This is a genomic window from Chitinophagales bacterium (assembly GCA_040877935.1).
In the GTDB taxonomy this organism is placed as follows: domain Bacteria; phylum Bacteroidota; class Bacteroidia; order Chitinophagales; family CAIOSU01; genus JBBDNB01.
Genome location: JBBDNB010000046.1, coordinates 1 through 57,671 on the forward strand (window position 1 = coordinate 1; position 57,671 = coordinate 57,671).

Annotated in this window: 54 protein-coding genes (1 of these 54 running past the window's edge); 34 read left to right on the top strand and 20 right to left on the bottom strand. The window is 39.0% G+C overall.

Annotated elements, in window-relative coordinates; genetic code table 11:
* Window positions 1-168 precede the first annotated feature (168 nt).
* Window positions 169-1,509 (bottom strand): D-arabinono-1,4-lactone oxidase, encoded by a 1,341-nt coding sequence (locus WD048_12720; GenBank protein ID MEX0813073.1) that lies wholly within the window; start codon window positions 1,507-1,509, stop codon window positions 169-171.
* A gap of 353 nt (window positions 1,510-1,862) precedes the next feature.
* On the opposite strand from WD048_12720, the gene WD048_12725 reads away from it, so the two are divergent.
* The 4 genes from WD048_12725 to WD048_12740 all read left to right on the top strand — a co-directional run bounded on the left by WD048_12725 (window position 1,863) and on the right by WD048_12740 (window position 9,025).
* Entirely contained in the window at window positions 1,863-4,805 is a 2,943-nt protein-coding gene (locus WD048_12725; protein MEX0813074.1) for a glycoside hydrolase family 3 N-terminal domain-containing protein, read from the top strand.
* A 39-nt stretch (window positions 4,806-4,844) separates the two neighbouring features.
* Complete coding sequence (gene bshA / locus WD048_12730) at window positions 4,845-5,993, top strand: N-acetyl-alpha-D-glucosaminyl L-malate synthase BshA (protein ID MEX0813075.1); 1,149 nt, start codon at window positions 4,845-4,847, stop codon at window positions 5,991-5,993.
* Window positions 5,994-6,033: 40 nt separating this feature from the next.
* Window positions 6,034-6,660: a MarC family NAAT transporter gene (locus tag WD048_12735; protein MEX0813076.1), complete on the top strand. Its 627-nt coding sequence runs from the start codon at window positions 6,034-6,036 to the stop codon at window positions 6,658-6,660.
* Between the two features lie 139 nt (window positions 6,661-6,799).
* Window positions 6,800-9,025, top strand: coding sequence for a T9SS type A sorting domain-containing protein (locus WD048_12740; protein MEX0813077.1), 2,226 nt, complete (start codon window positions 6,800-6,802; stop codon window positions 9,023-9,025).
* A gap of 138 nt (window positions 9,026-9,163) precedes the next feature.
* Here the strand turns inward: WD048_12740 and WD048_12745 are convergent, their stop codons facing one another.
* Both WD048_12745 and WD048_12750 read right to left on the bottom strand, forming a co-directional pair.
* Window positions 9,164-9,781, bottom strand: a complete 618-nt coding sequence (locus tag WD048_12745) for a fibrobacter succinogenes major paralogous domain-containing protein (GenBank protein ID MEX0813078.1) — start codon at window positions 9,779-9,781, stop codon at window positions 9,164-9,166.
* Between the two features lie 239 nt (window positions 9,782-10,020).
* Entirely contained in the window at window positions 10,021-10,815 is a 795-nt protein-coding gene (locus tag WD048_12750) for a fibrobacter succinogenes major paralogous domain-containing protein (protein MEX0813079.1), read from the bottom strand.
* Window positions 10,816-11,007: 192 nt separating this feature from the next.
* On the opposite strand from WD048_12750, the gene WD048_12755 reads away from it, so the two are divergent.
* Window positions 11,008-11,370: a helix-turn-helix transcriptional regulator gene (locus WD048_12755; GenBank protein ID MEX0813080.1), complete on the top strand. Its 363-nt coding sequence runs from the start codon at window positions 11,008-11,010 to the stop codon at window positions 11,368-11,370.
* 332 nt (window positions 11,371-11,702) lie between these two features.
* Here the strand turns inward: WD048_12755 and WD048_12760 are convergent, their stop codons facing one another.
* Both WD048_12760 and WD048_12765 read right to left on the bottom strand, forming a co-directional pair.
* Window positions 11,703-13,502: a hypothetical protein gene (locus WD048_12760; protein ID MEX0813081.1), complete on the bottom strand. Its 1,800-nt coding sequence runs from the start codon at window positions 13,500-13,502 to the stop codon at window positions 11,703-11,705.
* Window positions 13,503-13,698: 196 nt separating this feature from the next.
* Window positions 13,699-14,799 carry an acyl-CoA desaturase gene (locus tag WD048_12765; protein MEX0813082.1) on the bottom strand — a complete coding sequence of 367 codons (1,101 nt, stop codon included), beginning with the start codon at window positions 14,797-14,799 and terminating at the stop codon, window positions 13,699-13,701.
* Window positions 14,800-15,112: 313 nt separating this feature from the next.
* Between WD048_12765 and WD048_12770 the strand changes: the two genes are divergently transcribed.
* The 15 genes from WD048_12770 to trmB all read left to right on the top strand — a co-directional run bounded on the left by WD048_12770 (window position 15,113) and on the right by trmB (window position 32,550).
* On the top strand, window positions 15,113-16,495 hold the full coding sequence (locus WD048_12770; GenBank protein ID MEX0813083.1) for a sulfatase-like hydrolase/transferase: 1,383 nt from the start codon (window positions 15,113-15,115) through the stop codon (window positions 16,493-16,495).
* A gap of 111 nt (window positions 16,496-16,606) precedes the next feature.
* Window positions 16,607-17,275, top strand: a complete 669-nt coding sequence (locus WD048_12775; GenBank protein MEX0813084.1) for an NAD(P)H-binding protein — start codon at window positions 16,607-16,609, stop codon at window positions 17,273-17,275.
* Window positions 17,275-18,003: a type III pantothenate kinase gene (locus WD048_12780; protein ID MEX0813085.1), complete on the top strand. Its 729-nt coding sequence runs from the start codon at window positions 17,275-17,277 to the stop codon at window positions 18,001-18,003. Before WD048_12775 ends, WD048_12780 begins: the two co-directional genes overlap by 1 nt.
* Window positions 17,990-19,270, top strand: coding sequence for a hypothetical protein (locus WD048_12785; protein ID MEX0813086.1), 1,281 nt, complete (start codon window positions 17,990-17,992; stop codon window positions 19,268-19,270). The genes WD048_12780 and WD048_12785 overlap by 14 nt, the downstream gene beginning before the upstream one ends.
* A 1-nt stretch (window position 19,271) precedes the next feature.
* Window positions 19,272-20,627, top strand: coding sequence for a tetratricopeptide repeat protein (locus WD048_12790; GenBank protein MEX0813087.1), 1,356 nt, complete (start codon window positions 19,272-19,274; stop codon window positions 20,625-20,627).
* 136 nt (window positions 20,628-20,763) lie between these two features.
* Window positions 20,764-21,309: an LPS export ABC transporter periplasmic protein LptC gene (lptC, locus tag WD048_12795; protein ID MEX0813088.1), complete on the top strand. Its 546-nt coding sequence runs from the start codon at window positions 20,764-20,766 to the stop codon at window positions 21,307-21,309.
* An 80-nt stretch (window positions 21,310-21,389) separates the two neighbouring features.
* Window positions 21,390-22,649, top strand: coding sequence for a hemolysin family protein (locus tag WD048_12800; GenBank protein ID MEX0813089.1), 1,260 nt, complete (start codon window positions 21,390-21,392; stop codon window positions 22,647-22,649).
* Window positions 22,650-22,754: 105 nt separating this feature from the next.
* The gene (locus WD048_12805; protein ID MEX0813090.1) at window positions 22,755-24,842 is read left to right on the top strand and encodes a peptidylprolyl isomerase; all 2,088 of its coding nucleotides are present in this window, start codon (window positions 22,755-22,757) and stop codon (window positions 24,840-24,842) included.
* A gap of 80 nt (window positions 24,843-24,922) precedes the next feature.
* Window positions 24,923-25,441, top strand: coding sequence for a DUF2480 family protein (locus tag WD048_12810; protein ID MEX0813091.1), 519 nt, complete (start codon window positions 24,923-24,925; stop codon window positions 25,439-25,441).
* A complete protein-coding gene (locus WD048_12815) occupies window positions 25,438-26,352 on the top strand; it encodes a lytic transglycosylase domain-containing protein (GenBank protein MEX0813092.1) in 915 nt (304 codons plus the stop codon). Before WD048_12810 ends, WD048_12815 begins: the two co-directional genes overlap by 4 nt.
* 9 nt (window positions 26,353-26,361) lie before the next feature.
* The gene (locus tag WD048_12820; GenBank protein MEX0813093.1) at window positions 26,362-27,084 is read left to right on the top strand and encodes a glycosyltransferase family 2 protein; all 723 of its coding nucleotides are present in this window, start codon (window positions 26,362-26,364) and stop codon (window positions 27,082-27,084) included.
* A gap of 62 nt (window positions 27,085-27,146) precedes the next feature.
* Window positions 27,147-28,748 (top strand): L-aspartate oxidase, encoded by a 1,602-nt coding sequence (gene nadB / locus WD048_12825; GenBank protein MEX0813094.1) that lies wholly within the window; start codon window positions 27,147-27,149, stop codon window positions 28,746-28,748.
* Window positions 28,749-28,973: 225 nt separating this feature from the next.
* The gene (locus WD048_12830) at window positions 28,974-29,888 is read left to right on the top strand and encodes a TIGR01777 family oxidoreductase (protein MEX0813095.1); all 915 of its coding nucleotides are present in this window, start codon (window positions 28,974-28,976) and stop codon (window positions 29,886-29,888) included.
* A 109-nt stretch (window positions 29,889-29,997) separates the two neighbouring features.
* On the top strand, window positions 29,998-31,812 hold the full coding sequence (locus tag WD048_12835) for an alkaline phosphatase D family protein (protein ID MEX0813096.1): 1,815 nt from the start codon (window positions 29,998-30,000) through the stop codon (window positions 31,810-31,812).
* Window positions 31,813-31,857: 45 nt separating this feature from the next.
* Window positions 31,858-32,550, top strand: coding sequence for a tRNA (guanosine(46)-N7)-methyltransferase TrmB (gene trmB / locus WD048_12840; protein MEX0813097.1), 693 nt, complete (start codon window positions 31,858-31,860; stop codon window positions 32,548-32,550).
* Here the strand turns inward: trmB and WD048_12845 are convergent.
* Window positions 32,530-33,105: a hypothetical protein gene (locus WD048_12845; GenBank protein ID MEX0813098.1), complete on the bottom strand. Its 576-nt coding sequence runs from the start codon at window positions 33,103-33,105 to the stop codon at window positions 32,530-32,532. The genes trmB and WD048_12845 overlap by 21 nt on opposite strands.
* A gap of 82 nt (window positions 33,106-33,187) precedes the next feature.
* Here WD048_12845 and WD048_12850 point away from each other — a divergent pair, with 82 nt between their 5' ends.
* Window positions 33,188-33,526: an MGMT family protein gene (locus WD048_12850; protein ID MEX0813099.1), complete on the top strand. Its 339-nt coding sequence runs from the start codon at window positions 33,188-33,190 to the stop codon at window positions 33,524-33,526.
* Window positions 33,527-33,915: 389 nt separating this feature from the next.
* Here WD048_12850 and WD048_12855 read toward each other — a convergent pair whose 3' ends face one another.
* The 3 genes from WD048_12855 to WD048_12865 form a co-directional block, all read right to left on the bottom strand.
* Entirely contained in the window at window positions 33,916-34,143 is a 228-nt protein-coding gene (locus WD048_12855) for a HepT-like ribonuclease domain-containing protein (GenBank protein MEX0813100.1), read from the bottom strand.
* A 1-nt stretch (window position 34,144) separates the two neighbouring features.
* Entirely contained in the window at window positions 34,145-34,432 is a 288-nt protein-coding gene (locus WD048_12860; protein MEX0813101.1) for a nucleotidyltransferase family protein, read from the bottom strand.
* Between the two features lie 74 nt (window positions 34,433-34,506).
* Window positions 34,507-35,481: a polyprenyl synthetase family protein gene (locus WD048_12865; protein MEX0813102.1), complete on the bottom strand. Its 975-nt coding sequence runs from the start codon at window positions 35,479-35,481 to the stop codon at window positions 34,507-34,509.
* A gap of 64 nt (window positions 35,482-35,545) precedes the next feature.
* Between WD048_12865 and WD048_12870 the strand changes: the two genes are divergently transcribed.
* Window positions 35,546-36,394: a prolyl oligopeptidase family serine peptidase gene (locus WD048_12870; GenBank protein MEX0813103.1), complete on the top strand. Its 849-nt coding sequence runs from the start codon at window positions 35,546-35,548 to the stop codon at window positions 36,392-36,394.
* Window positions 36,395-36,461: 67 nt separating this feature from the next.
* On the opposite strand, the gene hisIE is transcribed toward WD048_12870, so the two are convergent.
* From hisIE to gyrB, 9 genes are all read right to left on the bottom strand, one after another.
* Entirely contained in the window at window positions 36,462-37,064 is a 603-nt protein-coding gene (hisIE, locus tag WD048_12875; GenBank protein MEX0813104.1) for a bifunctional phosphoribosyl-AMP cyclohydrolase/phosphoribosyl-ATP diphosphatase HisIE, read from the bottom strand.
* Window positions 37,061-37,816, bottom strand: coding sequence for an imidazole glycerol phosphate synthase subunit HisF (hisF, locus tag WD048_12880; GenBank protein ID MEX0813105.1), 756 nt, complete (start codon window positions 37,814-37,816; stop codon window positions 37,061-37,063). The genes hisIE and hisF overlap by 4 nt, the downstream gene beginning before the upstream one ends.
* A complete protein-coding gene (gene hisA / locus WD048_12885) occupies window positions 37,806-38,537 on the bottom strand; it encodes a 1-(5-phosphoribosyl)-5-[(5-phosphoribosylamino)methylideneamino]imidazole-4-carboxamide isomerase (protein MEX0813106.1) in 732 nt (243 codons plus the stop codon). Before hisA ends, hisF begins: the two co-directional genes overlap by 11 nt.
* Window positions 38,534-39,130, bottom strand: coding sequence for an imidazole glycerol phosphate synthase subunit HisH (hisH, locus tag WD048_12890; GenBank protein ID MEX0813107.1), 597 nt, complete (start codon window positions 39,128-39,130; stop codon window positions 38,534-38,536). The genes hisA and hisH overlap by 4 nt, the downstream gene beginning before the upstream one ends.
* Complete coding sequence (gene hisB / locus WD048_12895; GenBank protein MEX0813108.1) at window positions 39,130-40,233, bottom strand: bifunctional histidinol-phosphatase/imidazoleglycerol-phosphate dehydratase HisB; 1,104 nt, start codon at window positions 40,231-40,233, stop codon at window positions 39,130-39,132. The genes hisH and hisB overlap by 1 nt, the downstream gene beginning before the upstream one ends.
* Window positions 40,230-41,276 (bottom strand): histidinol-phosphate transaminase, encoded by a 1,047-nt coding sequence (hisC, locus tag WD048_12900; GenBank protein MEX0813109.1) that lies wholly within the window; start codon window positions 41,274-41,276, stop codon window positions 40,230-40,232. Before hisC ends, hisB begins: the two co-directional genes overlap by 4 nt.
* Window positions 41,260-42,555 (bottom strand): histidinol dehydrogenase, encoded by a 1,296-nt coding sequence (hisD, locus tag WD048_12905; protein MEX0813110.1) that lies wholly within the window; start codon window positions 42,553-42,555, stop codon window positions 41,260-41,262. The genes hisC and hisD overlap by 17 nt, the downstream gene beginning before the upstream one ends.
* Window positions 42,552-43,412 carry an ATP phosphoribosyltransferase gene (gene hisG, locus WD048_12910; GenBank protein ID MEX0813111.1) on the bottom strand — a complete coding sequence of 287 codons (861 nt, stop codon included), beginning with the start codon at window positions 43,410-43,412 and terminating at the stop codon, window positions 42,552-42,554. Before hisG ends, hisD begins: the two co-directional genes overlap by 4 nt.
* 118 nt (window positions 43,413-43,530) lie before the next feature.
* Window positions 43,531-45,483 (bottom strand): DNA topoisomerase (ATP-hydrolyzing) subunit B, encoded by a 1,953-nt coding sequence (gyrB, locus tag WD048_12915; GenBank protein ID MEX0813112.1) that lies wholly within the window; start codon window positions 45,481-45,483, stop codon window positions 43,531-43,533.
* Window positions 45,484-45,664: 181 nt separating this feature from the next.
* On the opposite strand from gyrB, the gene WD048_12920 reads away from it, so the two are divergent.
* Window positions 45,665-46,192: a DUF4468 domain-containing protein gene (locus WD048_12920; protein ID MEX0813113.1), complete on the top strand. Its 528-nt coding sequence runs from the start codon at window positions 45,665-45,667 to the stop codon at window positions 46,190-46,192.
* Between the two features lie 36 nt (window positions 46,193-46,228).
* Here WD048_12920 and WD048_12925 read toward each other — a convergent pair whose 3' ends face one another.
* Entirely contained in the window at window positions 46,229-46,633 is a 405-nt protein-coding gene (locus tag WD048_12925) for an Hpt domain-containing protein (GenBank protein ID MEX0813114.1), read from the bottom strand.
* A 157-nt stretch (window positions 46,634-46,790) separates the two neighbouring features.
* Here WD048_12925 and carB point away from each other — a divergent pair, with 157 nt between their 5' ends.
* Window positions 46,791-49,613, top strand: a complete 2,823-nt coding sequence (gene carB / locus WD048_12930) for a carbamoyl-phosphate synthase large subunit (protein MEX0813115.1) — start codon at window positions 46,791-46,793, stop codon at window positions 49,611-49,613.
* Between the two features lie 9 nt (window positions 49,614-49,622).
* Entirely contained in the window at window positions 49,623-49,838 is a 216-nt protein-coding gene (locus tag WD048_12935; protein ID MEX0813116.1) for a hypothetical protein, read from the top strand.
* A 28-nt stretch (window positions 49,839-49,866) separates the two neighbouring features.
* On the opposite strand, the gene WD048_12940 is transcribed toward WD048_12935, so the two are convergent.
* A complete protein-coding gene (locus tag WD048_12940; GenBank protein MEX0813117.1) occupies window positions 49,867-50,604 on the bottom strand; it encodes a biotin--[acetyl-CoA-carboxylase] ligase in 738 nt (245 codons plus the stop codon).
* 59 nt (window positions 50,605-50,663) lie between these two features.
* Between WD048_12940 and rsfS the strand changes: the two genes are divergently transcribed.
* The 9 genes from rsfS to WD048_12985 all read left to right on the top strand — a co-directional run.
* Entirely contained in the window at window positions 50,664-51,053 is a 390-nt protein-coding gene (gene rsfS, locus WD048_12945; GenBank protein ID MEX0813118.1) for a ribosome silencing factor, read from the top strand.
* Window positions 51,054-51,087: 34 nt separating this feature from the next.
* Window positions 51,088-53,214 (top strand): ATP-dependent zinc metalloprotease FtsH, encoded by a 2,127-nt coding sequence (gene ftsH, locus WD048_12950; GenBank protein ID MEX0813119.1) that lies wholly within the window; start codon window positions 51,088-51,090, stop codon window positions 53,212-53,214.
* An 18-nt stretch (window positions 53,215-53,232) separates the two neighbouring features.
* Window positions 53,233-54,039 carry a UDP-2,3-diacylglucosamine diphosphatase gene (locus WD048_12955; GenBank protein ID MEX0813120.1) on the top strand — a complete coding sequence of 269 codons (807 nt, stop codon included), beginning with the start codon at window positions 53,233-53,235 and terminating at the stop codon, window positions 54,037-54,039.
* Window positions 53,945-54,769 carry a hypothetical protein gene (locus WD048_12960; GenBank protein MEX0813121.1) on the top strand — a complete coding sequence of 275 codons (825 nt, stop codon included), beginning with the start codon at window positions 53,945-53,947 and terminating at the stop codon, window positions 54,767-54,769. Before WD048_12955 ends, WD048_12960 begins: the two co-directional genes overlap by 95 nt.
* A gap of 27 nt (window positions 54,770-54,796) precedes the next feature.
* Window positions 54,797-55,876, top strand: a complete 1,080-nt coding sequence (gene prfA, locus WD048_12965) for a peptide chain release factor 1 (GenBank protein MEX0813122.1) — start codon at window positions 54,797-54,799, stop codon at window positions 55,874-55,876.
* A 65-nt stretch (window positions 55,877-55,941) separates the two neighbouring features.
* Window positions 55,942-56,184 (top strand): hypothetical protein, encoded by a 243-nt coding sequence (locus tag WD048_12970; protein ID MEX0813123.1) that lies wholly within the window; start codon window positions 55,942-55,944, stop codon window positions 56,182-56,184.
* Complete coding sequence (locus WD048_12975; GenBank protein ID MEX0813124.1) at window positions 56,177-56,473, top strand: hypothetical protein; 297 nt, start codon at window positions 56,177-56,179, stop codon at window positions 56,471-56,473. The genes WD048_12970 and WD048_12975 overlap by 8 nt, the downstream gene beginning before the upstream one ends.
* 9 nt (window positions 56,474-56,482) lie before the next feature.
* Window positions 56,483-56,986, top strand: a complete 504-nt coding sequence (locus WD048_12980; protein ID MEX0813125.1) for an N-acetyltransferase family protein — start codon at window positions 56,483-56,485, stop codon at window positions 56,984-56,986.
* A 181-nt stretch (window positions 56,987-57,167) separates the two neighbouring features.
* A protein-coding gene (locus WD048_12985; protein ID MEX0813126.1) for an ATP-binding protein crosses the window boundary here: on the top strand, window positions 57,168-57,671 show its start. The gene runs 1,416 nt beyond the window's last position; the window shows 504 of its 1,920 coding nt (coding positions 1-504); the start codon lies at window positions 57,168-57,170; its stop codon lies off the right edge, out of view.

Consider the following 57,671-nt stretch of genomic DNA (forward strand, 5'->3'; position numbering starts at 1 on the left):
TAACAGAAATTCAATGATAGTATAGTGATTGGAGGTCTCGACCAAACACTATTTAATTTATGCCGGTGCCTTTCTATAATTTTTATTACCACAAAATCATTGGACTGGGAAAATAGCTGCGATAGGGGTAGAAATAGAATTAAGAGGGAGCAAAAAATTTTTGTTGATTTAAATCTCATTTTTGTAGGGCTTTGGTTTACCACTAAATAAAGATTTTATCAATTCATTTTCAAAAAGGTGATTCGGATCCAAATCATCTTTCATTGATTTAAATGCATCCCATTTTGGATAAGCGTTTTTAAGATAATCCCCATCACAGTTGAATTCCTTTCCCCAGTGTGGCCGCCCTTTGTATTTTTTGGCCAATACTTCAAAATCAGAATAGAGTTCCGGCCAGCCTTTGTTGCCGATCAGATAAGCACCAATCCAAATGCTGTCTCTTTTGTAGCAGGGACTCAGCGCAAATTCATCGCCTTTCACAAAGCGTATTTCCTGTAAAAAATTGATTTTATGACCTTTTGCTTCCAGCATTTTCCTGTATTCCGATAGCAGTTCAGGACCATCATTGATATCAAAAGCCCATTCGGTTTCATTGTGAACAGGTGGGCTGGGCACATCAAAAACCTTAAAACTCTGTTCTATGCGGTTAACCGGACGAATCAAATAATTGCTGATCAAATGATTAAAACCCGGTCGCCAATTGGGATTAAGATTTCCAATGGCCACCATAAAACGATAGGCATAAACCGATATAAATTCATCGATGAACCATTGCCTAAAGCGCGAATCATTGGGGCGTTCACGGGTTCTATTGTAGCGATAGACCAAAATTTTGGAACAGGGCGGAAACCACCAAAACTTTACGTGATCGGCACTGTGGATTATTTCATGGTAGTTTTTACACAAAATGTCAAAATCCAGCAATTCCGTTTGCTCATGCAATTGAAAAGCGGGGACTATTTTAATGCAAATTTCAGTTACAATGCCCAGGGCACCCAAATGCACCACCGCCAATTGAAACCGTTCTGCATCTTCATCCCTGTCGAATATTTGTTTCGTGCCATTTCCATCTATCAAAGTAAAAGACTGCAATTGATCGGCCAGCATTTTTAGGCTTGTCCCACTGCCATGTGTTCCGGTAGCAATGGCACCAGCAATGCTTTGCTCAGCTATAGATCCTAAATTTTTGAGCGCAAATCCTTTTTCTGCCAAAAAGAGATTGACCTGCCAAAGCTTTATTCCGGGCTGTACGGTAAGGGTTTTCTGCTCTTTATCCAAACTCAATACCCTGTTGAATTTGTCCATATTAATGAGAAAATCATCCGTCTTTATCAGCTCAGACCAACTGTGCCCGGTACCGACCATGCGGATTTTTTTCTGCTCCTTATTGGCCAATCGAATCAGCTCAATGACTTTTGATTCATTGCTGATCTGATAATAGCGCTCGGGCGTAAATTGGATATTTCTGCCCCAGTTTTCATAATTGTGCTTGGAAAAAAAGTCTGACAATTGGGAAATTTTATTTGGAATTCAATTCTATAAAACTTTATTGCAAAATACGGCTTAAACCCGAAATATGCATTAGGAATCTATTGCAAAACTTCCAATATAATCCATTATCAAAACAGTATTCAAGGACCACCTACTTGTAAGGTGGATATTCACCCCAATAACTGGTGTAATCCTACTGTAAAACCATATTCACATATTGCTGTAGTTCAAGAAAAACCCTTGCTATTTTAGAGTAGAAAAATAAAATAATTTTTATACCCCAATCCCATTCCTTACGTTCTACTGCACATGCTAAAAGATTGTGCACAAATTCCTTTCCCGGATATAAGCATTTATTCTAAATTTAGGCCATGATCAAAAAGTATTGCCTTTTTATACTACTGTTTTTACAGGCTTCTCAAGGATTTGCGCAGGATAAATTTTTTATCACCTCTGAGGGTTTGGATCCTGTATATGAGCAATTGAAAAAACACTGGACAGATTCGGTTTTCAACAATATGAGCATGGACGAACGGCTTGGGCAGTTGTTTATGGTGGCAGCCTATTCCAATAAAGATGAAGCGCATCTCAAAAATCTGGAAATGCTTGTGGAAGAAGAGCATATCGGTGGGTTGATTTTTTTTCAAGGCGGCCCCATTCGGCAGGCTAAAATGACCAATATTTTGCAAAGCAAAGCCAAAGTACCCCTGTGGATTGCTATGGATGCAGAATGGGGGCTGGGCATGCGACTCGACAGCACCATCAGTTTTCCGCGACAGTTGACCCTGGGGGCGATTAGGCAAAATAATAAAATTTACAGAATGGGTAGGGAAATTGCCCGGCAATGCCGCAGACTGGGCGTGCACATCAATTTTGCCCCGGTAGTGGATATCAATAACAACCCGAAAAATCCTGTGATCAACAACCGTTCCTTTGGAGAAGGAAAAAGCAATGTAGCATTCAAAGGGCTGGCCTATACTGAAGGTTTGCAGGATGGCAATGTGATGGCCTGTGCAAAACATTTTCCCGGACATGGCGACACCGATTCCGATTCGCATCTCACCCTACCGGTGATCAAACAGAGCCGTGAAAGGCTGGAAGAACTAGAACTGCATCCTTTTCGCATATTGATCAACAACGGGGTGCAAAGCATTATGGCTGCACATATTCATGTGCCTGCACTGGACAGTACTTTTAATTTGGCCACTTCTCTTTCACCAAAAGTACTAAAGCAACTGTTGCGGGAAGAAATGGAATTTGATGGGCTTGTATTTTCCGATGCACTGAATATGAAAGGCGTGAGCAAGTTTTATGAACCTGGTGAAGTGGACTTAAAAGCTTTTCTTGCAGGCAATGATGTGTTGCTTTTTGCAGAAGATGTCCCCAAAGCCAAAGCTATGTTTAAAGCAGCATTGGACAATGGAAAGCTTGACCCGGAAAGCCTAAAGGAAAGCGTGATGAAAATTCTGGAGGCGAAATTCGATCTGGGATTGACCAGAAAGCAGGAAGTGGAATTGGAAGGCTTGCATAAAGATTTAAACAACCCGCGCGCAAATTATATTTTGCAGGAACTCTATGAAAGCAGCCTGGTACTTGCAGCCAATGATAAGTCCCTGCTACCGGTTTCGGGAAAAGACAGTTTTAATATAGCTTCTCTGTCTATTGGGGTGAACCAGCAAAATGCTTTTCAGGATCAATTGTCAATGTTTGCGCCTGTTCAACATTTTCAAAGCAGCAAAAGTCCATCGATTCAGCTAATCAATAAATTAAGCGAGTATGAAACGGTAATTGTGGGGCTTTTCGATATGAGTAAATACAGTTCGCGCAATTATGGAATTACAACTGAAACCCTTGATTTTCTTGAAAAACTTAGTGCCAGAACCAATGTAATTGTAAGTGTTTTTGGCAGCCCCTACAGCTTGAAATTTTTTGAAAACACGGAAACCCTTTTGCTTGCCCACGAAGAACAGGAAGCAGCACAAAAAGCTGCTGCACAGGCTGTGTTTGGTGCTATACCTGTTGACGGAAAAATGCCACTTGCAGCATCTGGCAAATACCCAATTGAACACAGTATAGAACAAAACAAAACTATAAGACTGCATTATTCTGCACCCGAAGCCATAGGCTTGTCTGCTGCCTCATTTCAAATAATTGACAGTATTGTATTGCAGGGAATGGCAGATGAAGCCATGCCAGGTTGCCAGATTCTGATCGCCAAAGACGGACATATTATTTGGGACAAAGCTTATGGTCAACACCAATACAACAAGGAGATTCCAGTAAAAAAAACGGACTTATACGATTTGGCTTCGCTAACAAAAGTGGCGGCTACTACTTTGGCACTGATGAAACTCTATGAAGAACGGAAATTTCAGATCAATAGGCGAATGGGGGATTATTTGCCCATTCCGGACACACTCAAAGTACACAATCTGATTGTGAAAGATGTAATGACCCACAGTTCGGGGCTACAAAGCTGGATTCCTTTTTACCTAAAAACCATTAAAGACACGCTTTATGATCATATCTACAGCAGTGCCAAAGATTCTGTTTATGAAATACAAGTAGCCGATCAATTGTACATGCGGAAAAATTATGCGGACAGTATTTACAATTGGATTTATCATGCGAAAGTAGCAGATAATCCGGAATACAGGTACAGCGATCTTGGATTTTACCTTTTTAAAGAAATAGTAGAACGACTCACTACCAAACCTTTTGATGAATACATGATGCATACTTTTTACAAAAAACTCGGTTTGCAAAACACCTGTTTTAACCCCCTGGAATGCTTCCCAAAAGAGCGTATTATTCCAACTGAGGACGACCAATTGTTTCGCAAACAATTGGTACATGCCTATGTGCACGATCCGGGGGCAGCTATGTTGGGCGGAATAAGCGGACATGCCGGTTTGTTTTCCAATGCACGGGATATGGCAGTACTCTTACAAATGCTTCTGAATCTGGGAGAATACGGAGGGCAGCGATTCCTGGAGCCCAAAACCATTCAATATTTCACCAGGAAACAAGAAAAAGACAGTAGGCGCGGACTTGGCTTTGACAAACCTGAGCCAGATATTTTTGAACCGGGTCCTACGGCAATGTCGGCTTCTCCACGCAGCTTTGGCCACTCAGGTTTTACAGGCACCTGCTTTTGGGCAGATCCCGATCAGAATCTTATTTATGTATTTTTGTCAAATAGGGTTTATCCAGATGCTTCCAACAAAAAACTGATCCAAAACAATATCAGAACCAATATCCATCAGGCAGTATATGATATTTTGCAAAAGTCAGTAGCAGAAGTTGAGAACTAAATCAAAAAACTGCTGTTTGAAAATTGAAATAAAGGAACTATGAAAATAGGCATTGTATGTTATCCGACCTATGGAGGTAGTGGCGTGGTAGCTACCGAACTTGGAAAAGCTCTTGCAGACAAAGGGCATCAAGTGCATTTTATAAGCTATAAGCAACCCGCCAGAATAGATCATTTTGCCTCTAATCTTTTTTATCACGAGGTGAATATTGTCAACAATTATCCGCTTTTTGAGCATCCCCCTTATGAAACGGTATTGACCAGCAGAATGGTAGACGTAATACAATATGAAAAATTGGATTTGCTGCATGTGCATTATGCCATCCCCCATGCTTCGGCAGCTTATATGGCCAAGCAGATTTTGAGGGAAAAAGGCATTTATATACCCGTGGTAACGACACTGCACGGAACAGATATTACCCTGGTAGGTAAAGATGCACTCTATGAGCCTGTAGTTACTTTTTCCATTAATAATTCCGATGGAATAACAGCTGTATCAGAAAATCTAAAAGAAGAAACCTACCGCCATTTTGATATCAAAAAAGACATCCGGGTGATTCCGAATTTTGTCGATTTTTCGCGTTTTAGCAAAGTCAACAAAGATCATTTTAAGAAAGCCATTGCACCCAATGGAGAAAAAGTATTGGTGCATGTATCAAATTTTAGAAAGGTAAAAAGAGTGAGCGATGTGGTGCTGGCATTTAAGGAAATTGTTAAGGAAGTGCCAGCTCAACTATTGCTTATTGGTGATGGTCCCGACCGCTCTAAAGTGGAAGCACTTTGCCGTGAACTGGGCATTTGTAAAGACATCCGTTTTTTGGGAAAACAGGATGCCATTGAGGAATTGCTGGCCGTTTCCGATCTGTTTATGATGCCTTCGGGCAGTGAGAGTTTTGGGCTGGCAGCACTGGAAGCGATGGCCTGTCAGGTGCCTGTTATTTCTTCGAACACAGGGGGTGTGCCGGAAATCAATATTGACGGCAAAACCGGTTTTTTGAGTGATGTTGGCGATTATAAGAAAATGGCATCAGATGCATTGAAGTTGCTCAAGGATGAAAACTTGTTGGAGACTTTTAGAAAGAATGCCTATGAACAAGCCAAGCGATTCGATATCCATAATATACTACCCATTTATGAAAACTACTACAGGGAAGTGCTTGAAAAGATGAAAGAATCAGCATTGAAATAATCTGATTTTACACGAACAAAAGCTTACCTTTAATCCCAATATGTTTGTATTGTATTTCACACTTCTGGCCTCTCTGTTTTCTGTGGTCAATCCTATAGGGGCAATGCCTATATTTTTGTCAATGACCGCTCAGGACTCAGCAGAAGAGCGCAATAGAATTGCGCGCAATGCAAGCGTCTATCTCTGTATTATTCTGATTGTTTCATTTATTATCGGCACTTATATCCTTACTTTTTTCGGAATCAGTATCGATGCGCTGCGCATTGCAGGAGGGATCATAATTATGCTTTCTGGATTTGATCTTTTAAGGGGCAACCACGCAAGAGGGAGAAATATTGATAAAAAAGTAAAAACGGAGGCTGTCAAAAAAGACGATATTTCACTTACACCATTGGCCATTCCCTTACTTGCCGGCCCCGGCTCTATCTCTTTGCTCATTGGAATGTTTAAAGATTTTCTAGATTTTGAACATTATATTATTGTGCACCTGGTCATCATTACAACAGGAATTTTGACTTTTATCATTCTCCGTTTTTCTACAAAACTGGTAAGCAAACTCGGTGAGGCCGGGATGAGTTCGCTTTCCCGCATCATTGGTTTTATTGTAATGACAGTAGGCGTTCAGTTTATTATCAATGGCGTGAGTTCTATTGTGAGAGGGTTCTGAAACTTCAATAAGGAGCATATTAGATAAATTTTTATAAAAATAAAGGCGTGTTTTTTTTACAGATAAACAGCCCACCCTATATTCCAGCACTTATTAACTCAGCATTTTTAATTAGTTTTATGTGCCTTAATAAGTTCACATGTACACCAGACAAACCCTTTCACTGTTCTTGATTTTATTTTTCCACTTGGGATTTGCCGCTTCCGGTGATATCACCACTGTAGTTTCCCATGATTCAACAGAGCTGACCTGGTATGGTAGCTATTCTGAAACTACATCCTTTCCGAATCAATCAAAGGAATACCAGCAAATTTTGATGGATTTTACACTGGGCTGTTCTTCAGGTGGTTGCAGCCATTGGGATTATACCGTGCAAATACAAATAGGCCAACCCACAGGCCGTTTTGATTCTACCATCGCACAACTCGATACCATTTCCCAGAATCCACTACAGATTGATACCGTTTGGAATGCTCCATTTGAAATTATCGAGTGGTTTGAACTCGGCAGGATGATCACGCCTTATGGCAATTATATGGATTATGCCTGGGGAGGAAACAGTCATGGTTTTGATGAAACCTGGAAAAAAACATGGACCTACGATGTGACCATGATGGAGCCTTTGCTGCATGGGGACAAACCCGTTCGTGTATTTTTTAGCGGATGGCCTCAGCAGGGAAGGGGATTTTCTGCCAAGGTAGATTTTAGATTTATTGAAGGCGTACCCGCTAAAAGAGTTCGTAACATCCAAAAAGCTTACAGCGGAGGTGCTTACAACAATTCCGCCCAATTTGAATCTGATGTTGTGCCTCCTAAAAATTTAGACATTGAAGCTCCATTTGCCGACCTGCGGATGATTGTTACCGGACACAAGCAAGACGGGGAGTTTACACCCATCAAATACCAGGTTAATGCCAACAGCACATTTCTTAGGGAAGAACTATTGTGGCGGGACGATTGCAGTGAAAATCCTTTGTCGCCACAGGGTGGCACCTGGATTTATAACCGCGCCAACTGGTGCCCGGGTGATGCAGTGGAAGAACATTGGTTTGATTTAAGTGATTATGTGCAAAACGGCTCTTTAGCGCTCGATGTGGACTTTGACGCATACACACCACCCAATGGTGAAGCTTCCTACACCATTTCGGGCTATGTTTTTGAATACCAGAAAATACAAAGATTGTATGATGTTGTTTTAGACAGAATTGTGACTCCATCTATTGACAGTGAATTGAAAACCATCTCATCTACAAACTCTACTTTTAATTTTGACCGTTATGCAGCTACAATATGTAAAAACCCGATGGTGAGGATAAAAAACATGGGGAACAAAACGCTGAATTATTGCCAAATCGAATACGGTGTAATCGGAGGTTTTTCTTTTTATTATGAATGGCAGGGCAGCCTGGAGTTTGGAGAAAGTGAAGAAGTGGAACTGCCCATTATGGACTGGAGTGGGTTGGACACAAACAATCCTGTATTTTTTGCAGAAGTGAGTTTTCCCAACCAACTGGTAGATCAGTTTCAGCACAACAACAGAAAAGAAAGCAGTTTTGAACTGCCGCAGGTTTTTGCCGATGGGGATTTGACCCTTAGGCTCAGGACAAACAACCAACCGCAGGAAAATAGCTACACACTTATTGATGATGAAGGCAATGTTATTCTTGACGAGCAGAATTTCAGCGGCAGCAGCAACAATGACAAAACAGTTACTTTGCAAAACGGCTGCTATAAGCTGGAAGTCCTGGATACAGATAATTTCTTTTTTGGGGGCGGTGATATTGGTGGCGATGGTTTGAGCTATTGGGTAAATACCCAGAACAACCTGGAAACCGCTGGCTTTTTTGAGATCAGACAGACTGGTGGTGGACGGCTGCTGTATTTCGATCCCGATTTTGGACACAAGATCACTTATGAATTTATGGTGGGCGAGGCATTGCACCAACAAAGCAATCCTCCTTTGCCGGGCAGTGAACCTGAACATGCTGATGTTGAAGAAGTGACAATCAATGGGGTAAACTATTACCACATGCCCGATTCAGGATTGTATTTCACTGAAGTAGGAGTAGGCTCCACTCCGGAAGAAGCTTTGAATATAGCACCCGATGCAGAAATTGATCCTGTTCAGATCAGCGTATTTCCCAACCCCAACAATGGACAAATGCAAATTCAAATACAGCACGACAAAGCACAAACAGCACAAGTGTATGTGCGCAATGTAGTGGGAAAATTGATCCTGACCGAACGCATTCCGGTAAACAATACTTACACGCTAAACTTAAACGGCAAAGCCAGCGGCATTTACTTTTTGCAGTTTGAAGTTGCTGGGGAAGTGATTACTAGAAAGGTTTCAGTTGCGCATTAGCTTTCAAAATAAACGGCTTTCATTAATGTTTTGAATTATGGCGGATTGCAAATCCGATAAATATTGCTTTTAGATTGTGTAAATCCAGAAGAGCTGGGAGATTTGAGAAGTCTATGAAATGCTCGCTTTTTTGCATATTTAACGAATACATCTTACAGAATTTCCATAATACGCTTTAACTGACCTGTCTGCATCATATCTAAAAAAACTATTGGAAAGCAATACATGTGCTGCTCTTGAATCTGGTGTTGGAGGAGATACCCACCAATATGCAGCTGAGGGAGCCCCTCCCTTCTCTAGAAACCCTTCAGTTCCTAAAACATTAACCCTTCTTCCTGAATAATATGCTTTAAACTTACTGTTTTCACCTGTAATTCTATGCTTAGCTTTATCCCAACCACCATAATAATGAGCTAAACCAGACCAATCATAATAAGAAGGGATTCGCCAACCTTCAGGGGCTAAACCTCTTGGGTCAACTACAGCGTAATAATTATATAATTTACCATGTATAGAACTGTTGCTTTTATCATTATTAAAATAACACCATGCAGGTCCTTTATTCTCGCCATATTCCAACCATTCCTCAATATTTTTTGCATGAGGAATTGGATCTCCATTTCGAAATTTATCAACATTTAAGTTTTTTGACATCCAAATTTGATCACCAATTTCAACTTCATCATAACTATTAAAGCAAGAGCAAAAACTTAAAACTGCGAATAATAATATTGAGTTATGATTTATATTTTTCATGCCATAATTTTAAATTGCAAAAGGAAATCTCCTTTGATAAAACAATCATCTATCCTCATCTCTTTTCCATTTTCAAGTTTAGTTAACCATACTCCACTTATTTCAGGATTTTGAGTACAAGAAAAAAAAAAGAAAATAAGAAAACGAAGTGTTTTATGTTAGATGATGATATCACAAGGATTGTTTTTAGTTAATATTTAAAATTGTATTTTGAAAATGGTAACGATAAACTCTGAGCTCTAGTCCTTGATGCATCGGCATGAACATCCTCCAGCCTTATAACCAAGTGTAATCTCTACATCACTAGAGCTAACTGTTCTTACAAGCCAAGCACGGTATCTACCATCACTCCCAAAAGTCCACCAGTAAGCACTGCCGCCAATACTAATGAAACTTTCACTGACAGTACGCTCACCACCAGGAAGAGCTGAAAAACCGCTACTATTGTCTCCATTTGCAATATCCCAACCACTTGTGCTTTTCATTTTTTCTCCGGCTACACTTTCACCTCCTAAATAATCAGTCAATTCTGTCCACTCTTCAACTCTTGGTAAGTGCCATCCCTCCGGACAAACATCCCGAGCCGTATTCCAATCGTACAAACGACCATATGTATTGCAATTTGCAGGGTCATTATCATAACACCAGCTATTACCTGTTTCGTAATTTAAGTTTTCCGCAAACCAACACTGACTTCCAATTTTAACAACTGAATAAGTTTTACCATCTCTTGGATCTGTAAATGTTGATTCACAGGTATTATTATTATTATTCCCACCACATGAATTTTCACAATCAGATTTTGAAGAAAAGTTTCCATTTTCATCTTCTACACAATTACCACTTTCACAGGTGTAGTTTTTATCGGTTGAATTATTATCTTGTCCGGTATCTTCATCTTTACTACAACCTGAAAAGATTAGAGTTGAAATAATTAAACTACTGAGCAAAATTTTAAAATTCATCATGATTTTGTTTTTTAAATAATTGTAATTCAATTCGCAATATACCACCATTTCAATCAACAAAAACAACTAATGTGAATTTGGTGTGTTCTGTACTGTATTTGGTTGCTTTTGTAGTGTAAACCGTTATTTAGCATCCGCTAAATTTTCCAGTTTTAATTAATTTCAAAATATTTTATTCACAAATGTATTTGTTGCATTGAAATATTTATTTAAATTTAGGTTCTAAATACTGAATCAGGAGTTCTAAAAAAGAATATAATGGAAAAACAACTGGGCAAAAAAGTACGGCAAATCCGTGAGCTAAAAGGCTATTCACAGGAATATATGGCTTCAAAACTGGGCATTTCCCAAAGAGCTTACAGCAAGCTGGAAAGAGATGAAATCAAGCTTAACTGGGACAAGATCACTGAGATTAGCCAGATTTTCGAAATCGATCCACTCGATCTGGTATCCTTTGATGACAACCTTATTTTTCATAATTGCACCAATGCAGGAAAATTCAAAAAATTTACCAATTACAACCAAATCCCCGAAAAGCTTATAGAACAATACGAAAAACGCATCAGCTCATTGGAAGAGGAAGTGGTTTTTTTAAGGAAGCTGGTGGGAGAGAAAGCCTAAATTCTTCGAACCCTGTCAGAGTTGTTCCGTTCTTAATCTGCTTTTCAACTTAATCTATGGAGATTCCCCGTACTTTAGTCCTAAGGGACATAAAGTCGGGGAATGACGGCTCCAATTGGATAACCAAATGCCCTATACCCACTCTAAAACCTCCACCAACTCCGCAATCATCATTGCGGTGGCGCCCCAGATGACTTTGCCTTCCAGGTCGAAATAGGGCGAATTGATCCTCACTACGAATCATTAAAAATACATCTGGCTATTTAAGACTTAAAAAACTTAGTGTCCTTTGAGCCTTTGTGGCAAAAATCATAGAACTGGAATTATGTTTCTTAAACCGTAATCCCCATCTGCTTCATTAAAAAGGTGGCGTTGAGATTTTGGTTGACCCCATCTTTCACCTTGTAGTCAAAGATCATTTCCCCATCTTCTATTTCAATTTCAAAGCATTGGTTTTTCAAGTTTTCGGGGTATTTTTGCTCCAGATCACCCAAGCTTACATCGTGCGTAGCAATCAGCCCCGAGCCATTGTTGCGAATAATCTGTTCTATCAAAGCCTCTGAGCCTGTGTGCTGATCCTTGGAATTGGTGCCTTTCAGGATTTCATCCAGCAATAAAAAAATCACTTTACCGCCCGCCAGTTCATCCACTATGGTTTTGAGCTTGCTCAGCTCGGCATAAAAGAAAGAAGCGTGCTTGATCAGCGAATCGTTGGTGCGCATACTGGTGTACAGCTCCATGGGCGAAAACTCCATTTTTTCTGCACAAACTACGGATCCGGACATCCCCAAAACAAGATTTACGCCTACCGTGCGCAGATAAGTACTTTTTCCCGCCATATTAGCCCCCGTTACCAAACTGATCTGCCCGGCCTTCACAATGGAAAAATCATTGCAAACCCTTGAATGATCGTCCAAAAGCGGATGTCCAAGTTCTTTAGCTACAAAACAACAGGGCTTTTCACTGATCTCCGGGAAAATAAAATTCGGGTGGTTGTAGGCATAATTGGCCATTGAACTGAATGCCTCAAAATCAGCAATTAGGTCAAACCAGTTGGCAAACTCAAATTGGTATTTTTGCTTCCACTCCTCCAGTGCAATAATGCTTCTGAGGTCTCTGAGAAAAAGTCCGTTAAAAACAAAAGCAGCCACTACATTGCTGCGGCTTTCCAGGCGATCAAGAACAGCAGAAAGTTCATTTAAAATTTCAGATGCGGGTTTTCCGCTACTTTCCAATTGGGATTTAAGCGCCAGCAATTGAGGCGATTTAAAATCTTCCGCTTCGATAAGTTTGAGCAGTTCGGCATATTTTTTAAACAACTTGATCCGCTGGCTCAGTTTGTTGTGCTGTTGGTTGATTCTTTTAGTGTTTAGTCCCACAAAAGCCAATTGGCCCAAACAATATAAAAATGCAGCGTTGACTGAAACAATATCAATTGAAGCAAGAACAATCAGAAGAATTGCTATGATGGGAGAAATGATCAATATCCCTTTCATCCATTTTTTACCTGCAAATAGCGGGGCTTCTTCCAGCCAGTCCAGAATTTGTTGCTTGGCCTTTTTATCCTCGGTGTATTTCTTGCCATGCGCCTGGAATGTTTGTCGCCAATCTATTTTGTCTTTCAGTTCATCAATGGCTTTTTGCCTCAAAAGAATGCGGTCTTTTTGATAAACAGGATCTGTTAAAAATTCTGCCAGCCGAGCACCGCCTAAGTATGAGCCCGTTCTGTTGATGGTTTGAAAAATAGATTCATCACCAAAAATATCCAAATCAAATGCATAAGGATGCTCAGCCTCCTGGTAAGCTTCTCCATTGGCAAAAGGGCGCAAATCACCCATTAATGCGCCTATTTCTTCTTTATTGACTTCTACCAGGAATTCGAGGTGCTCCTTTTCGGCTTTTATTTTATCGTGCCTTTTTACCAAAACCAAAAAGACAATAATGGCCAAAGCAAGACTGCCATATGCGATATAGGGTTGTGTGTCGTAGTACTGAAAACAAATAACTGCACCCGCTATAAAAACCAAAATTCTAACAAAAGCGAGAATATTTAAGCGTTTGCTTACCTGGTCCAGTTGTTTTTGAAAATCCTTTTGACGTTTTTCGTAAAAAGCATGGAGGGATTCATTCATCTGCGCAAAATTGTATTTGACTGAGCCGTTTCAAAAAAATATAGATTCACGGCAAATTAATAAATCATTTTACAGATTGTGCTGATTTCTTAGAGCTTTTCTACTTTAAGAATAGCTTTTGTCGCAGGACTATCCAAAATTGCGCTCATTTACCTGCTGCAAACGGAATCACAACAAATCAAAAACCTGATTGAATTCAGGCTATTTCATTCCCCAGTTTCTTCAGCATGTTGCTGTGAGCAGCTATTGCTCCTCTAAAAGTAGGGATTTCATGATAAGGTAAGTTAAACTCTCGAGCTGTTTCCTTTACAATAGGCGCCAATTGCTTGTAGTGAATATGGCAAACATTGGGAAACAAATGATGCTCAATTTGGAAATTCAGCCCACCGGCATACCAGTTGAGCAGTTTGTTATTGTTGCCAAAGTTAATGGTGGTTTTCATTTGATGCGCCAGGAAATTATCCTCCATGTTTCCAGTTTCATCAGGTTTGGGAAAGATATTATCCGCAACAATATGTGCGGGTTGAAAAATCATGGCAAGGATGATACCTGCAACAAAATGCATCACCAGAAAGCCTGTTAACCATTGCAGAAAAGTGATTTCCATAAAAATCATTGGCAGAGCTAGGATAAAACCGTAGTAAAATACTTTTGAAGCAATCAAGAAAGGCAATTCTTTTTTCAGGCTGGTATTGTACAGCTTGAAAAGGCCTTTTTTGTGATAGGTATATATTTGACGGAAATCCTTGAACAATGCCCAGGACAAAGTCATCAACCCATAGAAAAACCAGGCATAAATATACTGGAAACGATGCAGGTTAATTCTTTTGGCATGAGGTGAAAAACGCAACAGCGGAATGGTTTCCAAATCCTCGTCCATACCATCAATATTGGTATAAGTATGGTGCAGGGTATTGTGCTGCATTTTCCAGTTGAAAGCATTTCCCCCGAGTAGATTCAACGTATAGCCTATAATCCTATTTACCCAATTTTTATTGGAATAAGCTCCGTGGTTGGCATCGTGCATTACTGAAAGGCCTATACCCGCTACACCTATACCCATCAAAGGTGCCATGCCGAGCATAATCCATTTATTTGTAATTACACCGGTAAGCATTAAAGCAAAAGGAACCAAATACAAACTGAGCATTATTGCAGTTTTCAGGTACATTTTGTAATTGCCTTTTTTGCCGAGCTTTTCATCGGCAAAATACGCATTGACTCTTTGCCTTAAGGTTTTGTTGAAATCTGCATCTAACTTACGGCTGAATCTTATATTAGGCTGTTGAATTGACATAAATATTTTTATTTTTCTGACTTGCTTAATTAGTTGTAACGAAATAATACTAAAATAGTGTAGTATTTTACCTGCAAATTTCGCATTTATTTTCTGCAAATCAATCAGATACCTCAATTTTCGTTGTCACTAATTATGTTTATTTATATTGTGTTTGACTAAATACATGATAGCGTTAATAATATACATAGCCTATTAAATTTACTTTTTCAACAAATGAACTTCAGCTTTGTTTAATATTTTCCAAATGGATTGACTTACTTCCTGCTTAGAAAAATATTATTTTACCTTTGGCGCTGGAATACAAAACCTAATGGGGAAACCAAGGAATATCATCTTTCTGGTGTGCGATAGTTTACGCTACGATTCAGTTTATAACAGCAATTTCTCAATGCCTTACTGTGAAGAAAACGGTGTCCAGTTTCACGGAATGCGCTCCCCTGCCTGTTGGACTTTGCCTGCAACTACCTCTCTTTTTACGGGAAAAATGCCGCACGAACATGGGGCCAATGCACAGAGCCGGAATTTTTATCCCCAATTGCCAACACTTGCCGAGCAAATGAAAGCAGCGGGTTATCATACCATGCAGGCTACAGCCAATGTAGTTACCACCCATATTTTTGGGCTCGATCGCGGCTATGATGAAGTTTTCAGGGTATGGAAAGAGGTCGACCCTAAATTCAGGAAATTATTGCGCTTCCTGGTGATTTGCGGAAAGCCCAGGATCAGGAAAATGATTGTTTCAAAGAAAGATTTTATGAATCAGCGCATGTCTGAGGATCTGGAAATGGCCACTACCTGGACTCAAAATACCTATGCGGATATTTTTGATCACGTGAAAATGCGCATTGCAGAAAATGAAAAAATCGGCAAACCCACTTTCTGTTTTATCAATTTGATGGAAGCTCATTTTCCCTATCATGCAGATGAAACTTTTCATTTGACAGCAAATGGAATGCGTGATAAATTCAGGGAAGCCCGGGCATTGTTCGATACCCTGAATGTGAAATTCATGAAGACCGGAAAACCGATGATGGCGCCTCATATTGAGAAGTTGATCAGGGAAAGACAAAACACAGCCTGGCAGATTTTGCAAAAACCTATAGATAATTTTCTGAAGGAAATGCACAGTAAAACCGGTAACTTATGCTTGTTCACGGCAGATCATGGCGATACTTTTGGCGAAATGGACTGGCATTACCACTTCAATAATGTGACAGATGCCGGAAATAAAGTCCCGCTCATTTGGCTGGATGACAAAGCAAGCAAAGCAGAACACAAGCGGCATTCTGTGAATTCGCGTTTTCTCTACAATGATCTTTTAAGAAAAGTAAATCCTGAAGCTGCCGGACATCAAAGTGTTTTTAGCCCGAATGCTGAAAACCTACCCCTGATTCAGAGCTATTGGTACAACAGCAATGGAAAAACCCTGGATCAATACCGCTACAATCAAATGGCCATTATAGCCGGTGATCAGCGCTATGTGTATCGCGATGATGTAAATACAAAAGCCTCCTGGCTCAATGCTCCTGTTGCTAAAAAGGATGATGCTGAAGAACCTCATTTTCAACCTATGGATTCCGGCACCAATCCTGTGGAGGAATTAATAGAGGATCAGGAACAAAAAGCCTTTCTCAGAAAAACAGTAAAAGACTTCAAGCAATTTTCTGAGAAAATTCCGAGAAAAAATCCTTGAAAATCAAGACTGGGCAATAAAATATCTTTGCTGATTTTACGCTTAATGTTTGTACTTATAAAAAGCCATAGCTTTGTTTAAATTTGAAAAAATATTTAAGGGCATCGTTTTATGAAGAATAAAAAAACAGCATTAATTGCAGGAGCCACCGGGCTGGTGGGCAATGCGCTGTTGCAACTGCTTCTGGATGATGACCGGTACAGCGAAGTACGCGTATTGAGCAGAAGTTCTTTGGAAATAGAACATCCCAAATTAAAGGAAGAGTTATTGCAATTTGGTCATTTGCAGGATTTTGCAGCACATTTTGAGGTTGACCATGTCTTTTGCTGCTTAGGGACCACCATAAAAAAAGCCGGAAGCGAAGCTGCTTTTAAAAAAGTAGATCAGGAATATCCGCTGGTTATGGCACAACTTGCACATGAAAAAAAGGTGGCTCATTTCCTGATCATTACGGCTATGGGTGCCAATAGTGGTTCATTGATTTTTTACAACAAAGTAAAAGGACAGGTTGAATCAGCAATTAAAGATTTGAAACTGAAAGCTACTTCAGTACTTCGTCCTTCCCTTTTGTTGGGCGATAGAAAAGAAAGCCGCATTGGAGAGCAAGTCGGAACGGCTTTTATGAAACTTGCAGCACCATTTATGCTTGGCAGCCTGAAAAAATACAAGGCCATTGAGGCTAAAACCGTGGCAAAGGCTATGCTTCGAATTGCCAATTCTGAAAAAGAAGGCTTTAATATTTACGAATCCGATGCACTTCAAAAACTGGGCAGCAAGTAATGAATCTGGTTATAGACGAAGGCAATACACTTTGCAAATGTGCCTGGTTTGAAGATGGCCAGCTTTTGCGCCAGGAACTACTTGGTAAGGACAAAGTATTTTCCCAAAAATTTTGGCAGGATATAGATGCCGATAATATCCTGCTCTCCACAGTAAAAAGAACTCGCGAAGAATTTTTCGAATGGTTGGGCACAACAAAAAAAGAAGTGCTGTTTCTCGACTATCGCAGCAAACTGCCAATAACATTGAAATATAAAACACCCCAAACACTGGGAAATGACAGAATAGCTGGTGCTGTGGCGGCCAATGCACAGTTCCCAGGTCAAAATGTATTGGTAATAGATGCCGGAACATGCATCACCTATGATTTTGTTTCTGAGGAAAATGCATTTCTCGGTGGAGGTATTTCACCGGGGATTCATTTGCGTTTTAAAGCACTACACAATTATACCGCCCGGCTCCCGTTAGTGCAGCATATTCCCGAAAAAACCCCTTTGGTAGGTAGATCAACAGAAGAAAGTATGCTAAGCGGAGTAATAAATGGCGTAAAAGCTGAAGTACATGCGTTAATTGAACAATACAGAAACAACTATCAGGGGCTTAAAGTGATAATAAGCGGAGGGGATGCTTTGCTTTTTGAAACTAATCCGAAAAATAACATCTTTGCACAGCCAAATTTGGTCTTGCATGGATTGAATAAAATCTTAAGCCACAATGCTCCCCTTTAAAAGGATATATCCCTTCTTTATTTTTTTTATTGCAAATGCTTACCTTTTAAAAGGCCAGGAGGTTTCACCTTATTCTCAATATGGATTGGGGGATGTGCAGAGTAAAAATTTTGCAGCGGCAAAAGGTTTTGGAGGAGCATCTTCTGCTTTTCGCAATTCCCTGTTTATAAATCCGGTAAATCCGGCATCCTATAGCTCTTTGGTATTGACTACTATGGAATTTGGAGTTAATGCCAATTACAAATCCATGCAAATTGGCGATTCTACATATACTACAGGAGATGGTTTTATAGATTATATTGCCTTGGGTTTTCCCATTTCTAAAAGTGTGGGAACCAGTGTGGGGTTGATTCCTTTTAGCAAGACCAATTACAGCTATCAACAAACAATTGATGACCCTGATCTTGGAGAAGTATCAAAATTGTATCGTGGAAAGGGAAGGTTATACAGACTGTATGCCGGAGCGGCCTATCAATTTCCGAAAACAGATACTGCAAAACATCTCTTTTCTGTAGGAGCCAATATGGTTTATATTTTCGGTCAAAATGAATTTGCCCAGGGAGTTTCCTTTCCTTCCAACCAAAATGCTTTCAATTCAAGGCAAACCAGTGAAATTCGTTTTGGAGATTTTGCCTGGGATTTTGGATTGCAATATAAACTCAAGTTGGAGGGTGAACAACATTTGGTTTTTGGAGCAAGTGCTGAATTGCCCTTTAATGTTAAAACAACCAGGATAAATACTTATGAAAAATTCAGACCGGTTTCCCCTTCTCTTACTATAATAGATACTATTGGTGAAAGCAGTGCTGTAAAAGAAAAACTTGGTTTTCCATTTATTTATCGTGCAGGCTTTTCATATTCCAAATCAGACAGGCTCACCACATTTTTTGATTTTGAATACAGTACCTGGAGCCGTTTTCAGCCCAGCTACCAGCGCGATATAGATTATGAGGATTCCTGGCGAATTTCAGGGGGATTGGAATATGTGCCAAAACCTTCTAAAAAGTTTTTCAATCAACTGATATATCGCCTTGGAGCCTATTATGACAGGGGCTTTTTCAGCATCAACGGACAGCAAATTTCTGAGTTTGGCACGAGTTTTGGATTGTCATTCCCACTAAAATCTGCTTTCTCAAAAATCAATGTTTCATTAGAAGGCGGTAGCAGAGGAAGCAATGCTGAAGGTTTGATTAAAGAAAACTTTTTTAGAACTTATATTAGTTTAACACTTAACGACAAATGGTTTGTTAAAAGAAAATACGAATAGCATGAAACTTAAAATCACTACAATTTTTGCATTTTTATTTTTCTCACTTGGAACTGTCTATGCACAGGACTCCTCAGCTCTTGAAGGATTTGTTGCAGAATGCGAACCCGCTGTAGGCAAAGACAGTGTTGAGGTCTTTAAATCTTATTCGCTTTACAGGGAATTTTTCAAACAAGACAATTATAAAGATGCCCATAAATACTGGCGCTATGTGTTTAAAAATGCACCAGGGTTGAGACAAACCACACATATTGACGGGATCAAGATTTATGATAAATTAATAGAGAAAGCAGGAGATGATGAAGCTGCAAAAGCAGCGCTTTTAGACACTTTGCTTTACATCTATGATGTGCGGATAAAATGCTTCGGTGAAACAGGCGATATTTTTGGCCGTAAAGCCTTGTCTATGCTGGAACACGGCTATGATGATGTAAAAACATACAAAACCTTTGAAAAATCTTTAGAACTGTCAGGAAATGACGCTGCTTATTATGTAGTGCAGTATTATATCTACGCAGCTATTAAAGCCAATCGTGCGGGTGCAATTACTGATGTAGAGCTTTTAGAAATATATGGCAAGCTCATGGATATTGTGGATTACAATATTGACAATAATGTAAAAGACAAGTTGAAATTTGAAAAAGCAGCAGATGTTATTTCTGATGCCATGTCGAAAACCAATTTGTTGAATTGTGAGAATTTAAAACCAGTATTACAACAACAATACAACAACAAGCCTGATGATCCGAGAAATCTTAAAAAGATATACAAGCAACTTTACCATGCGCAGTGCGCAACTGACGAATTATTTGTAGAAGTTGCAACAAAGCTTTTTGAAATTGAACCCGATGCAGAGAAAGCCCGAATTCTCGCATTGAACAAAAGCAATAAAAAGGAATATACCGAAGCCATAAAATACTGGAAAGTTGCATTGGATATGGTAGAAGACAATGAGAAAAAAGCTGAATATTCTCTGACCATTGCCAGGATGTATCAAAATGCTGGAGATTATAGCTCTGCAAGATCTTATGCCAACAAAGCTGCCGATTATAAATCGGGTTGGGGAGAACCTTATTTGCTTATAGGCGACTTATACCGCGGTAGCGGAAACAGATGTGGCGAAGGTACAGGATTTGAGAGCCAGGTAGTAACATGGCCTGCAATTGACATGTATGAAAAAGCAAAGCAGGTAGATTCCTCAATAAGCTCTAAAGCCAACTCAAGGATTAAAGACAGCGAGAAATATATGCCCAGTAAAGAAGAAGGGTTTTTCCAGGGAATTAGAGAAGGAGATGATTTTAAGGTTGAATGTTGGATCAATACAACAACAAAAGTTCGCTTTGCGCCAGGAACTTAATTGCCTTATCGAACAAAATAATAAAAGGTACAGTATAGCTGCTGTACCTTTTTTATTTGCACACAATAATTTTTACTATTGGTACAGAAACTCAAATATGCTTAAATTCCATGCAAAAGAGTATATTGATTAATTAATGAAACGAATCACGTATTTTTTAATTTGTAGCTTGCTCTTGTTTTCATGTAGCAATGATTTGAAGAAGATCAAAGCATTTGAGGATGATGGCGAGGCTATTTCTGAAATAGGTGAAAATGTTGAAATTCTCTTTTCAGAATTGGGAGCTGTCAAAGTCAAAATTTTGGCGGAAGAAATGACAAGGCGTTTTGATGACGAAGCTCTTGAATTTAACGATGGCCTACGGGTTTATTTTTACAATGAAGAACAAAAGATAGAGAGTACACTGCGCGCTAATTATGGCAAAATATACGACAATCAAAACGAAATCCTGGTACGAGATGATGTTGTGGTAATCAATGTGGAAGGCGACAAACTCAACTCCGAAGAACTGATTTGGAAAAAAGCCGATGAAAAGATTTATTCCGATAAATTTGTAAAGATTACCACTGCTGAAGAAATTATATATGGTACTGGCTTTGAATCCAATCAGGATTTTACGGATTATACGATAAAAAACATTAGCGGAATCATCAGTGTGGATGATGAAAACAACAATCAGTAGAGAATAACCTGAGCTTGGAAATTATTTATTGCTCAGCTCTTAAATAATTATCGAACTCAGGTTAGTATCTTTATCAATCAATGGAAATATACTTAATAATAATATCACTCGTTTTTTCTGCCTTTTTCTCTGGAATAGAAATCGCTTTTGTTTCCAGTAATAAACTCAAAGTAGAGCTTTCCAAACAACAAGGAATACTAAGCGGAAAAATACTGGCCAAATTTATGGAGCGCCCCTCACATTTTATAGGCGCTACTTTAATCGGAAATAACATCTCCCTGATACTGCTCGGTATTATGATGACCAAATTCCTCAGCCCACATATAGATGTGTGGTTGGCCGCTTATAGTTCCGCTTTCAGTATTATGATAATTCAAACAATCATAACTACCATCATAGTGCTGGTTGTGGGTGAATTTCTGCCCAAAGCATTGTTTCGCATCAATCCGGATTTGATTCTGCGTATTTTTTCCGTTCCGCTCCTGTTTTTATATTACTTGCTTTATCCGCTTGTGCGCATTGTTACCGGTATTTCCGTATTTACTCTGCGCTTTTTTTTAAGAGTGCGCTACGAAGAAAGCAAGCCTGTTTATACCCGTATAGACCTGGAAGATTTTGTCAATCGTTTTGTGAGAAGCGATTCCGATGATGAGGAGGTCAATACCAATTTTTTTGAAAAGGCACTTTACCTCACAAAAATAAAAGTACGTGAATGTTTGGTTCCGCGAACAGAAATTTGTGCCCTGCCTATGGATGCCGGAATTGAGGAATTGAGACAAGAATTCATAGAAAGCAAACACTCAAAAATCCTGATCTACGAAAACACCATCGACCAGATCAAAGGCTATGTACACCATTTTGACTTGCTTAAAAAGCCGGAAAATATCAATGATATTCTTTTTCCCATAAAAGTAGTGCCAGAATCTATGCCGGCCAGGGAATTGCTCAACTATTTTATTAAAGAGCAAAAAAGCATAGCCTGGGTCGTAGATGAATTTGGCGGAACCAGCGGCATTGTAACCTTAGAAGATGTGTTGGAAGAAATTTTTGGTGAAATAAAAGATGAACACGACAGCGAAGATTTTATTGAAAAACAGCTCTCTGAAAATGAATATATTTTCTCCGGAAGAATTGAGGTTGATTATTTAAATGAAAAATACGAGCTGAATATTCCTGAAGGAGAATACGAAACACTGGCAGGCTATATCTACGAAACGCATGAAAGCATCCCTGAAATGGGTGAAGTTTTGAAAATGGATCATTTTGAAATTGGCATTATCAATGTTTCGGATACCAGGATAGAAACAGTAAAACTGAGTGTCCTGGAAGGTGAATTATAAAACGGAATAAATTAATTTCAAATGCAGAAGTACAGGCTTATTTGCATTTTGTTTTAAAGCAGATTAGACATATTTTTGCAACTCATTTATTAAAAGCATTAGCACATGGGTGTGATCATTAAGGTAAGAGAAAGATTTGGAGCAGTATTAGTCGGGGTAATTTCACTCGCTATTATTTCCTTCTTATTAATGGATGCGTTGAGCTCAAATAACAATTTGCTCAGTGGCCAGGACACAACAGCCGGCCTTATAGATGGTGAAGAGATCAGTATCCAGGAATATGAACAACGCGTTCAGGAAGCTATAGAAAATTACAAGCTCAGCAACCAGGTAAATGCTGTTGATGAACAGACTATGAACAGCATTCGCCAGCAAACCTGGGATGATTATGTTTCAGATGTGATCTACACCAAAGAATTTCAGGAACTGGGTATTGATCTTACTGCCGATGAATTGTTTGACCTTATACAAGGTGAAAACCCACACCCTGCCGTTGTTCAATCATTTTCAGATCCCAATACCGGACAGTTTGATAAAAACCAGGTATTGCGTTTTCTTCAGAATCTCGACAATGACCAAACCGGAGAAACACGTACACGCTGGTTGAATTTTGAAAAATTCCTTAAAAAAGACCGACTGCAAACCAAGTACAATGTAGCGATCAGCAAAGGAATTCACATACCCGATCCTATTGCTGAAGCCAATTATAAAGTGAGTGAAACTTCAATTGATATTGATTTTGTTTTTCTTCCCTATTCAGATATCCCCGATGCTGAAATAGAAATTAGCGATGCTGATCTGGAGAACTATCTAAAAGCCAATCAATCTGATTTTATACAGGAAAAATCACGAACAATTCAATATGTAAGCTTTCCCATTTATCCTTCATCTGAAGATACAGCAGCTGCTTTTGCATGGATCGAGGAGCACAAAGCAAAATTTAAAGCCGCCAATAATGATTCAACATTTCTTAAGCTTTATTCAGATAGCCGTTTAGATGGCAATTATTATGAAAAAGACCAATTGCGAAGCAGTTTTGCCGACAGTATTTTTGAATCAGAACAGGGAACATTTATAGGCCCTTATTTTGAAAATGGCGCCTATGTTGTGGCAAAATTACAGGATCGCAAAATGATCCCCGATTCAGTAAAAGTCAGCCACATCCTGCTTACAGTTACTACACAACAAGAGCTAGAGAGCAAAAGAGCACTGGCCGATTCACTGGCAGAACTTGTAAGAGAAGGTGTTGACTTTAAAAAGCTTGCCGGTCGCTACTCACAGGATGAAGCAACAAAGTTTTCTGCTGGCAGTTGGGGATGGGTAGAACCTGGTGAAAAATTCCAAACTATAAATCGGGCCTTATTTTATCAAATGGAAGAAGGCGATGTTAAAGTAGTGGGTTCCGACCGTGGGTTTCACGTTATAAAAGCAGATAAATCCACACTTTCAAGGGAAGCTGTAAGAGTTGGTTTTCTCAAAAGAAATATTACGCCAAGTATTGAAACAGAGCGCAGTGTTTACCGCGATGCAAATGAGTTTCTTGGACAATACAATACTGCTGAAAAATTCAAATCAGCCGATGAAGAATACAGTGTAAGAAAAGCAGAGAATATTAAGATAAATAACAACTCAATAACGGGAATAGGTTCTGCAAGAGAAATAGTGCGCTGGGCTTATACAACCAACCCGGGAGAAGTATCCAATGTGTTTGCCCTGGATGATTCCTATGTGGTGGCATTGCTTGAAAATGCCAAAGAAAAAGGTCCTGCAAAAGTGAAGGATGTAAGAAGTCAATTGGAATTGGCGGTTAAAAGAGAAAAGAAAGCTGCTATATTAAGCCCCAAATTAGAAGGAAGTGATTTGCAAAGTATAGCAGATAAAAATTCTGTAAGTGTAAAAAGTGCAAGTGGGCTGAGTTTTTCAAACAATTTCATTACCGGAGTAGGACTTGAAACCAAAGTCGTTAATAAACTTTTGGCTTTGGAAGAGAATTCGCTTTCAGAACCTTTAGCTGGTAACAATGGAGTTTTCAGAGCTAAAGTCACAGCTAAAAGTGTTCCTGCAAGCTTGAGCAATTATGCACAGCAAAAAATGCAAATGACCACGCAATTTCAAACAGGTCTGCAGGCTAAAGTCACAGAAGCACTAAAGAAAGCTTCTGATGTAAAAGATGAGCGCTACAAGTTTTATTAACCCGCACTTAATTCCTTATTTTTCAAGAGGGGTTTAAATCAATTTTTGATTTCCATTGTTGCATTAACAAACCAGAAATTATGACAAAGGAAACACTCGTCAACAAAGTCGCACAAAGCGGATTGACCACGCTTGATCTCGAAAAATTACTGGACAATACCGATTGGACTTACCTCGATATCAAAGGTTTTTTGGTAAAGGAAATGCTGCTGATGGAAAAACCCTTCAGAGCAGCACTTAAAACTTTTGACTGGCAGCCATTTCATGGCAAATGGGTAGCAATTTACTGTTCTGCCGATGCATTGATTCCATACTGGGCTTATATGCTGCTCACAGCCTATTTGCAAGAAGCAGGAGCCCGGGTTTTTTATGCAAATGGCGATAAAAAAAGGGATGAAAAGTTGTTATTAAAAAGACTGATTCAGGATTTAAACCCTGAAAAATACAGCAACGAAAGGGTGATTGTAAAAGGCTGTGGTCATTTAGAACTCGATGCTTCTTTTTACGTGATGATCACCGAGAAATTAACTCCGCATATAAAAAGCCTGATGTATGGAGAACCTTGTTCCACTGTACCGGTTTACAAAAGAAAAAAATGAAATACCCTGTCCTGTCAATATTCTTACTGTTTTTAGTATCCTGCTATAATACCCCTGAAAAAAGCGGTGATAAAAGCTCTAAAGTCCAAGAAATAATCAATAAGGACATTGAGAACCGGCTGGCGCAAAAAATAATGGCAGTTGAAGTTCCCGGTGAGATATATTTTTGTAATGAACGCGTCCACACCGAATTTGATGATGTAAAAGAACGTCTTGACCGAGAGTTGCTGGTCAATTCTTATTGGCATTCCAATTCAATTCAACTGTTCAAAATTGCCAATCGCTATTTTCCGCTGATAGAAAAAGTACTGGAAGAAGAAGGAGTACCGCCTGACTTGAAATTTGTTGCACTTACCGAAAGCGGACTGAAAAATGTGGTATCTCCAAGAGGTGCAGAAGGTTCCTGGCAATTTCTGAAAGGTACGGCAAAAGAATACGGTTTGGAAGTGAGCAGTACTGTTGATGAGCGCTATCATCTCGAAAAATCTACACGTGCAGCAGCGGCTTATCTACGAGAAGCTTATGAAGACCTTGGAAGCTGGACATTGGCAACTGCAGCATATAATATTGGAAGACCCAGGCTAAAAAGAATTTTAAAGCAGCAAAAAGAAGACAATTATTATGCCTTGTATTTAAATGAAGAAACAGCACGCTATGTTTTTCGCATTGTGGCACTCAAAGAAATATTTACCAATCCTGAAAAATACGGGTTCAACCTGGATGCTGCTGACCTTTACCAACCTTTCCAAACCAGGTCAGTACTAATAGATACAAGCATTAATGATCTTGTAGATTTTGCAATTGGACAGGGCATCAACTACAAAACCCTGAAAATTTTAAACCCCTGGTTGCGCGACACAGAACTTAAAAATCGCAGTGGCAAGGAATATTTCATTAAATTGCCACATTAATTATTATAAATGTCCAATCGTTTACTTTCAGTACTGGTACCTGTTTTTAATGAAGAACGTATTGTGAAAGAGGCCTTAAATCAAATTCTCGAAGTGCAACTTATCGACAATACCCAAATGGAAATCATAGTGGTGGATGATGGTTCTTCTGATAAAACTGTTTTGGAAATTGAAGCATTGCTTGCTGAAAAACCTAATTCCGCTATTCGGCTTATCCAACATGGAATCAACAAAGGAAAAGGAGCTGCATTGCACACGGGAATAAAAGTAGCCAAAGGCGATTATATAGTGGTCCAGGATGCCGATATGGAATACGACCCAAACGAATTTAACATCTTGCTGGCACCTGTTATCAATGGCCGTGCTGATGTGGTTTTTGGATCGCGCTTTATAGGTGGAAACCCGCATAGAATTTTATTTTTCTGGCATTCCCTGGGGAATAAATGGCTTACATTTTTGTCAAATGCCTTTACTAACCTGAACCTTACTGATATGGAAACTTGCTATAAGCTTTTCCGTGCCGATATTTTAAAAAGCCTGGATCTGAAAGAAAAACGCTTTGGTTTTGAACCGGAAGTTACTGCCAAAATGGCCAGGATACCTGAAATACGTGTTTATGAAGTAGGGATTTCCTATTACGGAAGAACCTATGCTGAAGGAAAAAAAATCAACTGGAAAGATGGCTTCAGGGCAATCTATTGCATATTGAAATATGGTTTGCTGAAAGCTTAAGCAAAAGGAGATTTAGAGATGCTACTTCATGTATCTTTACACTTAATATCAAAACATAAGCAATGGCTCAAAGTGCAGATTTTTTAATTGTAGGTTCGGGAATAGCCGGGCTTACAATGGCTTTGAAATTTTCTGAAAAATTTCCGGATAAAAGCATTAAAGTCATTACCAAAGCTGATGAAGACGAATCGAATACCAAATACGCACAGGGTGGTGTAGCTGTTGTTTCAGACTTTGACCACGACAGCTTTAAAAAGCACATAGAAGACACACTTAATGCTGGAGATGGCTTGTGTGACAAAGCTGTTGTGGAGCAGGTGATTAAAAATGGCCCGGCACGTATCCGCGAAATCATTGAATGGGGCACTGAATTTGACAAAGATGAAAGCGGAGCATATCACCTCGGAAAAGAAGGCGGACATACCGAAAACAGAGTTTTGCATCATAAAGATGTAACGGGTAAAGAAATTGAAAGAGCACTGCTTGCAAAAGTCCATGCCTCGGATAACATTGAGGTCTACCAGCATCATTTTGTGCTCGACCTGATCACACAGCACCACACTGGCAGTATAGTTACAAGAGTTACAGATGGCATTACCTGCTTTGGTGTTTATGTTTTAAACACGCAAAGTAAAAAGGTAGAGCGCATTCTCTCTAAATTAACGGTTTTGGCCAGTGGTGGAGTAGGACAGGTCTATAAAAGCACCACCAATCCCTCAATAGCCACTGGCGATGGTTTGGCTATGTTGTACCGTGCAAAAGGACGGGTGGAAAATATGGAGTTCATCCAGTTTCACCCCACCTCGCTATACAATCCGGGCGAATCGCCATCCTTTTTGATTACCGAGGCTGTAAGAGGAGCTGGAGCAAAATTGAGGGATATCTCCGGCAGGGAATTTATGTACGATTATGACAAAAGAGGCGCTCTTGCACCAAGGGATATTGTAGCACGGGCGATTGATAATGAACTGAAGAAAAGCGGGGAAGAATTTGTCTATCTCGATGCCACTGAAATTCCAAATGAAACATTCAGAAATCACTTCCCAAATATTTACAACAAATGTTGCGATCTGGGAATTGACGTGTCTAAAGAAGGCATTCCCGTGGTGCCCGCAGCGCATTATTCCTGTGGTGGAATTAAGGTCAATGAAAAGGGGGAAACCTCTATTGAAAACCTCTACGCCTGTGGAGAGTGTGCTAGTACAGGTCTGCATGGCGCAAATCGCCTGGCTTCAAATTCATTGCTGGAAGCTCTGGTTTATGCGCATTTGATTTATGAAAATGCAGTTAGCAAAATTGACTACATTTCGCTAAATACCGGCATCCCCGAGTGGGATGCAGCCGGCACAACAGAACCTGGAGAACTGGTACTGATCACGCAAAGCCTAAAAGAACTCAGGGATATTATGAGCAGCTATGTGGGCATAGTAAGATCAAATGTGCGGTTAAAAAGAGCCCTCGATCGCCTTTACCTCTTATATACCGAAACAGAAGAACTTTACGAAAATGCCATTCTCTCTCCCCAACTCTGTGAATTGCGCAATATGATCACAGTAGCCTATTTGATTTGCCGCTGTTCTTCTATGCGCAGGGAAAGCCGGGGACTGCATTTCACTACGGACTATCCCCAGAAATCCAATCATGCGGAGAATACGCTCTTATAAAGCATTGCTTAAATTTTTTGCCATAAAAAATAATTAATGGCGGTAAACAATACTCGGTGCAATCAATTTGTATATTGGATCAAAGTTGAAATTGACTAAAAATAAGTCATAAAATAAAAAACTGATGGCTATGGAGCATTTCATTTATCATAATCAGTGAACTGAATTGTAGCGAATTACTCCTGCTGACAAAAGTGATATTTTATATTTCTAAACGATATTTTCATGATCAAAAAAATATTAATTACAGGTGGTTCCGGGATGATTGGAATGCGTTTGAGTAAGTTTCTACTCCAAAAAGGTTATCTGGTCAATCACTTAAGCCGCTCTTCTAAAAATTACGATTCTGATATAGGCATATATCATTGGGATGTCAAAAAAGGTCAAATAGAAAACGAAGCCATTCTTTCAGCAGATTGTATTGTGCATTTGGCAGGGGCAGGAATTGCAGACAAACGATGGACTGCATCCCGTAAAAAGGAAATTGTTGAGAGTAGAACCAAAAGTACTGCATTATTGATTGATAAACTCAAGGAGCTCAATCACAAGCCAGAATTGTTTTTATCAATTTCTGCAATTGGCTATTATGGGGCTTGTGGAGATGAATGGGTTGATGAAAACAGTCCTGCAGCTAATGATTTTTTGGCACAAGTATGTGAAAAATGGGAAGCCGCTGCTCATGAAGTTAAAAAACTCAATATCAACTATAATACTATCAGAATTGGAATGGTACTCAGTCCCAATGGCGGAGCGCTAAGAGAAATTGAAAAACCCTTGAAATTCGGTATTGCAGGCTATCTGGGCAATGGCCAACAGTATATGTCATGGATACACATTGAAGATTTGTGCAGGCAGTTTTTACATTGCATAGAAGGAAAAGCCCAGACAAATGAAACTTATAATGCAGTAGCACCTAATCCCGAACGCAATATTGATTTTACAAGCAAATTATCTAAGGCAATTGGGAAAGGTATTTTGATGCCCACACCGGGATTTGCCATAAAATTAATGCTCGGGGAAATGGCAAATATGGTTTTGACCGGTCAGCGTGTGAGTTGCAAAAAAATTCAATCTACCGGTTTTGAATATAAATACCCCGATTTGAAAACAGCCTTGGAAGATATCTATTCAAAAAACTGAGCCATAGTCTTACACATTTCATAGAATTCAAAAAACTTTAACAAGCCCAAAACTGAATCTCAGGAATTATTCCCCTATTTTTATAGAATAACTTTTAAAGAAATAGATCATGAGAAAATTGTTGTCATTAAGTTTTTTGTTTCTTTTGCATTTCGCTTATGCACAAGACTATAATTCCAACAAACGCCTTTCGGTTGACCCTGCTCTGGTACCCTTTTATCACGGTGTAGCGTCCGGTGATCCACTTAGTGATGCGGTTATTATCTGGACCAGGGTGACTACACAGGATCCTTCAATTACTGTGAATTGGGCCATTGCTACAGATACTTCTATGCAAAACATTGTGAATTCCGGCACTGCCAATTCCAATGCTTCACTGGATTATACCGTTAAAGTGGATGTCACCGGCCTAAACCCTGCCTCAACTTACTATTACCAATTTGAGTACGATGGTGCACATTCACTCATTGGAAGAACCAAAACAGCTCCCAATGCAGCTGTTGATCAATTGCGTTTTGCAGTGGTTTCCTGCTCAAGGTATGAGGACGGTTTTTTCAATGCCTATGAATCCATTGCATGGCACAATGACATTGATGCAGTAATTCATTTGGGCGACTATATTTACGAATATGCTGTGGGTACCACTATAGCAGACAGAGATACATTACAGCCTCCCAATGAAATAATCACCCTGGAAGATTATCGTATTCGTCATGCCCATTATCGATTGGATGAACAGCTAAGACTATTGCAACAGCAGTATGCAATGATTACAACCTGGGACGATCACGAAACGGCCAACAACAGTTGGACTGGTGGAGCCGATAACCATGATCCAGGAACAGAAGGTTCTTGGGCAAACCGAAAAGCTGCCGGGATTCAGGCCTATATGGAATGGTTGCCTGTTCGCCAACCTATGAATAATCTTATTTACAGGGTAATTGAGTATGGCCCGCTTGCGAAAATTATGGTATTGGATACCCGGCTCGAAGGAAGGGACGAGCAGGTAGATGCAACAAACACGCAGGCTATTAATGATACCGCTCGAACTATCCTTGGAAAAGTACAATTCGATTGGCTAAATGACAATTTGAGCAATAGCACTTCCACCTGGAATGTTCTTGCGCAACAGGTTATGATGGCTTCACTGCAGTTTGGCGGTCAAACATTCAATTCAGACCAGTGGGATGGATACAATGCAGACAGAGAAAAACTTTATGCACACATTCTTGATAATAATATAGAAAATGTAGTTGTACTTACCGGTGATATACATACTTCCTGGGCCAATAATTTAGAGAATAATGCAGGTGATAGTGTTGCGGTGGAATTTGTATCCACGAGCATTACTTCAAGTGTGCCAGATTTTCTATCTGGATTGTCAGGTTTTGTACTTAATAATTTTGACCATGTGAAATACGCAAAATTTGACCAGCGGGGTTATAATATACTTACACTTGATTCCAGAAAAGCTCAAACAGATTTTTACTTTATGAATACCATCAGTGAAGTTGATACCGGAAAAGAGATGTTGGCTTCATGGTATGTTCCAAATACAGGAAGACAGCTAAAAGAAGCTACAGGACCGGCTGAATACACAGGTGAGAAAAAACCTTTTGCACCATTGAATCCAAAGCAAACTTCAGTTTCAATTGAAGAGAGAGTGCCACTGACAATACTCGGTGTATATCCCAACCCCGCAGAGACTTATCTACAAATGCAATACTACAGCCCCAATCAGCGCAAAATTCAATTGCAGGTTATTGATTTAAATGGCAGGGTTCTGATCCAGGAAGAAATCAACAGGCATCAGCAAGGTGTCAATTATTTGCAAATGGACATCAGCAAATTGGCAAAAGGTACTTATTGGGTACATTTTAACAATGGAGAAGAAACCTATCAAAAGCAAATCGTGAAATTATAGGCTTTTGCATTAAGGCTATTTTACAAAGCTGATTATTTTTGTGGCATGGGGAATAAGGGGAAGCAGCAGAAGTTCGATGAACTGAATACATTTCAAAATGTATTTCAGAATTTTGATTTCAAAAAGGCCAATTTAATAGGCCACGACAGGTCGGAAGTCAAATTGGCAGGGAAGTGGAACAAAATTTATTTTAAAAATCCCAACCCCATTGTATTGGAACTCGCCTGTGGTAAGGGAGAATACAGCTTGGGGCTGAGCGAACAATTCCCCAATAAAAATTTTATTGGTGTTGACCTCAAAGGCAATCGCATTTGGAAAGGAGCCAAAAAAGGGCTCAAAGAAAAGCGCCAAAATGTGGCCTTTATTAGAAGTAAAATTGAGTTGTTGCCGCATTATTTTGAGTCAGGTGAAGTAGATGAAATCTGGATTATTTTTCCAGATCCTTATCCCCGCAAATCAAATAGAAACAGAAGACTGACTTCCCCGGTATTTCTTGATATTTATAAAAAGGTTTTAAAAAAAGGCGGCACAGTAAACCTGAAAACGGACGATACAGCTCTTTTTGATTATTCCTGCGAAATAGCAGAAGAAATAGGTATGGAAATTCTTGAAAAAGACTTTGATATTTATGCGGGAAACAGAAACACTGAAGGGGCTTTGGCGATAAAAACCTTTTACGAAAAAATTCACCTGGAAGCCGGCAAAAAAATCAAGTACTTAAAATTCGTCCTGCATTAATTCAAAGAGCGCATCCATTTGCTCAAAGGATTTGGCCCCGGTTTTCAGCTCTCCACTGCCATTAAAATTGATGCCATAGGGCTGAAATTCATCCATACATTTTAAAAGCCATTCGGGCGTCCAATCCATTTCTAAAATCACCCGATTGTTTTGGATCAATTTTTTGATTTTATCGGAATGCTCTTGAAATTGTTTTTCTGTAATTGCCAATTGCAAAATATACGGGCTTTTATGATCCTCGTCAATATCGGCTAAAGTGCACTGCAAAATCAATGCGACATTCAGATTTTCCAATTCAGACAATCTGTGTATGAGAATTTTCAGGGTTTGTAAATTCAGCACCGTAATGATTTCCTGGATTTCTGCTTTTCTTTCATTGGCAAACTCCGCTACAATCTCCGGTCCTTCGAGCCAGCCGATGATTTGCTGCGCTTGCATGGGCGCAATGGCATTTTCACTTTCTTGATTGAAATTAAAACCGATTTGACTGGCTGCTTTTGAGCTGAAATAGCGCGCTTCTGTAAGATTGGTGATGTTTCCGGCTTTTATGAGCATTTGATTATTGGTTTATATACCTATTTGTTAATTGTCAAAACAAAGGCTAATTTAATTTCGAAATTAGAAATAAATTCAGCCAATGCCCCCAGAACCCACCTTCTTTGAAAAAGTTTATGACCTGGTACGCCTGGTGCCAAAGGGCAGAGTTACAAGTTATGGTGCTATTGCCAAAGCCATTGGATCGGCAAAATCATCGCGGATGGTGGGCTGGGCAATGAACAATTCACACCGGGAAATACCTCCTGTGCCTGCTCATAGAGTAGTTAACAGAAACGGACTGCTCACTGGGAAAATGCATTTTCGACATCCCGATCAAATGCAGAAACTGTTGGAAAAAGAAGGCGTGAAAGTAGCCGATGATAAGGTGGTGGATTTTAAAAATAAATTCTGGGATCCGCTTATTGAATTGGAATTATAGATTATTTTTTGGCTTCTATTTCTATAATTCTATCTATTTCTTTTTTGTTACCAGGTAAATAGTTGATGGCCACATCCCAAATAATTTCATAGTCAACTCCAAAATATTCATGTGAGATTTTGTTTCTGAGATAATAACCTGAGTTCGATAATTATTTAAGAGCTCAGAAATTCACTAAAACGTAATAGGCAAGGCGCATTTGTGAAGGTCTATCGGGATAAACCAAGCAAATGCAACGCAGCAAATTGCGTTTTATGGATTTCAAATGCCAGAAAACAGCAATCTTCTTCCTGGAAATATCTCAAAATAGCCCGCTATTCCATCAATATTTCCAGTCGAATCTCACTATTTTCTGGCATTCTGAGCAATAAATAATTTCCGAGCTCAGGTTAATACATTTCTTTCCAGGGAATGGAATCATATTTTTCTTTAACTGATTCTGGAAGATTTTTAGAGGCTTTTCCTATTATTTCAAAATTTCTTACTACAGCATCTATAGTTTTATAATCTTTTGAAAAGCCATCAAAATCTAAATCAGAAATGTATTCTGAAATACGAAACATAGATACTTGAATGTCTTCCAGATACATAATATATGAGCGATACTCTTCTTTCAAACTATGCGTAATTTACTTTGCTTAAGATATCCTCTTTCAGTCTTTTTCGCAATGCATTCTTTGTTACTAAGTCAATCTTTTTTCCAAAGGCTTTTTCAAGATATATTTCAAGTGTGAAAAACTTCCATCCGATTGGCTTTTCTAATTCAACAAGCAAATCAATATCGCTTTTTTCTGTAGCCTTATTTTCCAAATAGGAACCAAACAAGCCAATCTCCTTAACAGAATAATCTTTGTTAAGTACTGGCTTTAGTTCTTTTAACTTGCTTAATATTTCATTTTTGGTCATCACCACTCTAATATACAAAGGAGAAATTTAGTTTCGAGTACAAGTTATCTATTCAGTGAGCTTAGGTATAAAAATCACTTCCTCCTATCCACTACATAATTGATTAGATCACCCAGGCTTTTACGGGCAGGGTTATCGGGGAAAGTTTCCAGAATCTCAAAAGCTTCTTTTTTGTATTGGTTCATCTTTTCGATAGTGTATTCGATGCCCCCACTTGCCCTTACAAATTTTATCACTTCATCCACTTTCCGGGGTTTGTCGTTTTCGTTTTTCACTATGTTCTTGATCCTCCTTTTGTCCGAACGATCAGCATTGTTTAGCGCATAAATCAGGGGCAGTGTCATTTTGCGCTCTTTGATGTCAATACCGGTAGGTTTGCCGATTTCGTGTTTCCCGTAATCAAAAAGGTCGTCTTTTATCTGAAAAGCAACACCTACCTTTTCGCCAAAAAGTCTGGCTTTTTCGCATTGTGCTGTGTCGGTAGTAGTTGAAGCAGCTCCGCATTGACATGCAGAAGATATCAGTGAGGCTGTTTTTTTGCTGATGATGTCAAAGTAAATAGATTCTTCAATATCCAACCTGCGTGCTTTTTCCATTTGCAGCAATTCCCCTTCGCTCATATCTTTTACAGCAGCAGACATGATTTTCAACAAATCGAAGTGATCATTATCGATGGAAAGCAACAAGCCTTTGGAAAGAAGATAGTCGCCAACCAATACTGCAATTTTATTTTTCCACAGGGCATTAACCGAAAAAAAACCACGCCTTTTATTGGCATCATCCACCACATCATCGTGCACCAGTGTGGCTGTATGCAAAAGCTCTACAAGTGAGGCTGCGCGGTAGGTTTTGTCGCCTATTTCACCGAAAAGTTTGGCACTCAAAAGAACAAAAAGTGGGCGCAGTTGTTTGCCCTTTCTTTGCACTATATAATAGGTCACGCGATCCAGCAGAGGCACATTACTCCGCATGGATTCTTTGAATTTTTGCTCAAAAATGTTTAATTCCGCATTGACGGGAGCCTTAATTTCCTCCAGTTTGACAGGCATTAATTTATATTTTTGTTAAAGGTAGCTGGATTTCTATAATTTAGCACAAAGCCCAATTGAAATAATGAACATAATAAAAAACTACAGCATTAAAGGTTCAAGAAATAAACCAATACTTCTCGACATTTTTTATGAAGCAAGCAATCTACCACTACCTATAGTTATCTTTTCACATGGGTTTAAAGGGTTTAAAGACTGGGGGCATTTCAACCTGGTAGCCCAGCAAATGGCCGAAGCAGGTTTTCTTTTTGTGAAATTCAATTTCTCCCACAATGGAACTACACCAGAAAAACCGGAAGCCTTTGCTGACCTGGAAGCTTTTGGCCACAATAATTTAAGTACAGAATTGGATGATTTGGAATTGGTCATTGATTTTGTCCTAAACGGCTCTTGGGGTGACCAAAAAATTGATGCCAATGCCCTGAACCTGCTGGGGCACAGCCGGGGTGGCGGTATCAGTATTTTACAGGGCACAAATGATAAAAGGGTAAGCAAACTCTGTACTTGGTCGGCTGTCAGCAGTTTTGATCGTTTTTTCGACAGCTACTTTACAGATGAATGGGAGAAAAATGGGGTAATCTATATTCCTAATTCCAGAACCAAGCAGCAAATGCCACTGTACAAGCAATATTTGGATGATTTAAAAAAGAATGCAGATCGTCTGGATATCCTTGCCACAGCAAAAAAGCTAAAAAAACCCTATCTGATTGTGCACGGAACGGATGACACCACAGTAGATTACCGGAAAGCCAAAGCACTGAAAGAAGCAGCGCCTTGCTCTACATTACTTACGGTTCAGGGCGGCAATCATGTTTTTGGAGCCAAGCATCCCTACAAATCAAAGGATCTGCCTATTCAGGCTCAGCAAGTTTTGACCGAAACGATTAAGTTTTTTAGGAAATCAGCAGGTTGAATTTGGTGGTTTATTTAATAACCTGAGTTCTGATATTATTTATTGCTCAGAGCTTTTAAATAAATACCTAAGTCAGGTTATTATGTCTTTCTTCTAACACTTTTATTACTTCATTAAGCTGATATTCTTTGGCTTTCAGGAGAACGAGTGTGTGATAGAGTAGGTCGGCAGCTTCGTTTAGAAACAAATCTTTATTGTCGTCTTTGGCCTCAATTAAGAGTTCAATTGCTTCTTCCCCTACTTTTTGAGCTACTTTGTTTATCCCACTGTCTAATAATTGTCGAGTATAAGAACCACTTTCATTGCTTTCTTTTCTCGATAGGATTACTTTCTCTAGTTTTTCAAGGAAAAGTGCATTGACGGTATTTTTTTCATTAAAACAAGTGTCATAGCCTTTATGACAGGCAGGGCCTTCGGGCTTTACACGAATCAATAAAGTGTCAGCATCGCAATCAGGTTTTATATCAACCAGATGAAGAAAATTCCCAGAACTTTCTCCCTTTGTCCACAAACGTTTTTTGCTGCGGCTATAGAAAGTTACCTTTTTTTCTTTTTTTGTTTGTTCCAGTGCATCTTTGTTCATATAAGCGAGCATCAATACCTGATGTGTATCAGCATCCTGAATAATAGCGGGAATTAATCCATTGCCTTTTTCAAAATCAAGTGTCATAAGCGAACGGGTATTTGATGTGTATGAAGGTATTTTTTTAATTCGGTAATTTGTATTTCTTCAAAATGAAATATGCTAGCGGCCAATGCTGCATCTGCTTTTCCTTTAGTAAAAACATCTAGAAAATGCGCTTTCTTTCCGGCACCTCCTGAAGCAATTACCGGGATATTGAGTTTATCGGATACTTCGGCTAAAATAGAATTTGCAAATCCATTTTTTGTGCCGTCATGATCCATGGATGTAAATAAAACTTCACCAGCACCCGATGCTTCAGCTTGTTTTAGCCAGGGAATCAGTTCCAATTCGGTTTTCTTTCGCCCTCCATGCACATAAACAATCCATTTTTCTTTTACTTGCTTTGCATCTACAGCCAACACAATACACTGACTGCCGAAGCGTCTTGCAATTTTTTCAATCAACTGTGGATTATTTACTGCTGCTGAATTAACGGCTACTTTATCAGCACCGGCATTTAAAATGGCCGAAACATCTTCTATTGAATTAATACCCCCACCAACAGTAAAGGGGATATTTATTTCTTTTGCAATTCTCCGAACTATATCAAGCAAGGTTTTTCTGTTTTCATGTGTGGCAGTAATGTCTAAAAACACCAATTCATCAGCTCCCTGTTGACTGTATAGCTGACCCAAAGCAACCGGATCGCCCGCATCGCGTAATTGTTTAAAGTTGATGCCTTTAACTGTTCGCCCATCTTTGATGTCCAGGCAGGGAATGATTCTTTTAGTCAGCATTTTTAAGTATAAATTCTGATAAATTTTCAAGGCTAATTTTGCCCTCATAAATGGCTTTGCCAATTATCACACCGGACAAGTTCATTTTTTGAAGTTGTTCTATGTCTTTCATTGAACTAATGCCTCCGCTGGCAATAAGATTTAGTCTTGGTATTTTAAAACGGATTTCCTGATATAATTCGGTTGAAGTGCCTTGCAGCATTCCGTCTTTAGAAATATCAGTACAAGCCACCCATTTTACCCCCAGCTTATAAAAGTGTTTTAAATAAGGCTTGATCTTTGTTTGGCTTTTTTCCAGCCATCCCTGGGTACTCACGAAGCCGTCTCGAACATCGGCACTTAGAATAATCTTATCTGCACCATATTTTTCCAGCCATTTTAAAAATAAAGGCTCGTCAGTAAGGGCTATGCTTCCAATATTCACTTTAGTAGCACCGGCATCAAACACCTTTTGTATAGAACTATCATTGCGAATGCCACCACCAAAATCAATTTCTAGATTTGTATGTGCAGCAATTCGCTCAAGCACTTTGTTGTTTATGACTTTTTTTTGTTTTGCACCATCTAAATCTACCAAATGCAAGCAGGATATTCCGGCATCTTCAAAAGCTTTGGCCATATCCAAAGGATCCTTGTGGTAAACAGTTTTTTTTTGATAATCTCCCTGTTTCAGCCTTACACAGGCCCCGTCAATAATGTCTATAGCAGGTATTATGTTCATGTTTTTTCTATAAAATTTTTCAACAACCGTTCTCCAACAATACCGCTTTTTTCTGGGTGGAACTGAACAGCGTGGAAATTATCCATACTCAATGCTGCGCTAAATAAATTGTTGTATGTACATGTTGCATTGGTGTATTCAGAAAATTGCGCATAATAACTATGAACAAAATAAAAATAATCTGAAGGAGAAATACCCTCAAATAAAACACCCTTAATATTGCTGATATTGTTCCAGCCCATATGTGGTATTTTCAATTGAGCAAGAGGTTTGTTTTGCATTTTCAGCACCCTTATAGGAAAAACTCCCAAACACTTTGTATTTCCTTCTTCTGAGCTCTTACAAAGCAATTGCAAACCCAGGCAAATGCCTAAAAAAGGTTGCTTTAATTCAGGAATCAGCTTATTAAGCTTACTCCTTTTTAAGGATTGCATAGCTGAACTTGCTTCCCCTACACCCGGGAAAATAATCTTGTCTGCTTTGAGCAATATTTCAGGATCATTGGTGAGGATGGGCTTAATCCCCAAGCGCATAAGCGCTAATTCAACGGAATGAATATTGCCTGCATTATAATTGATAATAGCCACTTCCATTACAATACACCTTTTGTGGAAGGCAAACTATTTTCAGCAGCATTTCTTTTAACAGCCATGCGAATTGCTCTAGCCAATGCCTTAAAAATAGATTCTATTTTGTGGTGTTCGTTTTGTCCTTCGGCTTTAATATTCAAATTGCATTTGGCCGCATCAGAAAAGGATTTAAAGAAATGGAAAAACATTTCAGTAGGCATATCTCCAATTTTTTCACGCTTAAATTCCACATTCCATTCTACCCAACTGCGCCCCCCAAAGTCTATAGCCAGCTGTGCCAAACTATCGTCCATAGGTAATAAAAAGCCATAGCGTTGAATACCCATTTTGCCTCCCAGTGCTTCAGAAAAAGCTGTACCCAATGCAATAGCTGTGTCCTCTATACTGTGGTGTTCATCTACCTCTAAATCTCCTTTTGTCGATATGTATAAGTCAATGCTTGCATGTGCTGGAATCTGCTCCAGCATATGATCAAAAAACTTCAGTCCTGTTGATATATTTGCTTTGCCACAGCCGTCCAGGTTAATAGCAACTTCAATATCTGTTTCCTTGGTTTTTCTTTTAATATTGGCTTGTCGCTGAGGAAGCTTTAAGAACTCATAAATACTTTTCCAGTCACTGGTTTTCAGAGCCAGTGCATTGCTTTCAAAATCTTTGTGTTCAGGTGCTATCCAGATGACTTTGCAATTTAAGTTTTCTGCCAACTGAATATCTGTAATGCGGTCGCCAATTACATAAGAATTTTCCAGGTCATAATCACCGTTAGTATATTTTTTCAGCAAGCCTGTTTTGGGTTTTCTGTCGGGAGAATTGTCTTCCGGAAAAGAACGATCAATATGAATTTCAGAAAATTCAATACACTCATTTTTGAAAGCTTTAATAATGAAATCATGAACCGGTTGAAAATCTGCTTCTGGAAATGAGCTTGTTCCTAAACCATCTTGATTGCTAACCATCACCAGTACATAATTTAGTTCAGTAGCTATCTTTGCCAAATTTTGAAATACGCCCGGATAAAATTCCAATTTCTCAAAAGCATCGATTTGGTTGTCTTCCGGTTCCAAAATCAAGGTTCCATCTCTATCAATGAAAAGGAGCTTCTTCATTTCAAAAATTCGTTTAAAGTGTTCACTAAAATTTTATTTTCTTTGGGAGTACCAATTGTAATACGCAGACAATGCTCACAATTTACCTGTTTTGATCTGTCGCGAAGCACAATACCTCTCTCACACAATGTTTGAAAAACATACTTTGCATCTTTGAATTTCACTAAAAGGAAATTTGCATCAGAAGGATAGACTTTTTCTACTTCATTAAATCCTTGTAAAATGGCAGATAAATGATTGCGTTGTTCTACAATTTTACTTATTTGCTTTTTCATTGGTTGGGTATTGGCTAAAACATTCAGGGCGGCTTCCATATTGGGGGTGCTGATATTGTAAGGTGCTTTTATCTTGTTCAGTACTGCAATTATTTGCGGATTTGCAAAAGCCATCCCTATGCGTATACCAGCCATTCCCCAGGCTTTTGATAAAGTTTGTAACACCACTAGGTTTTGGCATTTATCTAAACGATTGATAAAACTCTTTTGATCAGCAAAATCAATATAGGCTTCGTCTAAAACTACAATCCCTGGAAAACTATCAATTATTTCACCAATTGACTCGGTAGACAAGCAGTTACCACTTGGATTATTAGGGCTGCATAAAAAAAGTAATTTACAGGATGCGTCTTTTATCTTCTGTATGATTTCAGTATCAGGCTGAAAATTTTCCAACAGAGGAATATTCTGTACTTCAATGTCATTCAATGCGGCTGTGACTTTGTACATGCCGTAAGTAGGAGTGCACAGAACAATTTTGTCAAGTCCTGGATTACAAAAAGCTCGTATCAATAGGTCAATAGCCTCATCACTGCCATTGCCCAAAAAAATATACTCTGAAGCAATGTTTTTGTACGCAGCCAATTTCTCCTTTAACTCTTGATGCCATGGGTCAGGATAGCGGTTATATTTGCTTTCAAATGGATTTTCATTTGCATCTAAAAACACTTTAGCATTTCCTGAAAATTCTGCGCGCGCAAAAGCATAGGATTGCATTGCCTTAATATTTTGGCGCAAAAGTGATTTTATGTCAGTTGCCTTTTTCAATTTTTTCTCTGCGAATTTTTACTGCATTTTCATGGGCGGACAATTGTTCGGCAGCGGCCATTGTTTCTATTGTTTTGCTCAGTCCTGCAAGACCTTCTTTTGTAAGTTCCTGAAAAGTGATGGTCTTCATAAAACTGCTCAGTGAAACACCGCTGTACATTTTTGCAAAACCATTTGTTGGCAAAGTATGGTTTGTACCAGAAGCATAATCACCTGCGGATTCTGGGGAATAGTTACCTAAAAAAACAGAACCTGCATTTTTAATTTTGTCAGCTGTATGTTTACAATCTTTGCTTGCCAGGATTAAGTGCTCTGGAGCGTATGTGTTGATGAAAGCAACGGCCTGGTTATTATCTTCAAAAACAATGCTTCTGCTGTTTTCCAATGCCTTTTGTGCAATGCTTTTTCTAGGCAATTCTTCCAGTTGTCTGTCGATAGAAGATGCAATTTCCTCTACCAGATTTTCATTGTTTACAAGTAAAATCACCTGACTGTCAATACCGTGTTCCGCCTGTGATAATAAATCCGCAGCAACAAAATCCGGGTCTGCACTTTCATCTGCATACACGAGCAATTCTGATGGCCCTGCAGGCATATCGATGCTAATGCCATTTAGCTGAACCAGTTGTTTTAAAGCCGTAACGTATTGATTACCTGGCCCAAATATTTTGTAAACCCTTGGAACACTTTCTGTTCCAAAAGCCATAGCTGCTATGGCTTGGGCACCACCTACTTTAAATATTTTTTCGATGCCTACCTGTTTTGCTGCATATAATATGGCGGGATGTATTTTTCCTGTTTTATCAGGAGGTGTGCACAGCACAATTTCTGAGCAATTTGCAATTTTAGCGGGGATGCCCAACATCAATACTGTAGAGAAAAGGGGAGCTGTTCCTCCTGGAATATATAAACCCACTTTTTCTATCGGAGTGGATTTGTTCCAGCAAAAAACACCGGGACTGGTTTCAATTTTTGTATGATCTATTGATTGTGCCAGGTGAAATTTTTCAATATTATTGGCAGCAATTTTAATAGCTGTTTTAAGGCTTTCATCCGTTAGTTTCTCAGCAGATTCAATCTCCTTTTGAGAAACCTGTAGTTGCTCTATTTCAACTCCGTCAAATTTTTCGGTAAATTGCTTCAAAGCCTGATCTCCTTCGGTTTGAACTGCTTCAATAATTTTTTCCATGAGTGGAAATAAGGCTGAGCGATCTATCGATGGGCGTTTGATTAACTCCGGCCAAAGGCTTTCAACGGGGTTTTTGTAGAGGTTATTCACAAGACCATTTTTTCAATAGGAACCACAAGTATTCCTTCAGCTCCGGCTAATTTTAACTGATCAATCACTTCCCAAAAGGCCTCTTCCCCAATAACAGAATGTACAGAACTCCAGTCTTTATCGGCCAGGGGAGTAACAGTAGGACTTTTCATTCCCGGTAGTATAGAGATGATTTGCTCTAACTTTTCATTAGGGGCATTTAGTAAAATGTAGCGATTGGTTTTGGCTTTGTTTACAGCATTTATTCTGAAAATCAATTTTTCAAGTAAAGTCTGTTTTTCAGAAGATAAATTTCTATTGGCAATCATTACAGCCTCGGAGTGCATAATGGTTTCCACCTCCTTCAGCCCATTACTAAATAAAGTGCTTCCTGTACTTACAATGTCACAAATTGCTTCAGCCAGGCCTATACCGGGGGCTATCTCAACTGACCCGCTAATTTCATGAACATCTGTTTTTACATTATTTTCTTGCAGCCATTCTTTTAGAATATTAGGATATGAGGTTGCAATTTGTTTTTCATTAAAGAAAGAGGGACCGGTGTAATTTTGATTTTTATCTATTGCCAGTGAAAGTCGACACTTAGAGAATCCAAGTTTCTCAACTATATCTACAGATTTATTTTTTTCTTTTACTACATTTAGGCCAAGAACACCTATATCTGCTACATTGTCTTCAACATATTCCGGTATATCGTCATCTCTTAGGAAAAGAATTTCCAAGGGGAAATTGGAAGCTTGGGCCATCAATCTTCTGCCATTGTTAGAAACATTAACTCCGCAATTGCTCAACAGCTTCATGGAGCCTTCACTCAATCTTCCTGATTTTTGAAGTGCGATTTTTAATGTATCATTCATAAACTCATCAGTATAAGCAAGCTTGTAAATAAAAAAAATATCATCCCCTCTTGCGGAAATTATTAAGCAACAAGATTGTTACAGAAAGGTTTTATGTTTGTTTTGGTGTCTGCTAATATTAAATATCCAAATTCGCATAGCGGGCATGTTGTTCAATAAACTCCCTTCTTGGTGGAACTTCATCGCCCATCAACATGCTGAATATTCGATCGGCTTCAGCGGCACTGTCAATGGTGACTCTTCTAAGCGTTCTGGTTTCGGGATTCATGGTAGTATCCCACAGCTGTGTGGCATTCATCTCACCCAAACCTTTGTAGCGTTGTACACCTACTGAATCTTCTTTACTGCCTTTCATTTCAGCAATCTCTTTTATTGCCTGATCTCTCTGTTGATCACTCCAGCAGTAGCGTTCTTCATTGCCTTTTTTAACCAAATAGAGCGGTGGTGTGGCAATATAAATATAACCTTGCTCTACCAGTGTTTTCATGTAACGGAAGAAGAATGTAAGAATCAAAGTGGTAATGTGGCTTCCATCGACATCGGCATCACACATTATGATCACTTTGTGATAGCGCAGTTTCTCAATATTCAGCGCCTTTTCATCTTCTATAGTACCCATAGTTACACCCAGTGCGGTAAAGATGTTTTTGATCTCCTCGTTTTCATAAATTTTGTGCTCCATGGCTTTTTCCACATTCAAGATTTTACCTCTTAGCGGCAAAATGGCCTGGAAATTACGATCGCGACCTTGCTTGGCCGTTCCACCTGCTGAATCTCCCTCAACCAGATAGATTTCAGAGATTTCAGCATCTTTACTGGAACAATCGCTTAATTTTCCCGGCAAGCCTGTTCCGGTCAACACATTTTTGCGCTGAACCAATTCGCGTGCTTTTCTTGCTGCATGGCGTGCTGTAGCTGCAATCACTACTTTGCTGATAATCTGCTTGGCTTCTCTTGGATGCTCTTCTAAGTAAGCGCTTATACCTTCACCTAAAGTACTTTCTACTATTCCTGTTACTTCTGAGTTGCCCAGTTTGGTTTTGGTCTGACCTTCAAACTGTGGTTCCGGAACTTTCACAGAAATAACTGCTGTCAATCCTTCCCTAAAATCTTCACCGGTAACATCAAATTTCAATTTGGAAAAGTATCCTTCTTTTTCACCGTAGTTTTTAAATACACGGGTAATGGCTCTTCTGAAACCTGCAACGTGCGCACCCCCTTCAATGGTATTGATATTGTTCACATAAGAGTGGATATTTTCACCATAGGAAGTATTGTATTGAAAGCCCACTTCTACTTCTACATTGTCTTTTGTTCCTTCTACGTGAAATGGTACTTCGATGAGTGGTTCACGAGTTGCGTCCAAATAAGTAACAAACTCCTTTAATCCACCTTCACTGAAAAAATTATCATTGCGATAATCCCCATTTTCGTCTTTTTCACGTTTATCAACGATCATCAAACGAACACCCTTGTTTAGATAGGCCAATTCTCTGAGTCTTGATGCCAGTGTTTCATAATTGAATTCAGTAGCAGTAAAAATGGTATCATCCGGCTTAAAAGTAATATAGGTACCATGTTTATCGGTTTTCCCTATTTCTTTTACATCTGCCTGTGGCTTTCCTTTTTCATAGAGTTGCTCATATACTTTGCCGTTTTTGTGCACTTCTGCTCTAAGATTTTTAGACAAAGCATTCACACAAGAAACACCCACACCGTGCAATCCACCTGATACTTTATAGGTGTCTTTATCAAACTTACCACCTGCGTGTAATACGGTCATTACAATTTCAAGAGCAGATTTTCCTTCTTTTTTATGTATTTCTACCGGAATTCCACGTCCGTCATCTTCTACTGTAACGGAATTGTCTTCATTGATCGCAACCATAATAGTGGTACAATACCCCCCCATAGCCTCGTCAATGGAGTTGTCAACGACCTCATAAACCAAATGGTGCAAGCCTTTTACACTAATGTCGCCAATATACATGGCGGGACGTTTGCGCACTGCTTCCAGGCCTTCAAGTACCTGGATATTATCGGCAGTGTAATTGTCTTTTTTTTCGCTCATAATTTTGAAAAATTCTATATTTATTCAAACCGCGTAAAGATACAACTTTTAATACAGTTAACGACCTGCCAGACTTATTCTGAATATCAAATTATCCACATTAATTTGTCTGGATTAAAAGCCCTCGAGATTCTTTATTTTTCCATAATTTTACGACCCTTTAAAACCAAAAATAAATGCCATGAAATTTATATCAGCAACTATACTATTCCTGTGTTTTAATTTATTTGTAAATGCCCAAAGTCTACCTCTAAATGAAGAAACCGGTAAAGTTGAATTTATAGAAGTGGTTGAGGTACCTGGAGCCAGCGCTGATCAATTGTATAAAAGGGCAGAAAAATGGTTTGATGAATTTTATACCAATGCAGGAAGTGTGATCAAAGAAAGAGAAACAGGCAAAAGGATTTTTGGCAAACACAAGATCAATCTATATGCAGATGACGCAGGGACTGAGGTACATAAGGGATTTGTAAACTACTATATTGAAATTGGTTTTAAAGACGGCCGTTACCGCTATAAAATAGATGAATTTTTCAAGGTAGAAGGAGTAAAAGTATATATTAATGAATGGATTGAAAGTGGTGCAGCAAACCAGGAAACCCTGAATAGCTATCTTAATCAAGTAAGTGGTTTCATGGATGAACTTACAAATAGCTTAAAGGATACTTTGAACAAACCACTGGAAGAAGAAAGTGCTGACGATTGGTGAAAGTTCACTATGTTGAATCTCAAGTAAGCTTGAGGACTACTTTTGATTTTTAAGATATTTTATCTGTATCGAGCATTCCTTGACCAAAGCCTCTATACATTTTTCCAGCTTAGTGATTTTCAATTTAAAATCTTTGCTGACTTTTCCTTTTCCGGCCTCGTTTTCTAATTGTTGTGCCAATTCTGCAAGCGCATCCACTCCCAAAACTTTAATGGAGGATTTTAATTTGTGTACAGATATTTTAACGGACTCTATATCTGAATGCGCCAACTCAGAATTGATAGATTTAAGTGTAAGCGGAGCATCTGAAATAAAAATTTCCAGAATCTCAATTACAAACTGAGAATCTCCTCCAGACATCTCTTTCAAAAAGTTGAGATTAAGCTTTGGCAATCTGTTTTTAGTTTTCTTGTCTGTATGTTTATCAGAAGCAGCAGCCATTTAGTTTTGTTTTGTCTATTCTACGCATGCTTATTTCATTTGTTCCGATTTTGAAGCAAATAAATTTTGTTTTTTTCAAAAATAGGAAAGACTTATTCATTTGATTACTTAATATCTAAGCAGTAAAGCCTTAAATTTGCCAAAATTTTAAAAGTTTATGCCTAAAGACAGCAGCATTAAATCCGTATTGATCATAGGCAGCGGCCCTATAATTATTGGCCAGGCCTGTGAATTTGATTATTCAGGATCACAGGCAGCCCGCTCCCTAAGAGAAGAAGGTTTAGAAGTAAGCCTTATCAACTCTAATCCGGCAACCATTATGACCGACCCCGTGATGGCCGATCATATTTATTTGCTGCCGCTTACGGTCGAATCTTTGGAGCAAATTTTAAAGGAAAGAAAAATAGATGCCGTACTGGCAACTATGGGCGGGCAAACCGCACTCAATTTAGCCATAGAAGCAGCAGAAGTAGGTCTTTGGGAAAAATACAATGTGCGCTTGATCGGTGTGGACATTGATGCCATTGAATTGGCAGAAAACAGAGACAGCTTTCGGCAGTTGATGGTGGATATTGGAATTGGTGTTTGCGAATCAAGAATTGCCAATTCCTTTTTAGAGGGAAAAGAAATTGCCCAGGAAATTGGCCTTCCTTTGGTACTTAGACCCTCCTACACCTTAGGTGGATATGGGGGTGGTTTTGTGCACAACAAAGATGAACTGGAAGAAAAATTGCAAAGGGCTTTAAATGCCTCCCCAACCCATGAAGTATTAGTAGAAAAAGCAGTATTAGGTTGGAAAGAATTTGAGCTGGAGCTTTTACGCGATAAAAATGACAATATCGTAATCATTTGTGTGGTGGAAAATTTTGACCCAATGGGCGTCCACACCGGAGATTCCATTACGGTAGCACCATCCATGACCCTTTCTGATAGAACCTATCAAGAAATGCGCAGCATGGGCAAAAAGATAATGCGCTCTATGGGAAATTTTGCCGGAGGCTGTAATGTTCAGTTTTCCGTTGATCCCGAAACCGAGTATATCATTGCGGTAGAGGTCAATCCCAGGGTATCGCGTTCTTCTGCTTTGGCTTCAAAGGCGACAGGATATCCCATTGCAAAAATCGCTGCAAAATTGGCAATAGGCTATACTTTGGATGAATTGAAAAATCAAATTACCCAAACGACTTCCGCCTTTTTTGAGCCCACATTGGATTATACCATTGTAAAAATTCCTCGATGGAATTTTGAGAAATTTGCAGGATGCGATAAAACCCTGAGCTTTCAGATGAAATCTGTAGGTGAGGTGATGGGTATTGGAAGAAGCTTTTTGGAAGCAGTGCAAAAAGCCTGTCAATCGCTGGAAATAAACAGAGATGGCTTGGGTGCGGATAAAAAGACCTGGACCCGATTGGAAGATATTGTGGACAGTTTGAAAAACCCTTCGGATGATCGGATATTTCGCGTAAAAGATGCGCTGAGTTTGGGGGTGCCAATAAAAACCATTTACAACCTCACTAAAATTGATACCTGGTTTCTAAGTCAAATAGCAGAACTCGTAGAAGTAGAAAAAGAAATCAAAAAGCACAATCGCCTGGATGAAATAGACAAAACTTTTATGCTAAAGCTCAAGCAAATGGGGTATTCTGATACTCAAATTGCCTATACGCTTGGGAATAATGTACAGGAAGAAGCGGTGTATGATTATCGCAGATCGATGGGTATAAAAAGAGTTTACAAACTGGTAGATACCTGCGCAGCAGAATTTGAAGCCAAAACACCTTATTACTATTCCACTTTTGAGGAAGAAAACGAAAGTGTTGTAAGCGATAAGAAAAAAGTAATTGTTCTGGGTTCCGGCCCCAACCGTATTGGCCAGGGCATAGAATTTGATTACTGCTGCGTACACGGTTTGATAGCCATTAAAGAATCCGGATATGAAGCCATTATGATCAATTGCAATCCGGAAACTGTTTCCACTGATTTTGATATTGCCGATAAATTGTATTTCGAACCTGTATATTGGGAACATCTATTTGAATTGATTGAACATGAAAAACCCGAGGGTGTGATTGTTCAGCTTGGAGGACAAACTGCTTTAAAACTGGCCGAAAAACTCAATGAAAAAGGCATTAAGATTTTTGGCACTTCTTACGAGGACATGGATTTTGCAGAAGACCGGGGCTCTTTTTCCGATTTGCTGAAAAAGCTGGACATTCCTTACCCTAACTACGGTGTTGCAGAATCAGTAGAAGATGCGCTGGAAGTTGCTCAAAGAGTAAATTATCCCGTTCTGGTTCGTCCTTCATACGTATTGGGTGGCCAAAGAATGAAAATTGTGATCAATGATGAGGAGCTTGAAAAAGCAGTTTTGGATTTGTTGAAACACATTCCAGAAAACAGAATCTTAATCGACCACTTTTTGGATAGAGCAGAAGAAGCGGAAATTGATGCCATTTTCGATGGAGAGGAATTGTATGTAATGGGCGTGATGGAGCACATCGAGCCAGCGGGCATCCACTCCGGGGATTCCAGTGCTGTATTGCCGCCTTTTAATTTGTCTGAAAAGGTGATTGAAAGCATGAAAACCTACACTAAAGCAGTAGCTGAAGCCATGAATATATGTGGTCTTATCAATATTCAGTTTGCCATTAAAGATGAGAAAGTATATGTAATAGAAGCCAACCCGCGAGCATCAAGAACTACCCCTTTTATAGCTAAGGCTTATGGCGTTCCATTTTTAAATGTAGCAACAAAAGTGATGCTTGGCGTGAACAAATTGAAGGATTTTGAATTAAAACCAAAGATGGATGGTTTTGCCATAAAAGAACCGGTTTTTTCTTACAATAAATTTCCTGAAGTGAAAAAAGAATTGGGTCCTGAAATGAAATCTACCGGTGAAGCAATCCGTTTTATTAAAGATACCAAAGATCCTTTCTTCAGGGAATTGTACAGTAGAAAATCAATGTATTTGAGTAAATAATGCTTAGTAATGTATAGATGGTTATTACTTCTTCTTTTTTTCTATTTGGTTTATAAATACGCCAATTATTTAATTGGGCTTTTTAGCTCACAAGGCAGTTCCGATGGCGGGTCTTTCAAAAAGAATAGCGAGGATCCAAAAATCAATGTCAAACACAATCCCAATGAAAGCAGTAAAAATTTCGATGAAGGAGAGTATATTGATTTTGAAGAAGTGAAGGATTGATTTGTGAGAGCATCCTTGGTGTTGTTTTTTACCCAACAACCTGTCGTAGCCTGCCATGTCTATAATATTTGAGTTGGCCTTCTTGTTCCAGACATAAATTCCCCTGATTGTCCACTCCCAATAATTGCGCGGTAAATTTTTTGCCATCGGCTTCAAAAGCGTGAACCTCCTGATAGCCCAATAAATTTTTAGTATAAACCCTGTCTATACTTTCCTTTTGCCCAGTCCTAATTGCCAGGTAATTTTTATTCAGTTTTTTATACAGCAATTTTCTGTAAGCAGTTCTGTCTATTTCCCGCTTTGTCAAATTGTGAAGTGATGTAGCTTTGATTCCTTCGGGAAAAGCCCTTTGGTTTAAATTCACACCAATCCCCACAATAGCACTTTGCCAATTGCTTCCCTGAAGGTTGTTTTCTATTAATATACCCGCCACTTTTTCACCTTTCGCATAAATATCATTGGGCCATTTGATCTGTACTTCGGGAAAATAAGCCGCAATACTTTCCCAAACAGAGAGACAAATAGCCTTATTGAGCAAATAATGATTTTGAATGGCTAAAAATCGGGGATAGAGAATGACTGACAAATAGAGGTTTTCTGACCTTGTACCCTGCCAAACATTGCCATTTTGTCCCCTTCCCTGCTGCTGATAGTCGGTAAATATGGCAGTGCCCTCAAATGGCTTGGTATTTGAAACCAGTTCCTTCGCATATTGGTTGGTGGAATTGATTTCTTCAATAAAAATCTCTTTTTGCCCAATTATCATACTTCTGCCAAAGTAAAGAATAAGAATTTGTAACTTTGTAAGTTGAAAAACAATAAAATTTGTCTTCAAAAATAGCAGCTAAAAATAAAATTTCCCGCCCGGAACAACTTAAAGACTTAATTGTTGATTCTATACAGGAGAAAAAAGGCGAAGAAATTGTAGTTCTCGACCTTAGGAATCTGGAAGATACTGTTACTGATTTTTTCGTGATTTGTCATGCTCAATCAAACACACAGGTGCGTTCCATAAGTGATTTTATCATGGACAATGTTGTGGAAAAAAGCAAAGAAAAGGCTTATCGTTATGAAGGAATGGACAACCTTGAATGGGTAATTATTGACTATGTAAATGTAGTCGTACATGTTTTTGTGCAAGAAAAAAGAACCTATTACAAATTGGAAGAATTATGGGCTGATGCAGTGGAGACACAGGTTAGCGCAACACATTGAATAAATACTATTAAATAAGATATACTACGTAATAATGAGTGATAAAAAGAAAAAACCCGATAACAAGAATAAAATACCTTTTCCAAAGGGCGGACCAAAATTCAACTACTATTGGATTTATGGTATCATAGCTGTGATATTACTTGGCTTGCAATTCATGAGTTTTCAGGGCGGTGTAAAAGAAATTGACCAGCGCGACTTTGAGCAGAATATGCTCAAAACCGGAGATGTGAAACAAGTGAAAGTTGTCAATGAAGAAATGGTTGAGATCTATTTAACTCCTGAAGCACTGGAAAGCCAGTCCTATAAAGAGGTGGCTGAAAACAGCTGGGGTGGACAAAACCCGGGACCGCACTACTATTTCACTATTGGGTCTGTTGAGTTTTTTCAACAAAGACTGGAAGAAATCCAAGCTGAATTACCTGAAGAACAAAGAGTAAGTATAAAATTTGAAAAGCGCAGAAACTGGGCAGGAGACTTGCTCAGCTGGGTGCTTCCATTTCTCTTGCTCATTGGCATTTGGATATTTATTATGCGTAGAGTCAGCGGTGGTGCAGGAGGCCCCGGTGGACAGATATTCAATATCGGAAAATCAAAAGCCACACTTTTTGACAATGATTCTAAAGTCAATATCACTTTTAAAGATGTAGCCGGACTGGATGAGGCCAAAGAAGAAGTGATGGAAGTAGTGGATTTCCTTAAAAATCCAAAAAAATACACATCGCTGGGTGGAAAAATTCCAAAAGGCGTATTGTTGATAGGCCCTCCTGGAACCGGTAAAACCTTAATGGCAAAAGCCGTTGCCGGAGAAGCCAAGGTACCTTTCTTCTCCATTTCAGGTTCAGATTTTGTGGAAATGTTTGTAGGTGTTGGTGCTTCAAGAGTTAGGGATCTTTTCAAGCAGGCAAGGGAAAAAGCACCTTGTATTATTTTCATTGATGAGATTGATGCCATTGGTCGTGCAAGAGGGAAAAACATGGTGCAAGGAAATGACGAGCGCGAAAATACTTTGAACCAATTGCTGGTAGAAATGGATGGTTTTTCCAGTGATAAGGGCGTAATTATTGTTGCGGCTACCAATCGCCCCGATGTATTGGATACCGCACTCTTGCGACCGGGAAGATTCGACAGGCAAATATCCATCGACAAACCCGACCTGAAGGGGAGAGAGCAAATTTTCAGAGTGCACTTAAAACAATTGAAATTGCACGTAAAAGTTTCGCCTAAAAAATTGGCGGCACAAACACCGGGTTTTGCAGGAGCAGACTTGGCCAATATTTGCAATGAAGCAGCACTCATCGCAGCCCGAAAAAACAAAAAGTCTGTTGAAATGCAGGATTTCAATGATGCCATTGATCGTGTAATTGGAGGACTGGAAAAGAAAACCAAATTGATTTCTCCCGAGGAAAAGAAAATAGTTGCCTATCACGAGGCTGGACACGCTATTTGTGGATGGTTTTTTGAAAATGCCGATCCTTTGGTGAAAGTATCCATTGTTCCTCGTGGCGTTGCAGCTTTGGGTTATGCCCAATATTTGCCAAAAGAACAATTCTTATACAGTACTGAGCAATTGATGGACAGCATGTGCATGACCCTGGGCGGAAGGGCTGCCGAGGAAGTTTTCTTTGGCCGCATTACCACAGGCGCACAGAACGATTTAGAACGCATCACCAAGATGGCCTATTCCATGATTACTATTTACGGAATGAACGACAGGGTAGGAAAGGTGTCCTTTCACGATCCGCAAAATGAAAATACTTTCCAAAAACCATATTCAGACGAAACGGCCAAAATCATAGATGAGGAAGTAAAAAAACTTATTGATACGGCTTATGAGACAACCAAAAACATGATATTGGAAAAAAAAGAGCAGGTTGAAATGGTTGCCAAAGAGCTTTTGGAAAAAGAAATCATCTACAAAGAGGATTTGGTTCGATTGATTGGCAAAAGGCCATTTGACAAAGACGAGAAAGAAGAGGTTTTGGATGAAGAAGACGATTATGTAAATGAGTTTTCTGAATCAGAAAAGGAACAGGAAGATACAGACACTAAGGAAAAAACTGCCGGAACAGAAGATGAGGGTAAACCTGATGCGAATGGTGAAGAAAAGCTCAAAAGTGAAAAATCTCCTGAAGAAGAAGAGGAAATCAAAAAGTCCTGATGCCTTAAAGCATGATTTATGGATTTAAAAGCAGGAAAAAAAGTCTTTTTTGTTTCAGATATCCATCTGGGAACACCCGATTTTAAATCAAGTAGAGAAAGAGAAATTAAGTTAGTGCAGTGGTTTGAGCACCATGAAACTCAAGCTGCTGCATTTTATATTTTGGGCGATCTGTTTGATTTTTGGTTTGAATATGCAGAAGTAGTTCCAAAAGGCTATGTGAGAATCCTGGGTAAGCTTGCAGATTTACGCGATAAAGGCATTCCTGTTTATTTCTTTACCGGCAATCACGACCTTTGGATGTTCGGGTATTTTGAAAAAGAACTGAATATCCAGGTAAACAAAGCGCCTCAACGTATAGAGATCAACAACAAAAAATTCCTTATTGGACATGGCGATGGCCTGGGTCCCGAAGACCACGGTTTTAAGCGTATGAAGAAAATTTTCACACATCCCTTTTGTCAAAAGTTGTTTAGTTTCCTACATCCTGATATTGGTATAAAAATTGCCAATTTCTGGTCGAGAAGAAGCAGATTGAGTAATGGTGAGATCCCACTTGAAACATTTAACGGAAAGGAAAACGAATGGCTCTACTGCTATGCTGATAAAAAATTAGAAGAAGAATATTTTGATTATTTTATTTTTGGACACAGGCATTTGCCTCTTGATTTAAAAGTGAAAAACAAAAGTCAATATATTAACTTAGGTGACTGGCTCAATTATTATTCTTATGCAGAATTTGACGGTGAAAACCTTACTCTTAAATATTATAATACTGATTCCGCTACTTCTGAGCGCACAGCAGGCGAGCACATCAAAATATGAGCTGCTCAAAAGCTACCCCTGTTCGAGTAGTGTACTCGGAAGCGACAGGCTGGGCAATGCCTATGTGATCAAATCTAAGAACAACCTGGTAAAATTGCTCCCTGATGGTACGGAAAGCTATAATTTCAATATTGTAAAGTTTGGCCAGATTGGACAAATAGATACACGGAATCCGCTAAACCTACTTGTTTTTTTTCCCGATTATGCTTCGCTTGTATTGCTCGATAATACCTTGTCAATTCAAACCGAACTAAGTCTTTACACTGCAGGAATCAATCAGGTGAGTGCAGTTTGTCTTGCTTATGACAACAATATCTGGGTATATGACCAGGTGACTTTGCGGTTGGTGAAAATCGATCAGGCAATGAAAATTATAGCCAATAGTGAAGATTTCAGTAGTATTTTCCCCTATGAGGTAAATCCCAATTTTATGATGGAAAGGGACAATTTACTTTTTCTAAATGACCCTGAAGTGGGCATCCTGGTTTTTGATATTTATGGTACTTTCAAAAAATCCATTCCCATTAAAAACATCAATAGCTTTCAGTATGTGAGCAATCAAATCCTGTATTTTCGAGACAATCGTTTCTACAGTTATAACCTCAACAGTTTGAATACCCGGGAAATCCCGCTCCCCGAATATCCTGACGACATGGTTAAAGTACATATGCAAAAGGAGCGCATCTATCTCTTACGCAAAAATCAATTAGATTTGTACTCCTTTAAATAAGGCCGCATCTAATAAGTCCCATTTCCCATGAAAATTCTAGACAAACTCGAATCATTTGTTCACCGATATGAAGACCTGAGCAAAGAACTTTCCGACCCCGATTTGATTTCGGATATGAAGGCTTTTTCCAGAAAAAGCAAGGAATACAAAGACCTCGAAAAACTGGTTCATACCTACAAAGAATACAAAAATGTGCTGAGCAATATTGAAAACAACAAGCGCATTCTCAATGAAGAAAAAGATGAAGCCTTCAGAGATCTTGCAAAGGAAGAACTGGAAATGCTTCAAAAGAAAAAAACTGACATGGAAGAGGGTATCCGCATTATGCTGATTCCTAAAGACCCTAACGATGATAAAAATGTGATCATGGAGATCCGTGCAGGTACAGGGGGTGATGAGGCTTCAATATTTGCCGGTGATTTGTTCAGAATGTATTCCAAATTTTGCGAAAATAAAGCCTGGAAATTAGACATTATGAACCTAAATGAAGGTTCATCTGGAGGATACAAAGAGATAGTAGCCTCTGTAAACGGAGATGGAGTTTTTGGAATAATGAAATATGAGTCTGGTGTACATCGCGTGCAACGCGTTCCCGCTACTGAATCGCAGGGCCGGGTACATACTTCAGCTGCAAGTGTGGCGATATTGCCCGAAGCAGATGAAGTGGATATTGATCTCAATCCGGCAGACATCAAGGTAGATACTTACCGTGCCTCAGGCGCAGGCGGACAGCACGTAAACAAAACAGAATCAGCCGTGCGAATGACGCACCTACCAACTGGTATAGTAGTAGAGTGCCAGGAAGGGCGCTCTCAATTGAAAAACCGTGAAATTGCTATGCGAGTGTTGCGCTCCAGAATTTTGGAAGTGGCACAAAAAGAGCACGATGATGCCATTGCCAGCGATAGAAAAAGCAAGGTTTCCACTGGTGACCGCTCGGCAAAAATCAGAACATACAACTGGCCACAGGGCCGCGTGACCGATCACCGCATCAATCTCACACTCTACAATTTGCAAAATATTATTGCAGGTGAGCTGGATGAACTGCTCAATGCCCTGCAAATGGCAGACAATATGGAGAAGTTGAAGGAGAGCGGGTTGGATTAGAAACTGTTATTTACAACAGGAACTTTCATTCTTGGATTTTTCTTATTTTAGAATAAACACAACAAATGGCCATCACTAAATTTGAAACTACCCGAAAAGAATTAATTGATTGGATCAATGAGCTTAAAGATATTAAGTTATTGAGTCTTCTTAATACTATTCGTTTGTCTGGTTCTGATAAAAGTGAAGACTGGTGGGATTCACTTTCAGAAACTGAAAAAGAAAATATCGAATTGGGTTTGAAAGATATTAATAAAGGAGAAACTATAAATTCAAAAGATTTTTGGGCAAAATTGAAAAATGAGTAAAACGGTCAGGATTATATGGTCTAAGCATTCATTGAAAAATGCTATAAGCATCAAACAATACCTCCTAAAACATTTCACAAACAGGGAAGTGGATAATTTTCAAAACCTACTTTCTGACTTTGAAAAAACCATTTTGAATTTCCCGAATATTTATCCAAGAACAATTAAGAAATACAATTTAAGAAGAGCGGTACTCAGCCGTTTTTTGTCTGTTTATTATCAATCAAAAAGGGATAGAATAATAGTAATTGCAATGTATGACAACAGGCAATTAAATCCCATTTCATAGCTTTTCATTATGCAACTTGAAATTAGAAAAGCCAACAAAAAGGATATAGTTTTAATTCGTAATATCCTAAACCACGAAATTGAAAACAGCACTGCTGTTTACGATAAAACACCAAAATCACTGCAAGAAATTACAGTCTGGTTGGAGCAAAAGCAAAAAACCGGTTTTCCCGTAATTGTTGCAGTAAGTGAAAACGAAATACTGGGCTATGGCAGCTATGGCAAATTCCGACCCTGGGAAGGTTTTCGCTATAGCGTAGAACATTCTATTTACGTTGCTTTTCAGCACAGGGGTAAAGGGATTGGAAAAAAACTTTTGCAGGAATTGATCAAGCTGGCCAAGAATGAAAATTACCACAGTATGATTGCCGGGATTGATGCAGCTAATAATAAGAGCATCCATTTCCATGAACAATTCGGTTTTAAAAAGGTGGGACACATCCCGGAAGCAGGCTTTAAATTTGGCCGCTGGCTCGATTTGGTCTTTATGCAATTGATGCTGGAAGAAAAGTAATTTTCAGATTTCTCATTTGATATTATAAACTATATGCAAAGAAGCATAAATTTAAGCTGCTAAAAGCAAAAATAAATGGACGAAAAGTAGCTCGACATACAACAAACACAACTTGAAACTAATGCTGTCCTACAAATGCTGGGTGCTGTAGTGGGATTTAAAACGACATAATTTGAACTCTATGGGTAAAGAATTAAAGCTAATTATACAACCAAAAGTTATTGATCATCTTGGAATAAAGATGTACCAAAAGGCTGTTGATGTTGTGTCAGAGTTTGTTGCTAATGCATGGGATGCAGATACGGAACTTGTTGAAATTCAAATTGGATCTAATTCGATTACCATTAAAGATTTTGGTAATGGAATGACTTATGAGCAATGCCAAAAATCCTTTTTGACTGTTGGAAGAGATCGGAGGAAAGACACAGGAAAAGAGACCTCAGATGAAAAAGACAGACCAGTTTTAGGCAGAAAAGGTATAGGCAAGTTTGCCGGTTTTGGAATAGCCTCAAAAGTCACGGTTCGTACAATTTCTAAATCTAATGGGGAACTTTCATCATTTGAAATGGACATTAATAGTATTCTTGAACATGATGCTTCTGAAAGTGCCGAAAAACCTATTAAAGTAGTAGAGTACAAAGAAGAAAGTGAATCTCGAAAAGCAGAACATGGCACTACCGTTATT

Bases quoted from the DNA above. Each gene is read 5' to 3' on its own strand.
- WD048_12725 (MEX0813074.1), top strand. From the start codon at position 1,863: ATGATCAAAAAGTATTGCCTTTTTATACTACTGTTTTTACAGGCTTCT.
- bshA (MEX0813075.1), top strand. From the start codon at position 4,845: ATGAAAATAGGCATTGTATGTTATCCGACCTATGGAGGTAGTGGCGTG.
- WD048_12735 (MEX0813076.1), top strand. From the start codon at position 6,034: ATGTTTGTATTGTATTTCACACTTCTGGCCTCTCTGTTTTCTGTGGTC.
- WD048_12740 (MEX0813077.1), top strand. From the start codon at position 6,800: ATGTACACCAGACAAACCCTTTCACTGTTCTTGATTTTATTTTTCCAC.
- WD048_12745 (MEX0813078.1), bottom strand. From the start codon at position 9,781: ATGAAAAATATAAATCATAACTCAATATTATTATTCGCAGTTTTAAGT.
- WD048_12755 (MEX0813080.1), top strand. From the start codon at position 11,008: ATGGAAAAACAACTGGGCAAAAAAGTACGGCAAATCCGTGAGCTAAAA.
- WD048_12760 (MEX0813081.1), bottom strand. From the start codon at position 13,502: ATGAATGAATCCCTCCATGCTTTTTACGAAAAACGTCAAAAGGATTTT.
- WD048_12765 (MEX0813082.1), bottom strand. From the start codon at position 14,799: ATGTCAATTCAACAGCCTAATATAAGATTCAGCCGTAAGTTAGATGCA.
- WD048_12770 (MEX0813083.1), top strand. From the start codon at position 15,113: ATGGGGAAACCAAGGAATATCATCTTTCTGGTGTGCGATAGTTTACGC.
- WD048_12775 (MEX0813084.1), top strand. From the start codon at position 16,607: ATGAAGAATAAAAAAACAGCATTAATTGCAGGAGCCACCGGGCTGGTG.
- WD048_12780 (MEX0813085.1), top strand. From the start codon at position 17,275: ATGAATCTGGTTATAGACGAAGGCAATACACTTTGCAAATGTGCCTGG.
- WD048_12785 (MEX0813086.1), top strand. From the start codon at position 17,990: ATGCTCCCCTTTAAAAGGATATATCCCTTCTTTATTTTTTTTATTGCA.
- WD048_12790 (MEX0813087.1), top strand. From the start codon at position 19,272: ATGAAACTTAAAATCACTACAATTTTTGCATTTTTATTTTTCTCACTT.
- lptC (MEX0813088.1), top strand. From the start codon at position 20,764: ATGAAACGAATCACGTATTTTTTAATTTGTAGCTTGCTCTTGTTTTCA.
- WD048_12800 (MEX0813089.1), top strand. From the start codon at position 21,390: ATGGAAATATACTTAATAATAATATCACTCGTTTTTTCTGCCTTTTTC.
- WD048_12805 (MEX0813090.1), top strand. From the start codon at position 22,755: ATGGGTGTGATCATTAAGGTAAGAGAAAGATTTGGAGCAGTATTAGTC.
- WD048_12810 (MEX0813091.1), top strand. From the start codon at position 24,923: ATGACAAAGGAAACACTCGTCAACAAAGTCGCACAAAGCGGATTGACC.
- WD048_12815 (MEX0813092.1), top strand. From the start codon at position 25,438: ATGAAATACCCTGTCCTGTCAATATTCTTACTGTTTTTAGTATCCTGC.
- WD048_12820 (MEX0813093.1), top strand. From the start codon at position 26,362: ATGTCCAATCGTTTACTTTCAGTACTGGTACCTGTTTTTAATGAAGAA.
- nadB (MEX0813094.1), top strand. From the start codon at position 27,147: ATGGCTCAAAGTGCAGATTTTTTAATTGTAGGTTCGGGAATAGCCGGG.
- WD048_12830 (MEX0813095.1), top strand. From the start codon at position 28,974: ATGATCAAAAAAATATTAATTACAGGTGGTTCCGGGATGATTGGAATG.
- WD048_12835 (MEX0813096.1), top strand. From the start codon at position 29,998: ATGAGAAAATTGTTGTCATTAAGTTTTTTGTTTCTTTTGCATTTCGCT.
- trmB (MEX0813097.1), top strand. From the start codon at position 31,858: ATGGGGAATAAGGGGAAGCAGCAGAAGTTCGATGAACTGAATACATTT.
- WD048_12845 (MEX0813098.1), bottom strand. From the start codon at position 33,105: ATGCTCATAAAAGCCGGAAACATCACCAATCTTACAGAAGCGCGCTAT.
- WD048_12850 (MEX0813099.1), top strand. From the start codon at position 33,188: ATGCCCCCAGAACCCACCTTCTTTGAAAAAGTTTATGACCTGGTACGC.
- WD048_12860 (MEX0813101.1), bottom strand. From the start codon at position 34,432: ATGACCAAAAATGAAATATTAAGCAAGTTAAAAGAACTAAAGCCAGTA.
- WD048_12865 (MEX0813102.1), bottom strand. From the start codon at position 35,481: ATGCCTGTCAAACTGGAGGAAATTAAGGCTCCCGTCAATGCGGAATTA.
- WD048_12870 (MEX0813103.1), top strand. From the start codon at position 35,546: ATGAACATAATAAAAAACTACAGCATTAAAGGTTCAAGAAATAAACCA.
- hisIE (MEX0813104.1), bottom strand. From the start codon at position 37,064: ATGACACTTGATTTTGAAAAAGGCAATGGATTAATTCCCGCTATTATT.
- hisF (MEX0813105.1), bottom strand. From the start codon at position 37,816: ATGCTGACTAAAAGAATCATTCCCTGCCTGGACATCAAAGATGGGCGA.
- hisA (MEX0813106.1), bottom strand. From the start codon at position 38,537: ATGAACATAATACCTGCTATAGACATTATTGACGGGGCCTGTGTAAGG.
- hisH (MEX0813107.1), bottom strand. From the start codon at position 39,130: ATGGAAGTGGCTATTATCAATTATAATGCAGGCAATATTCATTCCGTT.
- hisB (MEX0813108.1), bottom strand. From the start codon at position 40,233: ATGAAGAAGCTCCTTTTCATTGATAGAGATGGAACCTTGATTTTGGAA.
- hisG (MEX0813111.1), bottom strand. From the start codon at position 43,412: ATGAATGATACATTAAAAATCGCACTTCAAAAATCAGGAAGATTGAGT.
- gyrB (MEX0813112.1), bottom strand. From the start codon at position 45,483: ATGAGCGAAAAAAAAGACAATTACACTGCCGATAATATCCAGGTACTT.
- WD048_12920 (MEX0813113.1), top strand. From the start codon at position 45,665: ATGAAATTTATATCAGCAACTATACTATTCCTGTGTTTTAATTTATTT.
- WD048_12925 (MEX0813114.1), bottom strand. From the start codon at position 46,633: ATGGCTGCTGCTTCTGATAAACATACAGACAAGAAAACTAAAAACAGA.
- carB (MEX0813115.1), top strand. From the start codon at position 46,791: ATGCCTAAAGACAGCAGCATTAAATCCGTATTGATCATAGGCAGCGGC.
- WD048_12935 (MEX0813116.1), top strand. From the start codon at position 49,623: ATGTATAGATGGTTATTACTTCTTCTTTTTTTCTATTTGGTTTATAAA.
- WD048_12940 (MEX0813117.1), bottom strand. From the start codon at position 50,604: ATGATAATTGGGCAAAAAGAGATTTTTATTGAAGAAATCAATTCCACC.
- ftsH (MEX0813119.1), top strand. From the start codon at position 51,088: ATGAGTGATAAAAAGAAAAAACCCGATAACAAGAATAAAATACCTTTT.
- WD048_12955 (MEX0813120.1), top strand. From the start codon at position 53,233: ATGGATTTAAAAGCAGGAAAAAAAGTCTTTTTTGTTTCAGATATCCAT.
- WD048_12960 (MEX0813121.1), top strand. From the start codon at position 53,945: ATGCAGAATTTGACGGTGAAAACCTTACTCTTAAATATTATAATACTG.
- prfA (MEX0813122.1), top strand. From the start codon at position 54,797: ATGAAAATTCTAGACAAACTCGAATCATTTGTTCACCGATATGAAGAC.
- WD048_12970 (MEX0813123.1), top strand. From the start codon at position 55,942: ATGGCCATCACTAAATTTGAAACTACCCGAAAAGAATTAATTGATTGG.
- WD048_12975 (MEX0813124.1), top strand. From the start codon at position 56,177: ATGAGTAAAACGGTCAGGATTATATGGTCTAAGCATTCATTGAAAAAT.
- WD048_12980 (MEX0813125.1), top strand. From the start codon at position 56,483: ATGCAACTTGAAATTAGAAAAGCCAACAAAAAGGATATAGTTTTAATT.